A 49,418-nucleotide genomic window follows, 5' to 3' on the forward strand; every position below is an offset into this window, starting at 1 on the left:
TGACTGCGGTGGAATCCTGGCTCATGGCGCTAAGCCCCCCTTGGGTGTCGCGACTCCTTGGTCTGGTCGCACCTGCACGTTTCCCCTCGGCCTTGCACGTGGATCCCCCGCCGTAAATACATGATCGAATCTACTGCGTCCCGTGGTGTCGGCGTGACAAGTTCAGCACGCAGCGCTATGTCGACTTCTCAACTTGGCGAAAAGCATTCGATCAGGAAGCGTTCCGCTCCGCTACCGGTACGTAGGGCATCGTGTGCGCTCGTGGCCAGTACGCATGGGGTCCTGATGTCCCGATGGCCCTGTAGTCGCTGGTGGTGGGGGGGTTGGGGAGACATTCCGGCAAGGAGGCGGTCTTGCCGGGAAGTTGGCTGAAAACATGCGGGTGTGGGTGTGCGAATCAGTCAGTCCTGCGGGTCCGGGGGCTCGGAAGCGCCGCAGCCGCGCCGTCCGCCGGCCGCCGCGCGGGGTCGCCGGCGGCGGTGGACGGGCGGAAGGCGCTCCTCCGACGGCACCCGCGCCGCGGCCCGCTCCGTCCGCTCCGAGTGGCGCAGCAGCACCCGGCACGCGGTCGTGACGGCGAGCAGTCCGAGGGTGGCGACCGCGGCCCCGCCGAAGGAGGTCCCGTAGACGACGAGGACCACGGGGACGAGCAGGCAGCTGAAGGCCGCCCAGCGCACGACGTCACCCGCGGGGTCGTCGTGGTGCCGTCCCGCGGAGTGCACGGACGGGTGAAGAGGGGGGCGGGGGGACGGGGCCGACGGGGTCGACCGAGCGGGCTGGACGGGCTGGACGGGGTGAACCGGACGGCCGGACACGGCGTACTCCCTGCGGGCTCGTACCTGAAGGTCGGACGCATGACCAACGCCGCGCGGCGGGCCTCGGTCACTGCGCGCACGGGTGGCGAAGACCCGACCTCGTCACTGGCTGTAGGGGGCAGCCGCCATTGCCAAGGCGCGCTCACTCCGGCATGCTCCCTGGGACGCTCTCCAAGGGCGGCAAGCCCTGTGCAGGACAGGAGTGTCGCCGTACCCTGGTGGGTATGGGCTTGGGAAGATGCTTCCCGGACAGAGCTCCGTCACACTGCGTCGCCAATTTCCCCTGTTGCTTCCTCCAAGGACCTCTTCGCCGAGACACCCATGGCCGGTCACGACTTCTCCGAACCCGCGGACCGCAAGCGCAAGCGGCTCGCCGACCCCGCGTCGGCCGCCGAGCTGCGCCCGGCGGAACAGCCGCGTCTTGCCTGCGATCCGGCCTTCCGGCACGGCGTCGTTGTGGGATTCGACGGATCCACTTCCAGTGAGCGCGCCCTGGCGTACGCGATCGGTATGGCTCGCCGCTCCGGATCCGGTCTGATCATCGTCCATGTCGCCAACCGGCTTCCCACGACCGTGTGGGCCGGCTGCGAGCCCCCGGTCTTCGTCGACGTGCCGGACCACCGCACCGAGGTGCTCGGTCTGGAGCTGGCCTGCGCGGACTATCTGGCCGAAGTGCCGTGGATCCTGGTCGAGCGCGGCGGTGACATCTGCCACGAACTGGAGGAGGTCGGCCGCGAGTACTCGGCCGACGCCATCGTGGTGGGTTCCACCCACGGGATCGTGGGCCGCATCTTCGGCTCCGTGGCCGGCCGACTGGCCAAACGCGCACAGCGACCGGTCGTTGTCATTCCGTGACCGCTTGTTGAGCGATTGTGCGGTTGTGCACCCGTGTAAAGGGTAGATAAGTGCTGCTGGGACGCAGCAAACAACTGCAGATCGAAGGGAGCCCGCCGTGGACAATGGTGTCTCTGCGGGAAGCACGGCCTCGACTTCGACCCTGGGGAACATCGCCCTGGGTCTGACCCTTCTCGCATTCGGTATCGGCCACACCGGCGTCATCGACGGCGTGACCGCTGCCAGTTCCGTGTCGCTCGCGATGTACGTCGGCGGCGTCGCCCTCTTCCTCCTCGGACTCCTGGAGTTCCGCGGCGGCAACGGATCCAACGGCACCGCGTTCGCGGGCCTCGGCATCTTCTGGTTCACCTGGGCCAAGGGCGCGGGCGCCGCGGCCTCCGGTGACGCGGCCGGAACGTTTCTTGTCCTGTTCGCGCTGCTCGCGCTGACGCTCACCGTCGCAGCCGCGAGCGGTCTGTTCGGCCAGGGCGTCTACGCCCTGCTGACCCTGTCCCTCGTCCTGCTGGCGATAGCCGCCTTCACGGACAACGGCGGTCTCGCCAAGGCGGGTGGCTGGGTGGCGGCCGTCTCCGGCCTGCTGGCCTGGTACGGGGCCACGGCGGCCCTGGCGAACTGGCCGATGGCCGTGGGCAAGGCGGGCAGGGGCGCGGTCGCCGCGAGCTGAACCGCGGGGTGCGAGGCGTCAGAACGAAGAACCCCCGTGCGCGGTGCGCACGGGGGTTCTTCGTGTCGTCGGCCACGCGATCGCGTGACTACTCGACCGTGACCGACTTCGCCAGGTTGCGCGGCTTGTCGATGTCCCGGCCCATGGCCAGGGCCGTGTGGTACGCCAGCAGCTGGAGCGGGATGCCCATCAGGATCGGGTCCAGCTCGTCCTCGTTCTTCGGGACGACGATGGTGTGGTCCGCCTTCTCCTGCTCGCGGTGGGCGACCGCGAGGATCCGGCCGCTGCGGGCCTTGATCTCCTCCAGTGCCGCGCGGTTCTTCTCCAGCAGGTCGTCGTCCGGGACGATCGCGACCGTGGGGAGGGAGGGCTCGATGAGGGCGAGCGGGCCGTGCTTGAGCTCGGATGCGGGGTAGGCCTCGGCGTGGATGTAGGAGATCTCCTTGAGCTTGAGGGAGGCCTCCAGGGCCACCGGGTAGCCGCGCACCCGGCCGATGAACATCATCGACTTGGCCTCGGCGAACTCGGCCGCCAGCTTCTTGATGTCCTCTTCGCCTTCGAGGATCTCCTGGATCTGCGCGGGCAGCTTGCGCAGGCCCTCGATGATCCGCTTGCCGTCGGTGACCGACAGGTCCCGGATGCGGCCCAGGTGCACGGCGAGCAGCGCGAAGGCCACGACCGTGTTGGTGAAGCACTTGGTGGAGACGACGCAGACCTCGGGGCCGGCGTGCACGTACACGCCGCCGTCGGCCTCGCGGGCGATGGCCGAACCGACCACGTTGACCACGCCGAGGACGCGGGCGCCCTTGCGCTTGAGCTCCTGCACCGCCGCGAGCACGTCGTACGTCTCACCGGACTGGGAGACGGCGATGTAGAGGGTGTCGGGGTCCACGACCGGGTTGCGGTAGCGGAACTCGGAGGCCGGCTCGGCGTCAGCGGGGATGCGGGCCATGCCCTCGATGAGGCCGGCGCCGATGAGACCGGCGTGGTACGAGGTGCCGCAGCCCAGGATCTTGACCCGGCGGATGCCGCGCGCCTCGCGCGGGTCCAGGTTCAGGCCGCCGAGGTGGACGGTGTTGAAGCGGTCGTCGATCCGGCCGCGCAGCACGCGGTCGACCGCGTCGGGCTGCTCGGAGATCTCCTTGTGCATGTAGGTGTCGTGACCGCCCATGTCGTACGAGGCGGCCTCCCACTCCACGGTCTCCGGGGTGGAGGTCGTGGTCGCGCCGGAGGTGGTGTAGGTGCGGAAGTCGTCGGCCTTCAGGGTGGCCATCTCGCCGTCGTCGAGGGTGACGATCTGGCGGGTGTGGGCGACCAGCGCGGCGACGTCCGAGGCGACGAACATCTCCTTCTCGCCGATGCCCAGGACCACCGGGGAGCCGTTGCGGGCGACGACGATGCGGTCGGCGAAGTCGGCGTGCATGACGGCGATGCCGTAGGTGCCCTCGATCGCCTTGACGGCCTCGCGGACCTTGTCCTCCAGGGACTCGGCCGTGGAGCGGGCGATCAGGTGGACGATGACCTCGGTGTCGGTCTCCGAGACGAAGACGACGCCCTCGGCCTCCAGCTTCGCGCGCAGCTCGGAGGCGTTGTCGACGATGCCGTTGTGGACGACGGCGACCTTGTTCTCGGCGTCGAGGTGCGGGTGCGAGTTGATGTCGCTCGGGGCGCCGTGCGTGGCCCAGCGGGTGTGGGCGATGCCAGTGGTGCCGGCGAAGCGCTTGGGGACGCGGGACTCCAGCTCGCGGACGCGGCCCTTGGCCTTGACGACCTTGAGGGCGGCGGCCTTCGGGCTGTTCACGACGATGCCCGCGGAGTCGTACCCGCGGTATTCGAGACGCTGCAGACCTTCGAGCAGCAGCGGTGCCACGTCACGCTTGCCGATGTAACCGACGATTCCGCACATACGGTTTAGCCCCTCCTGAAGTTCGGTTCCTGTACTCGTTCGCGGCCGCTGGTGCGGCGGCCGGCTCAGCCGTAGACGATGCGGCGCAGCTGTCGGAGCGAGAGCTCCGGGGGCGCCACGGCGCGGTGCGGCAGTTCGGCCGCGATCCGTTCGAAGATCTCCGCGTTCACCGCTCCGCCGGACTGCAGTTCCCGGTGGCGGCGGCGGACGAACTCCTCGGTCGTCTCGTCGAAGTACGCGAGCACGTCGAGGACCACCCGGGCCGCCTCGCCCCGCTGGAGCGAGGTGCTGCGCACCAGGTGTTCGACGAGGTCGTCATGCGACGGGCGGCGATCGAGCACCCGTAGATACTGGCGGCTTCGGGCGACGAAAGCAAAGATCCTGCCCGGAATCGGGCAGGATCTTGCTGGTCCGTACCAAGGAATGGGTACTTCCGGTTCTAAATGCGCTAGAAACGACGCAGAACGGCCTGCTTGGCCGCGGTGAACTCCTCGGCGGTCAGAACGCCCGACTGGTGCAGCTCGCCCAGCTCCCGCAGCCGCCGCAGCAGGGCGTCGTGGTCCTCGACGGGGGACGCCGCCCCGGCGGGGCCGAGGGACTTCCGCGGTTCGGCCGGCGCGATCTCCGAGACCGCCGCCTGCGGGGTGTCCTGAGGGGTGTCCCGAGGGGCGGCCGGGTGGGGCATCCGCACCGCCACGGCCGCCGCGACCAGGGCCATCAGCGGGTCCTTCTTGAAGCCGAAGAGCTCCACCGTGTGCGGGTCGTACTTGGGAGCCAGGGCCTGCCCGGCGCCCGCCAGGGTGAAGCGCAGCCAGCCGTTCTCCAGCCCCTTCGACGGGGACCACTCCACCGACCGCAGATCGGCGATGCGCAGCGCACGCGGACCGCCGGAGCGCTTGGCTTCCTCCGTCGTCCAGTTCCACTCCAGCGCCACCCGCTCCCCGTCGAAGGCGGCGGTCCCGTCTCCCGCGCCCACCGTGATCGGGACGGCGGGCCCCGGCAGCAGGTACGAGGCCGTCGGGCCCGGGTCCACCTGGTCCAGCAGCAGGGCCTGGCGCACCTCGTCCACGAAGTACTCCGCGACCCCGCCGCGGTCCGACTCCACGGTCAGCCGGTACGGGTCCGAGGTCTCCGGCAGCCGCCCGCCCGTCACCTGGAGCAGCGGGTCCGCGCCGTCACGCAGCCGCAGCCGCAGCCGGCCCGCCTTGCGACCGGGCTCGTACGAGATCCCCGCGAGCGCCCGGAGCGGTACGAGCACCTCGCCGAGGGTCTGCCTCAGCAGTGAGACCCCCTTGTCGCGGCCCGGCACGATGCGCACCGCGTCCCCGTCGAAGGTCCAAGTGCCGTCCTTCTGGATGATTTCCGCCATCCGATCATTCTCACACCCACCGGGACGGGCCGGTTGGCCTATACCTGGGCCCATGAGAGTCCTGCGACCGCGACGCACGCTCGCCGCCCTCCTCGGTTCCCTCCTCGCCGTGGGCGCCGCCGCTTCCTGCACCGCCGCCGCCCACGGCGACGACGGCCGGCCGGGAGGCGGGCGCCGGGCCGCCCCGACTCCCTTCGAGGCGCTCCTGCCCGCCCCCGTCTCCGCGCGGGCCGGCGGCACCGGGTACGCCGTCGGCCCGGGCACGGTCGTCCGTACGCCACGGGGCTCGGGCGCGGAGGTCCGCCGGGTCGGCGAGCTCCTGGCCGCGCAGCTGCGCCGCCCGAGCGGGCTGCCGCTGCCGGTGGTCGAGGGGGACGGGGACGGGGACCGGGGCGGCGGGATCCGGCTGCGGATCGACGGGCGGGCCGAGGGGGTGGGGGAGGAGGGCTACCGGCTGGAGTCCCGCCCCGACGGGGTGACGCTCACCGCACGAACCGCCGAGGGGCTCTTCCACGCGGGGCAGACCCTGAGGCAGCTGCTGCCGGCGTCCGGCCCCGGGACGGTGCCGGGCGGGGAGATCACCGACGCGCCGCGGTTCGCGTACCGGGGGGCGATGGTCGACGTCGCCCGCCACTTCTTCACGGTGGAGCAGGTCAGGAGGTACGTGGACCAGCTCGCCCAGTACAAGGTCAACACCCTGCACGTGCACCTCACCGACGACCAGGGCTGGCGCCTCGCGATCGACTCCTGGCCGCGGCTCGCCACGTACGGCGGCGCCGGCGAGGTCGGCGGAGGTCCGGGCGGCCACTGGACGAAGGACGAGTACCGGGACCTCGTCGCCTACGCGGGGGAGCGGTACGTCGACCTCGTCCCGGAGGTCGACATGCCGGGCCACGTCAACGCGGCGCTCGCCTCCTACGCGGAACTCAACTGCGACGGGAAGGCCCCCGCCCGCTACACCGGCATCAAGGTCGGCTTCAGCTCGCTGTGCGTCGGCAAGGAGCTGACGTACGAGTTCATCGACCAGGTCCTCGGCGAGCTCGCGGAGCTGACCCCGGGCCGCTACCTCCACATCGGCGGCGACGAGGCCCACTCGACCCCGGCGGCGGACTACGCGGCCTTCATGGACCGCGCCCAGGAGGCCGTGGCCCGCCACGGCAAGACGGTGGTGGCCTGGCACCAGTTGGCGGCGGCCCGCCCGGCGCCGGGCGCGGTGCTCCAGTACTGGGGGCACGACCGCACGGCGGCGGCGGAGAAGGAGAGGGTCGCGGCGGCGGCCGCGGCCGGCCACCGGCTGATCCTCTCCCCGGCGGACCGGCTCTACCTGGACATGAAGTACGACCTCACGACGAAGCCCGGCCTGGCCTGGGCGGGCCTCGTCCCGGTGAGGAAGTCGTACTCCTGGGACCCGGGCGCCTACCTGCCCGGAGTGCCGGAATCCGCGGTCCTGGGCGTGGAGGCCCCGCTGTGGACGGAGACCATCGCGACCCGCGCCGACTGGGAGTTCATGGCCTTCCCGCGGCTGCTGAGCCTGGCGGAACTGGGCTGGTCCCCGGCGGGGGCGCTCGGCTGGGAGTCGTACCGGGAACGCCTGGCCGCGCAGGCGCCGAGGCTGGCCGCCCAGGAGATCCCCTTCTACCGGGCGCCGGACGTGCCGTGGCAGCGGTGACCGGCTCAAGGTCATCTCGGCTGGCCCACAAGGGGGTTGGGGCATGGCACAGGTTCCGCGTAAAGGGTCCGTATGAACTGATCGTATTCGCGGTCGCGGGGAACCTGCTTGTGTAGCGTGCCGACGCCGGGGGTGTTCGAACAGCTGATGCGGGGGACTCGCATGTCGTTCAGCGAGCAGTGGCAGGAGCACAACAGGAGCACAAGGGCGAAGCGTCAATGCGGTTGAACGGTGTGCCCGAGTACGACCCCGGCGGGACGGGTGAGTACGGCGGCGGCCCGGGCACCGCGGACTGCATCGTCCACGCCGACGACCTCGGCCGCATCGGCCACGACGCGTACCAGCTCTTCAACGGGATGGACGGGGCCGGCAAGCACGCCAAGGCGGGCAGCGAGGCCGCCGCGACCGCGCTCAAGGGCGGTGACTTCGAGACGGGCAGGACGCTGGGGATGATGGACGCGGTCCGTCGACGTCATCTTCCAGCACGGTGAGGACCAGAAGAGCATCAACAGCTGGAACAAGATGACCGCCTACCACGGGCTCGGCGGACCGGTGACCGGAATAACGGTGGTCGGAGACACCCTTCAGCGGGTTGTGGACATCGGCACCACCGAGTACATGAACAATCTCAATTCGCAGGTGGACAAGGAGACCCGGGGAAACCTCGCCACGCAATTCCCGGCGGGCCAGGACACCGTCAACACCATGCTGAAGGTCGCCGTCACCGACAAGTTCCCGCCAGGCACGCGGTTGGACCTCGACAACGGCACGGGACAGTTCGAGCAAGTGCTCCAGCGCGGGGGCAAGGACGCCTACGTGCTCGGTCTCGACCAGGGCGCGGGATTCATGGGAAGGAAGCACTGGGGCGTGGGCGACGGGATCAGCGGCCGCAGCCGCAGCCGCAGGAACAGGGCCGTCATCGCGGCGTTGGCCGGGGCCGTGCTGGTGGCGACGGCCGTGTTCGCCTTCACCCGGGGTGGGGAGGAGCCCGCGTCGCAGGCCGGCTTCTGCTGGGAGTCCCTGGCCAAGGACGACGTGGCCGCTTTGAGCCTGAAGCCGTTCAAGCGGTACGAGTCGCAGGAGGACGACCTCAAGAACCGGCCGTCAGCCACCTGCCGCGTGTATGGCGACGACCGGAAGTACGCCGAGTTCTACCTCAGGTTCGGAGGTGTCGACGAGGGCATGGGCGTGTGGCGGACGGCGGACGAAGTCGCGGCCGAGTCCCCCGTGCGCGCCCCGATCGACGGGGTGCCCGGCTGGGTCAACAGGACGTATGCCGGGGTCCTCCTCCCCGCGTCCTGCGCGCGGGGTGCGGCCATCCGCGGATGGCCGTACCTCCAGATCAACGTGGGGGACCATCAAGACGATGTGTGGAAGGACGGGCTGGTCCAGAAGCGCATGACCGACGTCCTGATGACGTCCGCAGCTCACCTCACCGCACGACTCGGATGCGCCGAAATCCCCTTCGGCTCACCCGGCGAGTCCCCGAAGCTCCTCACTGCCCGCCCGACCGACCGGGCGAAGGCGTGCGGCCTGCCGGGCTTCGACCCCCTCACCTCCGATGACTTCGGCATCGAGGAGTACGTGACACAGGGAGACCTGCGCCTCTGGTCGTGCGCCATCAGCGCCAAGGGGGAGAAGGGGTTGCGGAATCTCACCGCCACCCAGGACCCCACCATGATCGCCGTCTCCCGGAGCAAAGGCGCCGCCAGTGGCGGCAACGAGGCCCTGGTCACCTGTGCGGGCAAGCCCACCCTCCTCCAGCTGGACACCCCGTTCACCGACACCGCGAAGAACAGTGCAGCGGCCAAGGCCCTGCGCCCGGACGCGGAGATCTTCGCCGCCTTCCGGGACGCGGTCTCAGGGCAGGCGCACTGCCAGTGAGCGGGCTGTATGCGGAGGAGACGGGGCCGGCGCCCCGTGCGGACCGGGAACTCGTGGAGAGCATCTGCACGGTGTCGCCGAACGAACACTCCGGCGTGCTGCTCTTCGGGCTGGGTGTCCGCAAGATGGCGCCGGTCGAGCCGGATCGCCCCGAAGCGAGGCCGGTCGGGGACGGGCTCACCGGCTCGGTGAGCACCCAGCGGTCGTGGGTCCGGCTGTCCGAGGAGTGCGGTCCGAGCTGGGCGGCAAGGGCAGTGCCGTCGTCCTGGAACTGAAGATCATGCCGGTGGCGGGCCCTCAGGACGTGGTCGTGGTCCGCGCGGCCCTTTTGGACACCGCGAAGAACCTGGCCCGGAAGTACCACTGCCCGGAACCCGCAGGCACGCCTCGGTAGGTCAGGGGGCGGAGGCTACACCAGCGCCCGTACCGCCTGCCGTTCCAGGTCCAGGCAGCGGTCCACGTGCTCCGCGGACGCGTCGAAGAGCGCCCGGCGTCCCTCGGCGTCGGCATCAGGGTCGGAGTCCCGGGCGAGGAGCGCGAGGTCCGACCAATGCCGGGCCGACTCCCTGAACAGTGCGGCGGCCTCCGGGCGCCCGACGAGGTCGAGGAAGTCGGCGTACAGCGGCCTGGTCGCGCCCGGAGCGGTCCACTCCTCCTCCAGGCAGGCGTACAGCCGCCCGGTACCGGTGCGGAGGGCCTCGGGAGAGCTGCCGAACCGGCGCTCCCAGCCCGCCTTGGTGGTGCTGTCGCGCAGTTGCGCGGCGAGCTTCTCCATCCCGGCGAAACCGAAGTTCACGTCGAACTTGTTGCCCAGGACCGGCCCGGTGAGGTGCTTGACGGTATCGGCGATCGCCCCTGCCACATCCGGCTCGCCCTCGGCCGGCCCGGTGGGCACGATGAGTTGGTGGCGGCCCTTGCGGTGTGCGCTCCAGGCGGCTCCGAACTGCTCGCGGTCGATCCGGTACGGGGTCTCGGCACCGTCCTCGATCAGCAGGTCGTCGCCGTCGTACCCGGCGATGACCACGGTGTACGGGTCGGTGCCCGTCAGCTCTGCGTCCGGGTCGGCCGCGTGCCAGGGCAGGGAGGAACGGTCGACCACGCAGAAGGCGGGCTGCCCCTTGTCGAGCGCGGCGCGGACCCTGCCCCAGCGGGGGTTCATCGCGCGCGTGGCCTCGTACGGGATCCCCAGGCGGCCGAGCGCGACCTGCACCCACGGTTCGGGGTGGGCCTGGGCCACGATCGTGACCAGGGGGAGCCGGCCCGCGTACTCGAACACGAAGTACATGAAGCCGATCCCCCCGGCCAGGCCCGCGACGAGCTCCTCGTCGTGGACGCTGCCCAGGGCGTGCCGGATCAGGGAGGCCTCGCGGTGGCGTCCGGTGCCGAAGTCTTCGTATACGAGCACGGTCATGCGGTCACCCTAACCGTGCGGGCACCGGGGGCCGACCGCTCCACCTCCGTCGGCTCTGCGGCTCGGTGTCGTCCCGCTGTCGTCGTCGGGTAGCGTCCGGGAGTTTCGGGACGGCGGGCGCGGGCTCTGCCTGGTGGCGGCCGTGGCCGGCCGGTGGGCCGTCGGGAAGCGGGTGTGCGCCGAGCTGTCCGTGAAGGCGCCGTGACGGCCTGGCTGCTCACCCCCGACCGGACCGGGAGCGAGGCGATCCACGAGGCCGAGTGCACGTCCTGCCTCGCCGGCTCCGGGCCGGCCGATGACGACGACGGCCCCGCCGTACGGGCTCTGCGGCACGCTCGGCAGACCGGGCACACCGGCTACCGCCGCATCGTCACCGACTTCCAGCGGGCAATGACGACGGACTGCTGACGTGGCCCTCGTCCTGTGCCAGGCTGCGGCGCATGGGGTGGACATTCAAACTGCACGGTGGTCTCGCCGCCGTGCTGGGCGCAGTATTGCTGGTCCTGACTGCGCTCACCTGGCTGCCCGGAACCCTGCCGTGGACCCGGGCGACGTGGCCGATGGCAGTGATCTTCGTGTTGCTCTTCCCGATCTTCCTATCGGCGCTGGTAGCTGCGCTCTTGGCGCGTCCCGACCGGCACTTGGTCTGGCCGGCCTTCCGGTGCCTTCCTCGAAGGGTTCAGCTGGGGCTTGGGGTCTTGGTTGTATCGGGTGTTGCGATGATGCTCTTGAGTTCGGCAGGGGAGGGGAACTTGCAGTCCGCGGAGGTGAAGGAAGGCCGGTACTTCGCCTTCGACGCCACGCCGCGTGCGCGCCACACCGTAGAGGTCTCCCAGAGTCAGTACCAGGCCGTTCTGGAGAGCGATCAGCGCATGATGTTCGGTGTCCCCGGGCTGCTCTCCGTCGCCGCCGCGTGTGTCGTCCTGGTGGCCGGAGAGCTTCGTCGAGCAGATCGTGACTGAGTAGGGGCGGACAGGTGGCCGAGGGACCGTATCGGCCACCCGCCCGTCCCCCATGTCACCGCCGGGCGAAGGCCGCGACGGGGTTCTTGAGGGTGCCGATCAGCTGGAGCGCGGCGGACGGGTCGGCCAGGTCGACCATCTGCTTGTTGTCGCGCAGCTGGAGGCGGTTCAGGCAGGACAGCTGGAACTCGTCCGCGAAGAGGTCGTAGCGGGCGAAGCGGTCCGAGAGGGCGGGGAGGGAGTCCTGGTAGTCGTGGGCGCAGTCGGCCACGGCCTTCCAGAAGGTGTCCTCCGTGCAGATGCCCTCCGAGGCGAGGATCGAGCCGAGGAAGCGGAAGAAGCAGTCGAAGACGTCCGTGAAGATGGACAGGAGCTTCATGTCCTCCGGGATGTCCGCCTTGATGCGTTCCACGGCCGGCGGGAGCACCGCGTCCGGGTCCATGACGACGATCTCCTCGGCGATGTCCTTGAAGACCGCCCGCTGCACGACGCCGTCCCGGATGACCAGGATCGTGTTCTCGCCGTGCGGCATGTACGCGAGGTCGTACCGGTAGAAGCAGTGGAGGAGGGGGAGGAGGTAGGCGCGGAGGTACGGCTTCAGCCATTCGGACGGGGTGAGGCCGGATTCGGCGATGAGCGCGCCCACGAAGGACTTGCCGTCCGCGTCCACGTGGAGGAGGGAGGCCATCGTGGCGAGGCGTTCGCCGTCCTGGAGCCCGTTCACCGGGGACTCGCGCCACAGGGCGGCCAGCATTTTGCGGTACGGCGAGTAGCGGTCCGTCGCGCGTTCGTACTGGCGGTGGTGGTAGCCGATCGCCGCCCGCTCCCGGATGATCGAGAAGTCGACCGAGCGGAGGACGGGGTCGACGTCGATCAGCCGGTGCAGCCAGTCGTTGATGGCCGGGGTGGCCTCCATGTACGCGGCGGAGAGGCCGCGCATGAAGCCCATGTTGAGGACCGAGATGGCCGTCTTGACGTAGTGCTTGGTGGGAGTGGTCGTGTTGAAGAAGGTACGGATCGACTGCTGGGGGAGGTAGGCGTCCGTCCCCTCGCCCAGCAGGACCAGGCGGCGGTTGGCGATCTCGGCCGCGAAGGTGACCGTCGTCTTGTTCCACCACTGCCAGGGGTGGACGGGGAAGAAGTGGTAGTCCGCCGGGTCCAGGGCGAGGGAGTTCAGTGTGGCGGCGAAGCCGGCGATCGCGGCCTCGCCCAGCTCCTCGCGCATGAACGAGTCGTGGTCCAGGCCCTCGCCCGCCGTGAAGGTGGAGACGTCCTTGTGGGCCGCCGCCCACACCAGGTGGACCGGGCTCGCGGTCTCCGGCGCGTACGAGAGGTACTCGTGCACGCCGAAGCCGAGGCGGCCGTTGTTGGCGACGAAGCAGGGGTGGCCCTCGGTCATGCCCGTCTCGACGTCCTGGAAGGAGGACTTGGCGAGGACGGCCGAGGAGACCTGGGGCTTGGTGTACTTGAAGCCGGTGCCCGCCAGGGTGGAGGAGATCTCCTCCAGGTAGACGGGAAGGACCTCGGGGCTCAGGCCCAGGGACTGCCGGAGTTCGATGTGGAAGTCCAGGGCGTCCAGGGGGAGCTCCGCGCCGGCCTCGTGGCGGGTGATCGAGGGCTCCTCCACCGCCCAGTGGTCCAGTGCGTGGAGGGTGGCCCGGAAGCGGTACTCGACCGTCCCGTCGTCGCTGCGGACCGAGTACCAGGAGTCCCCGAGGGGGGTGGGGGTCAGGAGGCGTTCGTGGGAGAACTCCGCCAGGGCCTTGCGGACCAGGGCGCGGTTGGCCCGGGCCCACAGTTCCGGGGAGAGGTGGGAGACGGCGTCGGCGAGGCTCATATCGTGGCCGCCTCGAACTGGGCGCGCGTGCAGAAGCTGAGGAGGGCTTCCTTCTCCGGCTTGCGGATGGGGCCGTCGGGGACGAAGCCGACCGCTTCGTTGAGGGCGTGGACCGCCGTGTTGCGGACGTCCGGTTCGACGACCACGCGGTGGGTCGCGGGGTCCGAGAAGAGGTACGACATGACCGTCGTGATCACCGCGCGGGTGAAGCCGCTCAGCGGGGAATCGGTCGGGGCGACGAGGAAGTGCATGCCTACGTCGCCCGGCCGGGGGTCGTACAGGCCGACCAGTTCGAGGTGCGCGGGGTCGTAGCTCTCCATCAGGAAGGCCGGGCGGCCCTCGTGGAGGCCGAGGAAGGCCTGGTGGTGCTCGGCGGCGCAGATGCGCATGTACTCGCGCTCCACGTCCGGGAGCGAGGCGTCCTGCATCATCCAGAACGAGGCTTTGGGGTGGGTGACCCAGCCGTGCAGCAGTTCCGAGTCGGTGAGGGGGTCCAGGGCGCGGACCGAGAAGGTGCCGAGCACCGGGTCCTCGCGGGTGAAGAGGGTTTCCGTGGTGGTGCTCATGCTGCCGTGCCTTCCGGGACTGCGAACTGCTGGAACGCGATGGACTTCTCGACCTTGTAGTACTCGCGGCCGAGGAGCTCGCCGACGACGTACGCGTTGCGGTACGCGGCCATGCCCAGGTCGGGCGAGGTCAGGGAGTGGTTGTGCGTGGTGCCGTTCTGGAGGAAGATCCCGCGCCCGGTGACGTCCACGCTGTAGTTGCGCGCCGCGTCCAGGCGGCCGTGGCCGTCGAAGACCAGCCGGTCGTGGACGGGGGCGAGGAACTCGGGGATGCGGTACTTGTAGCCCGTGGCCAGGACCAGGCCCTCGGAGGCCAGGGTGAAGTCCCGTTCCTGCTCTTCCTGGCGCAGGCCCAGGGTGTACGTGCCCGTGGTGGTGTCGTACGCCGTGGAGTTCAGGGAGGTGTTGGTGAGGAGCGTGGTCGGGACGGGGCCCGGCATGCTGATCTTCTTCTGGTACAGCAGGTCGAAGATGGCGTTGACGAGCTCGCCGTCGATGCCCTTGAAGAGGTTCTTCTGCTGGGATTCGAGCCGGTAGCGGGTCTCCTCCGGGAGGGCGTGGAAGTAGTCCACGTACTCCGGCGAGGTCATCTCCAGCGTCAGCTTCGTGTATTCGAGGGGGAAGAAGCGGGGCGAGCGGGTCACCCAGTTGAGCTGGTAGCCGTACGTGTCGATCTCCGTGAGGAGGTCGTGGTAGATCTCGGCGGCGCTCTGGCCCGAGCCGACCAGGGTGATGGACTTCTTGCGCTGGAGCTCCGCCTTGTTCTGCATGTACGCGGAGTTGTGGAGGAAGTCGCCGCCGAGGTTGGCGCAGGACTCGGGCAGGTGGGGCGGGGTGCCGGTGCCCAGGACCAGCCGGCGGGCCCGGTGGGTCTCGCCCTTGTCGGTGTGGACCTCGTAGAGGGCGGTCCGCTCGTCGTACGTGACCTCGGTGACGGAGGTGGAGTACAGGACGTTTGCGAGGCGGTCGGCGGCCCAGCGGCAGTAGTCGTTGTACTCGGCCCGCAGCGGGTAGAAGTTCTCCCGGATGTAGAAGGAGTACAGCCGGTCCTTGTCCTTCAGGTAGTTGAGGAAGGAGAAGGGCGAGGTCGGGTCGGCGAGGGTGACCAGGTCCGACATGAACGGCGTCTGCAGGTGCGCGCCGTCCAGGAACATTCCGGCGTGCCACTCGAAGTGCGGCTTCGACTCGATGAACAGGCCGTCGAGTTCGTCGATCGGGGCGGTCAGGCAGGCGAGTCCCAGATTGAAGGGACCGAGGCCGATTCCGATGAAGTCGTGGGGCTTAACGGTGGACGGCAAGGGATTCTCCCAGGAACTGCGCGGCGTGTGCGGCGAGGAGGTCGAGGACGGCTTCGATGTCGGCCGTCGTGGTCTGCGGGTTGAGCAGGGTGAACTTCAGGTACTGGTCCCCGTCCACCTTGGTGCCGGCGACGACCGCCTCACCCGAGGCGAACAGGGCCTTGCGGGCGTGGAGGTTGGCCTCGTCGATCAGGTCGGCGCGGATGCCGGCGCCGTCCTCGGGGACGTAGCGGAAGACCAGGGTGGAGATCTGCGGGCGGACGACGACCTCGAAGCGCGGGTCGGCGGCGATGATCTCGTAGCCCGCCGAGGCCAGGTCGACGACCTCGTCGAAGAGCGAGCCGACGCCGTCGGCGCCCATGACGCGCAGGGTCATCCAGAGCTTGAGGGCGTCGAAGCGGCGCGTGGTCTGGATGGACTTGTCGACCTGGTTGGGGATGCGCTCCTCCGCCATCCGGCGGGTGTTGAGGTAGTCCGCGTGGTACGTGGCGTGCTTCAGGGTGTCGCGGTCGCGGACCAGCACGGCGCTGGAACTGACCGGCTGGAAGAACGACTTGTGGTAGTCGACCGTGACCGAGTCGGCGTGCTCGATTCCGTCGAGGAGGTGCCGGCGGGTGGGGGAGACCAGCAGTCCGCAGCCGTACGCGGCGTCCACGTGCATCCACGCGGAGTGCTCGGCGGCCAGCTCGGCGATCTCGGGGAGCGGGTCGATGGACCCGAAGTCGGTGGTGCCGGCGGTGGCGACGACGGCCATGGGGAAGAGGCCCTCGGTGGCGCAGGCCTCCAGTTCCAGGGCTAGGAGCGAGGTGTCCATGCGGCGGTGCCGGTCGACCGGGACGGCGATGACGGCCTCGTAGCCGAGTCCGAGCATGGCGGCCGACTTCTTCACGCTGAAGTGGCTCGCCTCGGAGGTGAAGATGCGCAGTTTCGGGAGCAGTTCGGCCTTGGTGAGTTCGTGGCCGTCCGCCATCGCCCGCTGCATCAGCACGCGGCAGGCCTCGTCGCGGGCGAGGAGCAGTGCGTGGAAGTTCGACTGGCTGCCGCCCGAGGTGAAGACGCCGTCCGCGGCGGGGCCGAGGCCGATGCGCCGGGCGGTCCAGTCGATCAGGCGGCGCTCGATGAGCGTGCCGCCGATGGACTGGTCCCAGGTGTCGAGGGAGGAGTTGACGGCCGACAGGACGGCCTCGCCGAGCACCGCGGGGATGACGACCGGGCAGTTGAGGTGGCCGAGGTAGCGCGGGTGGTGGAAGTACACGGCGTCGCGCAGGTAGACCTCCTCCAGCTCGTCGAGGGCGGCGGCCGGGTCGGCGAGCGGCGTGTCGAGGTCGATCCCGTTGATGACGGGGGCGAGTTCGTCGACCGATATGCCGGTGTGGGGGCGCTGCGTGCCCGCGAGTTTGGCGGCGACGCGTTCGACTCCCTGGGTGACGGAACGCCGGTAGAGGTCCGCGGTCGTCTCATTCAGCAGATGCGAACGCATCAACTTTCCTCCGGGCAGGGGGAGTTGGGAGTGGTGGTGATGAACTTAGGTTAGCCTAACCTAAGTTCAATGACAAAGAGAGATGGGCCCCGGCGGAAGGCCGGGGCCCATCTCTCGAATGGCCTGTGACGTGCGCGAGTTGCTACAGCTCGGAGCTCGGCTCCTCGCTGGGGGCCCGGCCCGCGTACGCCTCGGCGAGGAGCTGTTCCTCGCTCGCGCCGAGCCGCCAGTAGCCGGTGAAACGCACCGAGCGGCGGTCGACGGATCGTTCCTGCACGAAGTGGCGGCGGGTCGCGCGCACGGTGCCCGCCTCACCCGCCAGCCAGACGTACGGGGCTTCGGCGGTCGGGACCTCCGCGGAGCGGAGCGCGTCCAGCACCCGGTCGGCGCGTTCGCGGCCGGTGCCCTCGCGCACGATCCAGGTGATGTCGGCTTTCGCGGCCGTCGACAGGGGCAGCCGGTCGTCCTCGTGTGGCACCTCGAACCAGGCCCGCACCGCGGTCCCCTCCGCCAGCCGCTCCAGGATCGCGGCCGCGGCCGGCAGGGCGGTCTCGTCCGCGTACATCCAGATCGCGTCGGCGGTCGCCGGCGGCTGGAACCGTACGGACTTGTTCTCCGCGACGGCCGGGCCGATCGCCAGGATCCGGCGGCCGGTCACCGCCCGCCCGGCCCAACGGGAGGCGGGCGACGCGTCTCCGTGGAGGACGAAGTCGATGTCGACCTCGTCCGCGCCCTCGGGCGTACGGCGCTGTTCGCGCACCGTGTAGGACCGCATCACCGGACGTTCCTCGTCAGGCATCCCGCGCCAGGCGCCGAACCAGGTGTCCTCGTCCGTGGACGGGAGCACGGTGTCCTCCCGGCCCTCGGGCGGCAGGAAGAGCGAGAGGCTCTGGTCGAAGCCGCCCGAGCGGAAGCCCGCGAGGGACCCACCCCCGAACGTGACGCGCAGGAACGAGTGGCCGAGGCGGCGGGTGCGCAGCACTTCGAGCTCGAAGAACCGGAAGTGCGCGGTCTCCGCTGCGGCGTCGGACGTGGCGGCCGCGTCGGCCGTGTCGGGCGCGGTGGCGGTCATGCGGTGGGTCCCCCCTGGGAGTGGTCCTGGTGCGGCGGTGGTCGGCCGGAGCCGCCGGGTCAGCCGACCTTCTTGGCGTTCTGGATGGACTTCGCGAGGTCCTCGAGGATCTGGGCGCACTTGGCGTACGAGTAGATCGGCTCGGTCACGCGCGGGGTGATCTGGCCAGCCTTGACGGCGGGCAGCTCGGCCCAGGTGGCCTTCGCCTTCAGCTCTTCCGGCTGCAGGGTGCCGGTGCGGTTGTCGAGCAGGACCACGTCGGCCTTGTACTTGCCGGCGTTCTCCCAGCTGAGGCTCTCGAAGAAGCCGCCCTCGTCCAGCTTCTCCGGGGTGACGAACTCGACGCCGAGGGACTTGAAGTACTTCAGGTCGGCCGAGGTGTCCGGGGTGGAGACGTAGAACAGGTCGGCGGAGCCCGAGCCCACGAGCACCTTGATGCCCGGGTTGGCCTTGGTGGCCTCGCGCACCTTCGCGGCGGCGGCCTCGAAGCGGGCCTTGGCGTCGACGGTGTTCTTGGCGTTCATGTCGGCGCCGAGGGACTTGGCGAGCTCGGCGGTCCGCTCCAGGGACTTGTCCATGGTGACGTTGCCGCCGACGCCGATCGCGGCGGCGGGGGCCAGCTTCAGGATCTTGTCCTTGGAGGCTTCCGGCACGTACCAGTAGGTTCCGTCCCAGGTGTTGGTGACCAGCAGGTCGGGCTGGAGGGCCGCGTACTTCTCGACGTTGAACTCGTCGTAGACGTTGCCGAGGATCTCCACCTTCGAGATGTCCATCGAGCCGGCCTGGACGTCGGGCTTGCCGTCGGCGGTCTTGGTCGGGCCGAAGACGCCCTTGACCGGGACGCCGTAGTCGTAGAGCGCGGCGGCGGTGCCGGTGAAGGCGACGATGTTCTTCGGCTTCGACTTGGTGTTGACGGCCTTGCCCAGGTCGTCCGTGAAGGACCAGGCGCCCGAGGTCGAGGAGCTCTTGTCGCCCGCACCGTCCTTCGCCTTGTCGGTGCCGCCGCACGCGGCGAGTGCCGCGACCAGGCCGAGGGCGCCGCCCGCCGCGATGATTCCGCGGCGGGTGAAGGGGGAGATGCGGGACTTGGGCATGTCGATGTCCGATTTCGTGCGTGCCGGTGGCCACTGGGCCGTTCGCAGGGAAGGTTAGCCTAACCTTGGCTGAAATTGGTAAGGGGGACCTAACTTTCCTCGCGATGTGTGCGGCGGCACACGCGGAGAGGGCCTCCCGTCGGTCACGGGAGGCCCTCTCCGTCAGTCGCGCCGGAGTGGATCCGGCTTCATCGGGGTGGTCGGATCAGAGCCCGTTGTCGACGGTGATGGTGGAGTTCTCGGTGCCGCAGGCGCTGGTCGCGCTCTGGTGGTTCGCGTCGCCCGAGTACGTCGCCAGCCACTTGTACTGACCCTGGTTGGCGGCGTTGATGTAGAAGGTGGTGTTGTTGGTCGAGGCCGTGCCGTTCGACAGCGTGCCGGTCCAGGTGCCCACCTTGTTGGTGCTGCAGTTGTTGTTGTTCGGGCCGTACAGGTCGAACGTGACGGTGCCGGTGGGCTGACCGCCGAACTGGGCCGAGACCGTGGCGGTGTCCTGGGGGAGGAACCGCTGCCGGGTGAGGATGTTCGAGGGGGCCTTGCCCACGGTCAGCGGCTCGTCGGTGCAGGCGCTCATCGCCGGCATGTTGTTGGCGTCACCGCTGTAGCTCGCCTGCCAGTAGAACGTGCCGATCTGGTTGAACTGCGCGGCCGCCGAGTTCGGGACGACCCCGTTGGTGACCGTCACCGGGCTGCCGACCTGGACCCTGTTCTGCGTGCAGGCCGAGTCCGTGTAGTAGGCGTACGTGACCGTGCCGCCGGCAGTGGCGGTCTGGCCGCTGAGGGAGGCCGAGTCGTGCACGAAGTCACCGATCGTGGCCGTGCTGATCGGGCTGCCCTGCGCGTTGAGGAGCTGGGTGTTGAGCGACGGCGCGGTCCTCGCGACCACGGTCGTCTCGTCGGAGTCCCGGCAGGAGGTGGCGGCCGGCTGGTTGTTCGCGTCGCCGGTGTACGAGGCGGTCCAGTAGTAGGTGCCTGCGGCCGTCGTGGTGAACCCCGGGGTGGTGGTGTACTGGCCGGGGCCGCTCACCGCGATGGGGCCGAAGCTCTGGACCAGCGTCGTGCAGGTCGAGTTGCTGTAGAGGTTGAAGGTGATGCTGCCGCCCGCGTTCGCGGAGGCGCCGCCCAGCGTCGCGGTGTCGTTGATGGTGTCACCGACCGTCGCCGTGGGCGTGGCGGAGGTGATCAGCGACGTGCAGTTGGTGATCTGGACCGGCTCGGGCGAGATGAAGTCCTTCAGCTCGGCGTTGAAGGAGTCCGAGGAGCGGCTCTTCACGTAGGCGGAGCCGAAGGTCGTGCAGGAGCCGCCCGACGGGAAGAGGGCGCTGTACGAGATCGCCGCCTCGCCGAACGTGAACGGGGCGAGGGCGGTCGTGCTGAGTCCGCCGGTCTGGTTGGCCGGGATCGAGGTGCTGTTGACCGAGCCCACCGCCAGCGGGTTCGCCGTACCGCTGATGACCGTCGGCGAACCCCAGGCCGAGCCGCTCCAGGTGCGGATGGAGATGGTCGGGACGGTGCCGCCGTTGGAGAGGTCGTACGTGATCAGCTTGTCGCCGATCGTGCGGACCGGGGTCTCCGGCGGCACGTTGGACCCGTTGTTCGCGCAGTTCGTCGGGACCTTCGTCAGGTCACAGAACTTCTGGTTCAGCTCGAAGTCCATGTTCGTGGTGCCCGACGGGTTGTTGACCCGCTGCCAGAACAGCTCCAGGAACTTCGGCGTCGTGTTCTGCTCCGTGAACACGCCGAAGTTCTTCAGGTCGCTCTTGTTCGGCGGGATCGAACCGAACACGATGGTCGGGTTCGGGTCGTCCTCCTTCGAGCCCTGACCGAAGGCGTCGTCGGTGTTTCCGCTGGGGCGGTCGGCCTTCACCAGGACGCCCGGGCGGAACGGGCTGTTGCTGCCGGCGGTGAGCCAGTCGATGCAGGAGGCGCCACCGTTGACGACCAGGTTCGCGTTGAGGTCGATCTCGAAGCGGCTGTTGTCGAGGGCGGTCGCCGTCGAGCAGAGCTGGACCGCGGCCAGCGCCTGGGCGTTCAGCGCCGCGGGCACCGTGAACGAGGCGGCGAGTGTCGCAGTGACGAGCGCTGCCCTGAGCCGACGCCTTCTCCGGGGCGGGGGCGGCTGCACGGAACTGATCACGCGGGTTCTCCTCATGTGTCGTGAGCCTGAGCGCGCCTTCTTCACGCCGGGGGCGGGCGGCGCGCAGCCAGGAAGCTAGCACCGGCATATTCCGCATACGCGACAACACTCGGTAAATCCTTGATCTCGTGATTAGTCACGCAATACGCACAAAAGCGGCCCGCGTGGGACGCGGGCCGCTCTGGGAAAGGGGCGGGATCAGCCGGCGAAGCCCAGCTCACGGGCGATCAGCATGCGCTGGACCTCGCTCGTGCCCTCGCCGATCTCCAGGATCTTCGAGTCCCGCCACATGCGCGCCACGGGGTACTCGTTCATGAACCCGTAGCCGCCGTGGATCTGCGTCGCCTCGCGGGCGTTGTCGACGGCGACCGTCGAGGAGTACAGCTTCGCGATGGCCGCCTCCTTCTTGAACGGCTCCCCGGCCACCAGCCGCGAGGCCGCGTCCCGCCAGCCCAGGCGGGCCATGTGGGCGCGCATCTCCATGTCGGCCAGCTTGAACTGGATCGACTGGTTGTCGCCGATCGCCCTGCCGAAGGCGTGCCGCTCCTTGGCGTACTTCACCGACTCGTCCACACAGCCCTGCGCGAGCCCGGTGGCCAGCGCCGCGATGGCGATGCGGCCCTCGTCGAGGATCCGCAGGAACTGGGCGTAACCGCGGCCCTCCTCGCCGACCAGGTTGGCGAGCGGGACCCGTACGTCGTCGAAGGACAGCTCGCGGGTGTCCGAGGAGTTCCAGCCGACCTTGGAGTAGGGGGCGGCCACCGTGAAGCCCGGGGTGCCGGACGGGACGATGATCGAGGAGATCTCCGGGCGGCCGTCCGCCTTGCGGCCCGTCACGGCGGTGACCGTGACCAGGCCGGTGATGTCGGTGCCCGAGTTGGTGATGAAGCACTTCGAGCCGTTGATGACCCACTCGTCGCCGTCGCGGACCGCGGTGGTGCGGGTGCCGCCCGCGTCGGAGCCCGCGCCGGGCTCGGTCAGGCCGAAGGCGCCCAGGATCTCGCCGGAGCACATCTTCGGCAGCCACTGCCGCTTCTGCTCCTCGGAGCCGAAGAGGTACAGGGGCATGGCGCCGAGGGAGACCCCGGCCTCCAGGGTGATGGCGACCGAGGAGTCGACCCGGGCCAGCTCCTCCAGGGCGATGCCGAGGGCGAGGTAGTCCCCGCCCATGCCGCCGTACTCCTCCGGGAAGGGCAGGCCGAACAGGCCCATGCGGCCCATCTCGGCGACGATCTCGTACGGGAACTCGTGCCGCTCGTACAGGTCGCCGATCTTCGGCGCGATCACGTCGTGCGCGAACGCCTCGACGGTACGGCGGAGTTCCTCGTGCTCGGGGGTGAGCCGGTGGTCGAGGGACATGTTCTCGTTACTCCTTGTGGGAGAGGGCGCGGACGGTACGGGAGGGGCTGGGGCGCCCCAGTTGTTCGGCCATCCACACGCTCGTGGCGGTGAGGGCGGCCAGATCGACCCCGGTCTCGATGCCGAGGCCGTCGAGCATCCACACCAGGTCCTCGGTCGCGAGGTTGCCGGTGGCGCTCTTCGCGTACGGGCACCCGCCGAGGCCGCCCGCGGAGGCGTCGACGGTGGTCACGCCGTGCTGGAGCGCGGCGAGGGTGTTGGACAGGGCCTGGCCGTAGGTGTCGTGGAAGTGCACGCCGATCCGGTCGGTCGTGACGCCCGCCTCGTTGAGCGAGCTCAGCAGCTCCTGGACGTGGCCGGGGGTGGCGACGCCGATGGTGTCGCCGAGGCTCAGCTCGTCACAGCCGAGGTCGAGCAGTGCCTTCGCGACGGAGACCACCTGGTGGACCGGGACGGGCCCCTCCCAGGGGTCGCCGAAGCACATGGACAGATAGCCCCGGACATGCGCCTTCCCCTCCTTCGCCCGGGCCACGACGGGCTCGAACATGGCGAGGGACTCGGCCACGGTCCGGTTCAGGTTCCGGGAGGCGAAGGTCTCGGTGGCCGAACCGAATACGGCGATACGGGTGGCCCCGAGCGCGAGCGCACGGTCCAGGCCGCGCTCGTTGGGCACGAGGACGGGCAGGTCGGCCCGCACGTCGCCGAGCATCGGGAAGAGCTGCTCGGCGTCGGCCAGCTGGGGCACCCACTTGGGGTGCACGAAGCTGGTGGCCTCGATGGTGGTGAGCCCGGCGGCGGCCAGGCGGTGGACGAACTCCGCCTTCACCTCGGTGGGCACGGCCGTCTTCTCGTTCTGGAGCCCGTCCCGGGCCCCTACCTCGTGGATCCGGACCCGGGCCGGGAGGCCGGGGGCCGGGACGTTCATGGGCAGCCGGTTCACGCGCCCTCCTCCTCGTCCGCGTCCGGGGTGACGACGGCCAGGACCTGGTCCATGGCGACGGTGGTGCCGGGCGAGACGTCCAGCTCGGTGACGGTGCCGGCGTGCGGGGCGGAGATGACGTGCTCCATCTTCATCGCCTCGACGACGAGCAGGCTCTGACCGGCCGTCACCTTGTCCCCGACGGCCACCTTGACGACGGTGACGGTGCCGGGCATGGGGGCGGCGAGGGTGTTGGCGCCGGACCCGGTCCCGCCGCGCAGGTTCGCCTCGACGGGGTCGTACGTCTGCACGTGCCAGGAGTCGGCGTCGCGGCCGAGCCAGGTCCCCTCCGGGGAGGTCGCGTGGCTGAAGGTGTGCGTGACGCCGTCGAGTTCGATGGTGACGCGGTCGGTGGTGCGGGCCACGATCCGGGCTCGCGCCGGTGCGCCGGGGCTCTGCCCCGGACCCCGCGCCTCGATCGCCGGCGAGGCTGGGTTTGCGCCGGTGCCGTCGGAGATCAGCAGCTCCGTCTCCGTACCCAGGGGGCGGGTGCGGACCTCCACCGGGTCCTGGCCCGGGAGGCGCAAGTGGTGCACCGTCCAGGCCGGGGTGCCGCCCAGGCGCCAGCCGCCGGCGGCGTCGAACGGATCGACCCACCTGTCCAGCCCGTCCGGGGCGGAGCCCCGGTTTCGGGAAGCGGCGGGGTGGGGGAGAGAAGCCTTCAGCAGTGCCGCCGCCGCGTACACCTCGGCCGGGGTGCCTTCGGGCAACAGGGTCGGGAGATCGCGCTCCACCAGCCCGGTGTCCAGGTCCCCCGACACCACGTCCGGGTGGGCCAGCAGCCGCCGCAGGAAACCGGCGTTGGTCTGGACACCCAGGATCACCGTGTCGGCCAGGGCGCCGCGCAGCAGGCGCAGCGCGGTGGCGCGGTCCGGCCCGTGGACGATGACCTTCGACAGCATCGGGTCGTACGTCGAGCCCACCGGCACGCCCGCCGTCAGGCCCGAGTCCGTACGGACCGCCCCGCCCGAAGGCTCCGACAGGGCCAGCACGGTGCCGCCGGACGGCAGGAACCCGCGCGCCGGGTCCTCCGCGCAGACGCGGGCCTCGATCGCGTGGCCGGTCAGCCGGATCTCGTCCTGCGTGACGGGCAGGGCCTCGCCGGAGGCGACCCGCAACTGCTGTTCCACCAGGTCCAGGCCGGTGATCAGCTCGGTCACCGGGTGCTCGACCTGGAGGCGGGTGTTCATCTCCATGAAGTAGTACGAGGACGGGTCGCCGCCCGGCACGATGAACTCCACCGTGCCCGCGCCGACGTACCCGCACGAGCGGGCCGCGTCGACCGCCGCCGCGCCCATCGCCGCGCGGGTCTTCTCGTCGAGCAGCACCGAGGGGGCCTCCTCGATGACCTTCTGGTGCCGGCGCTGGAGCGAGCACTCGCGCTCGCCCAGGTGCACCACGTTGCCGTGGGCGTCCGCCAGTACCTGGATCTCGATGTGCCGGGGCCGGTCGATCCACCGCTCCACCAGCAACGTGTCGTCGCCGAAGGAGGACTTCGCCTCGCGGCGGGCCGCCGCGATCTCCTCCGCCAGCACCGCCTCGTCGCGGACGAGCCGCATGCCCTTGCCGCCGCCGCCCGCCGAGGGCTTCAGGAGGACCGGCATGCCGATCTCCGAGGCGGCCGCGGCCAGTTCGGCGTCGGTCAGGCCGCTGCCCGAGGAGCCGGGGACCACGGGAACGCCCGCCGCCTTCACCGTCTCCTTGGCGCGGATCTTGTCGCCCATGAGGGAGATCGCGGAGGCGGGCGGCCCGATGAAGGCCAGCCCGGCCTCGGTGCAGGCGGCCGCGAAGGCCGCGTTCTCGGCGAGGAAGCCGTAGCCCGGGTGCACGGCCTCGGCGCCCGTCCGCTTCGCCGCGTCCAGGAGCTTCTCCACCGACAGGTAGCTCTCGGCGGCGGCCGCCGGGCCGATGCGGACGGCCGTGTCGGCCTCCCGTACGTGCCGTGCGTCCGCGTCCACGTCGCTGAAGACGGCCACGGAGCGGATGCCGAGCTCCCGCAGGGTGCGGATGACCCGTACCGCGATCTCGCCGCGGTTCGCGACCAGAACAGTGCTGAACATCAGTGAGGTCCTCACGTCACATACGGAAGATGCCGAAGCCCGAGTCGCCCAGCGGGGCGTTCGCGCACGCGGTCAGGGCCAGTCCCAGCACCTGCCGGGTCTCCATGGGGTCGATGACCCCGTCGTCCCACAGCCGCGCCGTGGCGTAGTACGCGTTGCCCTGCTCCTCGTACTGCGCGCGGACCGGGGCCTTGAAGGCCTCCTCGTCCTCGGCGGGCCACTCCTGGCCCGCGCCCTCGATCTGGTCGCGCTTGACCGTGGCGAGGACGGAGGCGGCCTGCTCGCCGCCCATCACGGAGATCTTGGCGTTGGGCCACATCCACAGGAAGCGCGGCGAGTACGCCCGGCCGCACATCGAGTAGTTGCCCGCGCCGTACGAGCCGCCGACGACGACCGTCAGCTTCGGCACCCGGGCGCAGGCCACGGCCGTGACCATCTTGGCGCCGTGCTTGGCGATGCCGCCCGCCTCGTAGTCGCGGCCGACCATGAAGCCCGAGATGTTCTGGAGGAAGAGGAGCGGGATGCCGCGCTGGTCGCACAGCTCGATGAAGTGGGCGCCCTTCTGCGCGGATTCGGAGAAGAGGATGCCGTTGTTCGCGATGATCCCGACGGGGTGGCCGTGGATCCGGGCGAAGCCGGTGACCAGCGTCTGTCCGTACTCGGCCTTGAACTCCTGGAAGCGGGAGCCGTCCACGATCCGCGCGATGATCTCGCGGGCGTCGTAGGGGGTGCGCGAGTCGACGGGGACCGCGCCGTACAGCCCGTACGGGTCCACCTTCGGCTCTTCCGGTGCCTCGACCGACCAGGGCAGCGCCCCGCGGTCGGGCAGGGTCGCCACGATGTTCCGTACGATCCGCAGCGCGTGCGCGTCGTCCTCCGCGAGGTGGTCGGTCACGCCCGAGGTCCGGGAGTGGACCTCGCCGCCGCCCAGCTCCTCGGCCGTGACCACCTCGCCGGTGGCGGCCTTCACCAGCGGCGGGCCGCCGAGGAAGATCGTGCCCTGGCCCCGGACGATGACGGCCTCGTCGCTCATCGCCGGTACGTACGCCCCGCCGGCCGTGCAGGAGCCGAGGACGGCCGCGATCTGCGGGATGCCGGCGCCCGACATGCGGGCCTGGTTGTAGAAGATGCGGCCGAAGTGCTCCCGGTCGGGGAAGACCTCGTCCTGCATGGGCAGGAAGGCGCCGCCCGAGTCGACCAGGTAGAGGCAGGGGAGACGGTTCTCCAGTGCCACCTCCTGCGCGCGCAGGTGCTTCTTGACGGTCATCGGGTAGTACGTGCCGCCCTTGACGGTGGCGTCGTTCGCGACGATCACGCACTCGCGGCCGCTGACCCGGCCGATGCCCGCGATGACCCCGGCCGCGGGGGCCGCGCCCCCGTACATGCCCTCGGCGGCCAGCGGGGCCAGCTCCAGGAAGGGGGATCCGGGGTCGAGGAGGGTGTCCACGCGGTCGCGCGGGAGGAGCTTCCCGCGGGCGGTGTGGCGGGCGCGTGCCTTCTCACCGCCACCGAGGCGGGCCGCTTCCAGCCGGGCGCGCAGGCCCTCGGCGAGTTCGCGGTGGGCGGCCTCGTTGGTCCGCCAGGCCTCGGACGCCGGGTCCGCGGCGGTCGTCAGCACTGGTGCCTGCTGCATCGGTCGAGCTCCCTTGCTCGGTCCACACTGTTAATGGTCGTTAACGTGTATGTGCCTTAGGTTAACGAGCGCTAACCGCCCTGTCTAGAATGGATTCCCATGAGCACCAGAGCGGCCGCACCGACCCGACGCGAGCAGATCCTCAGTGAGGCCGCCCGCCTCTTCGCCGCGCGCGGGTTCCACGGCGTCGGCGTCGACGAGATAGGGGCCGCGGTGGGCATCAGCGGCCCCGGCCTGTACCGGCACTTCGCGGGCAAGGACGCCATGCTCGCCGAACTGCTCGTCGGGATCAGCGAACGGCTGCTGACCGGCGGGCGCCGGCGCGCGGAGGAGACCGCCGGGGACCCGGCGGCCCTGCTGGCCTCCCTCATCGACGGGCACATCGACTTCGCCCTCGACGACCGGGCGCTGATCACCCTCCACGACCGCGAGCTCGAAAAGCTGCGGGAGGCCGACCGCAAGCTCGTACGGCAGCTCCAGCGCCAGTACGTCGAGCTGTGGGTGGACGTCGTGCGCCGGCTGCACCCCGAGGTCGGCGAGGCCGAGGTACGGGTCTCCGTGCACGCGGTGTTCGGTCTGCTGAACTCGACCCCGCACCTGGCGGCCCTCGGGCGGGAGGCGACGGAGGCCCTGCTGCGCCGGCTCGCGCACGGGGCGTTCGGGGCGCTGTCGGCATGAGCGGGCGCGGCCGGCTGTTCCGAAGATCGGGATGGACCCGCCGCTCGCGCCCGGGCGACGGCAGAATGGCCCGTATGCCGAAGCCGATAGAGACGCCGAGCCGTGCCGAACTCATAGACCATCTGGTCCGCACGCGGATCGCGGGACAGGTCGCGACCCCGCGCGAGAACAACCTGAGCCACTACCGCAAGCTCGCCAACGGCGACCGGCACTACTGGCTCGGCCTGGAGCTGGCCGACCGCTGGACGGACGAGCAGGACGTGCTCGCGGTGATGGCCGAGCGCGTCGGCGTGGTCGACGACCCCTCGTTCCGGGCCGGCCAGGACACCATCGACCCCGAACTGACCGTGGCCGGCCTGGACCGGATGGCGGCCAGGCTGCGGAAGGCGGCGCTGGACCGCCAGAGCGTGCTGTTCGCCACCGGGCACCCGGGCGGGCTGCTGGACGTCCACCGGGCGACGGCCGCGGCGCTGCGCGGCGCCGGCTGCGAGATCGTGGTCATTCCGGAGGGCCTGACCGCCGACGAGGGCTCGGTGTGGCAGTTCGCGGACGTCGCGGTGCTGGAGCGGGGCGCGACCCTGTGGCACACGCACTCGCCGGAGCCGATGGCAGCGATCCTGGACGCGCTGACGGCTTCGGGCCGCCCGCAGCCGGACCTCGTCGTCGCCGACCACGGCTGGGCGGGCTGCGCGGCGCAGCGCGGCCTGGACGCGGTGGGCTACGCGGACTGCAACGACCCGGCGCTGTTCCTCGGCGAGGCGGAGGGCACCCTCCAGGTGGCGGTCCCCCTGGACGACCACGTCCGCGACCCGCGCTTCTACGACCCGATGGTGGCGTATCTCCTCGCGGCGGCGGGCCTGCGGGACGCGTAGCCCTGCGGGCCGCCGCCGGGTGCGGCTCAAGGACCCGGGGCTCCGCCCCGCGCCCCCGCGCCTCAAACGCCGGCGGGGCTGGATTTTGGCTGATGCCGACTGTCCGTGTGCCGCAAGGATCCGGGGCTCCGCCCCGTAACCGCCCGGGCCGGGCTGGATTGCCCGGAGGGCAATTTCAGCCCCTCCGGCGTTTGAGGAGCGGGGTCCGGGGCGGAGCCCCGGCAGCGGCGCCGCACCGCACTTCGGCGGGCCTCCCGGGCTGTCAGTGGGGGTCGCTACCGTCGCGGCATGAGCGACCACCCGAACCGGCTGTCCGAGCTGGGCCCCAGGCCCCCCGGCCTGCCGGCCGGCAGCCTCGTCAGCCGCCCCGTCCGCCGGAGGCTACGTCGGGCCCGGACGGAGCCGTTGCTGTGGCTGTCCGACGAGCCGGTCGACGCGCCCGCCTCCGCGTACCCCGCGCCCGCAGGGTTCCAGGCCGTACTCCTCCACGACCAGACCGGGCCGGCGGACTGGTGGGAGACCGAGGCCCTGGAGCCGGCACGGGTGTCCGACCCCGACGACCACCACGTGGAGCCGGTGCTGCGGGAGTTCTGGAGCGCGGTGATCCCGGAGCCGGAGGAGGGCGAGGAGCAGGAGAACGAGGAGCTGATCGCCCCCTTCGGGCCGGCCTGGCCGGGCCTCGCGGCGGCGGGGTCCCCCGTCCGGGACCCGGAGGCGGCCGCCGCGGCGCTCGCCGCCGAGTGCATACGGGAAGGCTGGTTCGGCCGCCCCCGGCTCGCCCTGGTCCCGGCCCGCCGTGGCGCCGACGTGCCCGCCGAGCTCGGATGGGGCGGCCCCCTCAACCACGAGAACGACACGGCCCGGATCAGCGCCGTGCTGCGCTCCTGGGAGGACCGGTTCGGCGCCCGCGTCCTCGCCCTCGGCTTCGACCGCCTCGACCTGTACGTGGCGGCCCCGCCCCGCACCCTCGTCGAGGCGCTGCCGGTGGCCGCGGAGCACTTCGCGTTCTGCCCCGACAACGTCCGGCAGGGATCGGGCACGGTCAGGGCCTACGCCGAGGAGGCGCTGATCGGCAGGGACCACTGGTCGTTCTGGTGGGACTGACGGCGGTCGTCGCCGCCTCCGTCGTCGGGGTCAGGTACGCGGAACGCGTACGACGCCCTCCTGGATGACGGTGACCGCGAGGCGCCCGTCCTGGGTCCAGATGCGGGCCTGGCCGAGGCCCCGACCGGCGGCGGCCGAGGGGGACTCCTGGTCGTACAGCAGCCATTCGTCGGCGCGGAACGGCCGGTGGAACCACATCGCGTGGTCCAGCGAGGCCCCGACCACGTCGCCGACGGCCCAGCCGCCCCGCCCGTGGGCGAGCAGCACCGAGTCGAGCAGGGTCATGTCGGAGACGTACGTGGCCAGGCAGGTGTGCAGCAGCGGATCGTCGCTGTCCAGCTTGTCGGCCGTGCGGAACCACACCTGCGTGTGCGGTTCGATGGGCTCGCCGACGCTGCCCCAGGGCGGGGTCGTCGCGTACCGCAGGTCCACCGCGCCGCGCGCCTCGATCAGCCGCTCCACCACACCGGGGTCGCGGAAGACGTCCCGGTACTCGGGCAGGGACTGCTCGGCCGTCGGCAGCGACTCCGGGTCCGGGGCGGCGGGCATCGCGGCCTGGTGGTCGAGGCCCTCCTCGTACGTCTGGAACGACGCCGAGAGGTGGAAGATCGGCTGGCCGTGTTGGACGGCGACGACCCGGCGGGTGGTGAAGGAGCGCCCGTCGCGGATCCGGTCCACCGTGTAGACGATGGGCGCGCCCGTGTCGCCGGTGCGCAGGAAGTACGAGTGCAGCGAGTGCGCGGTGCGGTCCCCGGGCACGGTCCGGCCGGCCGCGACCAGTGCCTGGGCCGCGACCTGACCACCGAAGACGCGCGGTACCAGCGAAGGGCGGCTGGTACCGCGGAAGATGTTCTCCTCGATCTGCTCCAGGTCGAGCAGATCGAGGAGCGTCGTCAGTGCCTCGTTCATGGTCTGCAAGGGTAAGTGTCCTCACCAATAATCTCGCCCGGAGTGGCCTGCCAGGTTGTGGACGAAACGCATCCAGAACTGATCTGTTGGATGCCATCCCCAGTCAAATACGGGCGTTCTCGTTTGATTCTGGTACATCGCCACAGGACTTCGGGCTGTGCTTCTACGGTCTTGTCCGTGCAACTTCGCTACAACTACCGGGTGTATCCGGATGCTTCCCAGCGTCGCCGGCTCGCGCAGGCATTCGGGTGTGCTCGTGTGGTGTGGAACGACTGCCTGCGCGCCCGCAGGGAGGCGTATGCGGCCGGTATGCCATATGTGACATCGTCGGAGCTGTCCAAGGTCCATGTAACCCAGGCCAAGCGCACCAAGGAGCGGGCCTGGCTCGCAGACGTATCGTCCGTAGTGCTCCAACAGTCCTTCCGTGACCTGGAAGCTGCCTTCAAGAACTTCTACGACTCGATCGCAGGCAAGCGCAAAGGTCGAAGGGTCGGGCCGCCACGTTTCAAGTCAAGGAAGGACGCGCGGCAGTCCATTCGTCTCAGCACGAATGCGTTCAGCTTGAAGCCCAACGGCCGCGTCTACGTGGCCAAGGTCGGTGACCTGAAGGTCAAGTGGTCCCGTCTGTTGCCAACCGTGCCGTCCTCCCTGACGATCACCAAGGATTCGTCCGGCCGGTACTTCGCCAGCTTCGTCGTGGACGCCGGCTTCGATCCGGTGGCCGAGAACGATGCCGAGGTCGGTATCGACCTCGGCCTGACGACCTTCGCCGTGCTCTCCGACGGCACCAAGATCTCTTCGCCCAGGATTCTGCGTCGGGCAGAGAAGAAGCTCAAGCGACTTCAGCGAGACCTGTCGAGGAAGGTGAAGGGGTCGAGGAACCGGGCCAAGGCGCGGATTAAGGTGGCACGGCAGCATGCCCGGGTGGCCGACCGGCGCAGGGACTGGCATCACAAGACGTCTACACAGATCATTCGCGACAACCAAGCGGTGTATGTGGAAGACCTTGCCGTGTATGCCCTCGGTCGCACTCGGCTGGCGAAGTCGGTTCATGACGCCGGATGGTCGGCGTTCGTAAACATGCTGGAGTACAAGGCCGTCAAGCACGGCCGGCACTTCGGGAAGGTCGGTCGCTTCGAGCCGACCTCCCAGACGTGTTCGACTTGTGGGTATCGGGACGGCCCCAAACCCCTCCATGTCCGTCAATGGACATGCAAGGAGTGCGGGGCCGTACACGACCGTGACGAGAACGCAGCGCACAACACCCTGGCCGCCGGACGGGCGGACAGGCTAAACGCCTCGTCGAGCGCAGGTAAGACCCGGGCGGGAATCCGGGCTCAGCGCGTAGAAGCAGGAAGCCGCCCACTCGGCCACCCGGCCGGGGTGGGAACCCCTGGCCATTCGGCCAGGGGGCACGTCAAAGCCCCATGGACTTCGCGATGATGGACTTCATGATCTCGCTGGTGCCGCCGTAGATGCGGTTGACGCGGTTGTCGGCGTACAGGCGGGCGATCGGGTACTCGTTCATGTAGCCGTAGCCACCGTGCAGCTGGAGGCAGCGGTCGATGACGCGGTGGGCGACCTCGGTGCAGAACAGCTTGGCGCTGGCGGCCTCGGCCGGGGTCAGCTCGTGGGCGTCCAGGGCCTCCAGGGCGCGGTCGGCGACGGCCTGGGCCGCGTCCACCTCGGCCTGGCAGGCGGCCAGTTCGAACTTGGTGTTCTGGAAGTGCGAGACCGGCTTGCCGAAGACGGTGCGGTCCGTGACGTACTGCTGGGCGAACCGGACGGCCGCGGCGGCCTGGGCGTACGCGCCGAAGGCGATGCCCCAGCGCTCGGACGCCAGGTTGTGGCCGAGGTAGTAGAAGCCCTTGCCCTCTTCGCCGAGCAGGTCCTCGACGGGCACCTTCACGTCGACGAACGCCAGCTCGGCGGTGTCGGAGGTCTTCAGGCCGAGCTTGTCCAGCTTGCGGCCGATGGAGTAGCCCTCGGACTTGGTGTCCACGGCGAAGAGGGAGATGCCGAAGCGGCGGTCCTCGGCCGACGGGGCGGAGGTGCGGGCGCAGACGATCACGCGGTCGGCGTGGACGCCGCCGGTGATGAAGGTCTTGGAGCCGTTGAGGACGTAGTGCGTGCCGTCCTCGGAGAGCTTGGCGGTGGTCTTCATGCCCGCGACGTCGGAGCCGGTGCCCGGCTCGGTCATCGCGAGGGCCCACATCTCCTCACCGGAGACGAACTTCGGGAGGAAACGCTTCTTCTGCTCGTCGTCGGCGAGCATCTTGATGTAGGGCAGGGCGAGCAGCACGTGCACGCCGGAGCCGCCGAAGTTGACGCCCGCGCGCGAGGTCTCTTCGTAGAGGACGGCCTCGAACTTGTGGGTGTCCAGGCCCGCGCCGCCGAACTCCTCGGGTACGTTGATGCCGAAGACGCCCAGCTCGCCGAGCTTGTAGTAGAAGTCGCGCGGCGCCTGGCCCGCGGCGAACCACTCGTCGTAGACGGGGACGACCTCGGCCTCGATGAAGGCGCGGATGGTCTCGCGGAACGCCTCGTGGTCCTCGTTGAACACCGTACGGCGCACGGCCGGCTCCCTTCGGTCGCGGCAGTCCGCCGCCTGAATCTAAGCGCTTGCTCAGAATAAGTTACCGGCGAGTTGTCCCCGCTGTCCAGAGTGCGGTACGCCACTGCGCGACGGGGATCAGCCGAGCACCGGCACGCCGAGCCGGTCCAGCAGCCCGTGGAGGCGGGCGGCGGGCAGGTTCGGGTTGGCCGCGGCGCCCTCGGCAGTCGCCGGGTCCTCCAGGAGCGACGCGAGGAGCTCGGCGGGGAGCAGCGGACTCGCGGCGGCGGCCCTGCGTACGCGGGCCTCCGGATCGGCGAGGAGCCGTAGGGGCGGCTCGGCCGCCGTGACGTCGGAGGCGGCCAGCGCGCGGACCTCCGCGTCCTCGTGGTCCAGGAGGTGCCCGAGCCCGGTACGGGGCAGGTTCGGCAGCGTCATCAGGTGCGGGCGCTGCGGGGGGTGGGTGAGGAAGCTGTCGAGCACGAGCGCGGGAGGGGCGAGCGGGTGGTGACAGGCCAGCGCGTGCCGCACCTCCGGATCCGGGTCCGCGGCCAGCGCCTCCACCAGCTCGGCGGGGAGCAGCCGGTAGGTGGCGGCGATCCGGCGCATGGGCGCGTACTCGGAGCGGGCGCGGTCGGTGTACCAGTCGCCCTCCTGCTCCAGGTATCCGTCGACGATGGCACAGGCGCAGCCGAAGCTGTGGAAGACGGCGTGGTCGAGGACGTCGCGCTGGGCCCAGGTGCGGGGCAGCGGGTGGATCCGTGCGCGCGTGCGCACCTTCTCGTCGAGGTCCTCGGCCAGCTCCGCCAGGAGCGCCGGGTCGATGTCGGCACGGGCCGCCACGGCCGCGCGGACCTCGGGATCGGGGTCCCGGGCGAGGCGGGCCACGGCGTCGGCGGGGGTGCGGCGGTTGTAGGCCAGCTCGTAGAGGTTCCGGCGTTCGGCCAGACAGGCCTCGATCACCCGCCGGGACACTGCGCAGTTCATGAGCAGGTCCGACCGGTGGTGGCCGTCCTGCTCGGGCAGCTCGGCCGCCATGGCCTCGGCGTCGAGGCGGTGGGAGGCGCGGTGCGCGGCCCCGTGCGCGGCCTCGCGTACGACGGGGTCCGGATCGGCCAGGAGGGCCGTGCGCTGCGCGGGGGTCAGGACCCCCCACGAGTAGGTCGCGTAGACCCGGAGCGCGGGGTCCGCGTGCTCGGGCAGCCGGCGGCGGAAGGGCAGCGGTATCTGCCGGGAGGCCTCAAGCTCCCAGCAGATCTCGTTCGCGGTGACGTGCGTGTTGAGGGCCGGATCGTTCTGCGCGGTCAGCAGGGCCTCGATGACCTCGTCGGGCAGCGGGCGGATCCTGCCCGACCGGAGCCGGGGACCCCCGGCGAGCGTGCCGCGCACCAGCGAGTCCCGGTCGTGCACGAGCCGGCCGCGCTGGGCGGGATCGGCATGGGGGTTGCGGGCGAAGGCGCGGCGGACCGCACGCTCGGGGTGGGCGAGCACCGCGTCGACGACGGCCGGGGGCAGGTCGCGCTCCTCGCAGAGGACCGTCCAGACCTCGCGGGCGGCCGGGTCGAGGAGCCGTACGAGGACGTCCGGCGGAGCGGCCGCATTGGAGGCGATGCCGCGCAGCCAGGGCTCGCGGAGCCGGTGCTCGCGGAGCGGTTCGGGACGCTGTTCGGGGAGGTCGGAGGGCATCGGGACATCGTCGCAGCGGTGACGGCCGGCCCGCGAGGGCTTTGTGCGGTCGCCGTGGGCGCACGCTTCGTGCGGGGGCGTGGGCACGACGAGGCAGGGCCTCCCGGCGCCGCTCGGAGGGGTTCGCCTCCCACGAGCGGGCCGAGAGGCCCTGCCTTCGGCCCGGGGCCGAACGTCAGAACACGACGGTGCCCTCCGGCGGGATCACGACGTCGCCGAGGTTCTTGAAGAGGATGTCGGTGCCGCCCTGCTGGATGTGGAGGACGACGTTGTCGTACTCGACCCGGGTGAGGTTGACGGTCCAGTTCCCGTTGGGGCACACGTCCCGCGAGTTGGGAGCCTCCGGGATCGGGAGGTTCACGTTGGTGAAGGTGATCTGGCCGTTGCGCGGGTTGAAGTTCCTCGTGGGGCCGACCACGGTGTTGAACTCGGTGCCCTGGCCGGGAGCGGTGTTGCCACCCCGGTTCACGCAGATGTACTCGGCCTGGACGGAATCCGCCGTGAGGAAGGCGGCGGTGGGGCGGTTGCCCAGACCGGCCGCCTTGCCGCTGCACGTGAGGCCCGAGGTGAGCGACTTCGTGCAGGTGATCGCCCCGATGAAGTGTTCGCCCTGGGCGGTGGCCGTCACCGTGCCGGCGGCACTGGCGACGAGAGTGAGGAGCGCGGTCGCGAGGACGCGTCGCATGGAATCTCCGTTTCGGTGGAGGCTGAGACGAGTGCGCGACGGGCCTCCGGGCCACGTCGCGGACTCAGCCATGTCACGCCGGCAGCGGAGCCATGCGCGGGTTGAGGTGTCCGGCGTACGGATGGCGCCGGTGGGGGTGACACCGTCGGCGAGTCTGCGCGGGCCGCTCACCCCTCCGGGGCCTGGCGGAGCGCGAACCAGAGCTCCATGCGGGTGTCCGGGTCGTCGAGGTCGCGGTCCAGGAGGGCGGCGCAGCGGGCGATGCGCTGGCGGACCGTGTTGCGGTGGACTCCGAGGGCGGCGGCGGTGCGGTCCCAGCTGCCGTGGTGGGCCAGCCAGGTGCGCAGGGTGGCGCGGAGGGTCGGGTTCAGCGGGGCCAGGAGGGCCTCGGCGTGCGCGCGGGCCTCGGCCTCGCCGACCAGCCCCGCGAATCCGCGGTCCGCGTGCCGGGCGAGCGGGGTGCGGGCGGCCTCGGCGCGCTGGAGCGCGCGCCGGGCCTGGGCGTCGGCGGCCGCCAGGGCCTCCGGGCCGGCCGGGGCGCTCACCCCCAGGCGCCACCCCGACTGCGGGGCGGGCTCCCGCTCGGTGAGCAGGCGTACGTCGTCCCCGCGCGGGTCCAGCAGTACGGTTCCCAGCGCGGCCGCCAGGACGTGCGGGTCGGCGGCGCCGCGGGCGTGGACGACGTACCAGGGCCCGGGGGTGATGGCCTGTGCCGGGTCACCGCCGAGGAGGAGCCGGGTGAGTGCGGCGGCCTCCGAACCGGCCGGGCGACGCGCGGTGAGCAGGCTCAGCAGCACGACCGCGACGGAGGCGATGGTGTGGTCGCCGGGGGTGCGGGCGGGGGTGGCCAGTACGAGCACGTGTCCGCCGCCGACGGCGTAGGCGGCGAGGTGCGTCCCGCCGAGGGTGTCGGTGGCCGTCGCGACGCCCCCGCGCCCCACCCGCTCCGCGAGCGCGGCCAGCGCCCCGAGTACCTCCTCCCCGGGCTGGAACCCGCCCCCCGCCGACGCCGGTGCCCTGGCCGGGCGGAACCCGGGAACCAGTACGACCCCGCCCCGCTCCCCGGCCCCGGTCGCGCCCTCCCGGTGTCCCCTGCCCGCCCCGGTGCCCGCCCCGGTGCCCGCCCCGGCCCCGGCGCCCGCGCCTGCCCCGGTTCCGGTTCCGGCGCCTGCCCCGGTTCCGGCGCCCGCGCCTGCCCCGGTTCCGGTTCCGGCGCCTGCCCCGGTTCCGGCGCCCGCGCCTGCCCCGGTTCCGGCGCCCGCGGCCGTCCAGGGGCTCGTGGCCGTGTCCGTCCCGGCCCCGGCAGCCGCGCCGGCGCCCTCGTCGGCGACGGTCTCGGCGCCCGCCTGGGTCCTGGCGCCGGTGCCCCCGCCCGGGTTGGTGCCCGCCCCCCGGCCGGTGCCCGTGCCCGGCCGGGAGCCGGTTGCCGCCCCCGCTTCCTGGGTCAGCAGGGCAGCCCACCCGCCCAGGCTCGTCGCGAGGCGGGACAGGACCGCCGGGACCGGATCGGGGCGGGCCGCGGCCGCCGCCAGGGACTGCTGGGCTTCGGTCACCCGGCGCAGCTCACGGGTGCGGGCCTGCGCCATCAGCCGCCAGACGGCGCGGGCGACCGCCGTGAACGGGGTCCGCGGCGGCACCTCCAGCAGCGGCAGCCCGTACCGGTCGCAGGCGTCGAGCAGGGCCTGCGGCACGACCTCGTGCACGGGCGTCACCCCGAACCCGAGCGCCGCCGCCCCGGCCCGCGCGAGCCGCTCCACGTACTCGGCGGCATCAACCCCGGCAGCCCCGGCCCCGGCCTCCGCGAGGCCCGCCAGGTCCGTGCCCGCCGTCAGCAGGAGCTCGCCGCCCAGCAGGTAGGGGGACGGGTCCGCCATCTCCGAGGCGTGGACGCCGTGGACGTCCACCTCGGCGATGCCCCCCGGGCCCGGGCCCGCGCCCGCCAGCAGTCGCAGGCCCAGTTCCTCCGTGCCCAGCAGCGCGGCGAGTCGCACCGGCTCCGTCGGCGGCGTGGGCCGCGTGCCCGATCGCTCCGCATCACCGGGGGACGGCCGCATGGATACTCCGTACAGGTCGAGAAGGGGCAGTGGATAAAACGTACACTTCGCGCCCCATCGGCATCCGCTTACGCTCGAAGGACCGCACACGTCAGGCCAGAGAAAGAGGCACAGCCATGAGCACGCAGCCGCGCGGACCCGTCGACTCCTCCCGCATCCCGCGCTACGCGGGCCCCGCGACCTTCGCCCGGCTGCCCCGCCTCGACGAGGTCGGTTCCGCCGACGTCGCCGTCGTCGGCGTGCCCTTCGACTCCGGTGTCTCCTACCGCCCCGGCGCCCGCTTCGGCGGCAACGCGATCCGCGAGGCCTCGCGCCTCCTGCGTCCGTACAACCCGGCCCAGGACGCCTCCCCCTTCGCCCTCGCCCAGGTCGCGGACGCCGGCGACATCGCCGTGAACCCCTTCAACATCAACGAGGCCGTGGAGACGGTCGAGGCCGCCGCCGACGAGCTGCTCGGCGCCGGCTCCCGCCTGATGACCCTCGGTGGCGACCACACCATCGCCCTGCCCCTCCTGCGCTCCGTCGCCAAGAAGCACGGCCCGGTCGCGCTGCTCCACTTCGACGCGCACCTGGACACCTGGGACACCTACTTCGGCGCCGAGTACACCCACGGCACCCCGTTCCGCCGCGCCGTCGAGGAGGGCATCCTCGACACCGAGGCGCTGTCCCACGTCGGCACCCGCGGCCCGCTCTACGGCAAGCAGGACCTGGACGACGACGCCAAGATGGGCTTCGGCATCGTCACCTCCGCCGACGTCTACCGCCGCGGCGCCGACGAGGTCGCCGACCAGCTGCGCCAGCGCATCGGCGACCGCCCCCTTTACATCTCCATCGACATCGACGTGCTCGACCCGGCCCACGCGCCCGGCACCGGCACCCCCGAGGCCGGCGGCATGACCTCCCGCGAGCTCCTGGAGATCATCCGGGGTCTGTCCTCCTGCAACCTGGTTTCGGCCGACGTCGTCGAGGTCGCCCCGGCGTACGATCACGCGGAGATCACCTCGGTCGCGGCCTCGCACACCGCGTACGAGCTGACCACGATCATGAGCCGTCAGATCGCCGCCTCCAAGGCGAAGTAAGGCGAAGCGGGCGGCCCGAGCAGCACAGCACGAAGGGCACGCACGCACGTGACGCACGACCACGACCTGGTACTCCGTCCCACCGAAGCCCAGACGGCGGCCGCACTCGCGCCGCCGCCCGGGCGGACGGGCGGGGACCTGGTCGTGGAGTCGCTGCGCTCGCTCGGCGCGACCACCGTGTTCGGACTGCCCGGGCAGCACGCCCTCGCCCTCTTCGACGCGGTCGGCCGCTCAGACCTCCGCCTGATCGGGCTCCGTACGGAGAACAACGCGGCCTTCGCCGCCGACGCGTACGGCCGGCTCACCGGCGAGGCCGTCCCGCTGCTCCTGTCGACCGGCCCGGGCGCCCTCATGGCGCTGCCCGCCCTCGCCGAGGCGGCGGCCGCGTCGGCCCCCGTCCTCGCGATCTCCTCCCAGGTCCCGACCCCCGGCCTCGGCGGCGGCCGGCGCGGCCACCTGCACGAGCTGCGGGACCAGGCCGCCTCCTTCCGCGAGGTGGTCAAGTCGGTCCACACCGCCCGTACCCCCTCCCAGATCCCCTCCGTGATCGCCGAGGCCTGGGAGTCGGCGCTGACCGCCCCGCACGGTCCGGTCTGGGTGGAGATCCCCGAGGACGTGCTGCGCGCGGAGACGCTGATCCCGCAGGTCACCGGCGTCGACGCGACCCCGCACGAGCTCGCCCCGCGCCCGGAGCTCACCGCGCTGGCCGCCCACTGGCTGTCGAAGGCCGAACGCCCGGTGATCATCGCGGGCGGCGGGGTCGTCCGCGCCGACGCCTCCGGCAAGCTCAGGCAGCTGGCGGAACGCCTGAACGCCCCCGTCGTCACCACCTTCGGCGGCAAGGGCGCCTTCCCGTGGACCCACCCGCTGTCGCTCCGGTCCTGGCTGGAGGACCGCCACACGACGGACTTCCTGGAGGACGCCGACGTCCTGCTCGTCGTCGGCTCGGGCCTGGGCGAGCTGTCCTCGAACTACCACACGTTCTTCCCCACCGGCCGGGTCGTCCAGATCGAGGCCGACCTCGGCAAGCTGGAGTCCAACCACCCGGCCCTCGGCATCCACGCCGACGCCCGCCTCGCCCTCCAGGCCCTGCTGGAAACGGTGGAGTCCCGGCCCGACGACGAGGCCCCCGAGCGGGTCCGCGCGCTCCTCGCCGCGGTCGCCGAGCGCCTCGCCCCGCAGGACCTCGCCCTGGAGCAGCGGCTCCTGACCTCGATCCGCGCGGCCCTGCCGCCCCGCTCGCCGTCCTTCTGGGACATGACGATCCTGTCGTACTGGGCCTGGTCGGCCTTCGACGCCAAGCACCCCAACACCATGCACTCGGCCCAGGGCGCGGGCGGCCTCGGCTACGCCTTCCCCGCCGCGCTCGGCGCGTGCGTGGCCGAACCGGACACCCCCGTCCTCGCGGTCTCCGGTGACGGCGGCGCGATGTACTCGGTCGCCGACCTGGCCACCGCCCGCCAGCACGACCTGGACGTCACCTGGCTGATCGTGGACGACGGCGGCTACGGCATCCTGCGCGAGTACAACACCGCCTCCTTCGAGGGCCGTACGACGGCCACCGAGCTCACCCGCCCCGACTTCGTGGCCCTGGCGGAGTCCTTCGGCGTCCCGGCCGCCACGACGAGCCCGGAAACCCTGAAGGACGACCTGAAGAAGTCCCTCACCACCCCCGGCCCCTCGGTGCTGGTGCTCCCGGCCACGCTCCGGATGTTCGCGCCGACGCACCTCTAGAGCCGGCTGCGCCGGAGGCCCCGCGCATTCGGGCGCGCCCGCCGTGCGCCGGAGCCTCCGGGCGTACACGTTCGAATTGTTGCGGCGGGATGAAATCCGCCGGTCGGGGCGTTGGCGCTTCCGGCAGGACAGGACGAACGGGGAGGCCTCACGTGGCGGCGGCAGAGACAGCGGCTGGGGACAAACAGGGGTGGGGCAGGCGGCTGACCGCTTACACCTGGCGGTACAAGGCCAATGTGCTGCTCGCGCTCGGGTCCTCCCTGGCCGGCATGGCCGTCATGGCGCTCGTGCCGCTGGTCACCAAGGTGATCATCGACGACGTCATCGGCGATCACAGCAAGCCCATGGGGCCCTGGGCCGGCATGCTCATAGGCGCGGCCGTCCTCGTCTACGGCCTCACCTACGTACGCCGGTACTACGGCGGGCGGCTCGCCCTCGACGTGCAGCACGACCTGCGCACCGACATGTACGACACCATCGCCCGCCTCGACGGGCGGCGGCAGGACGAGCTGTCCACCGGGCAGGTCATCGGGCGGGCCACCAGCGACCTCCAGCTGATCCAGGGGCTGCTGTTCATGCTGCCCATGACCATCGGGAACTTCCTGCTCTTCGGGATATCCCTCGGGATCATGCTGGCGCTCTCCCCGCTGCTGACCCTCGTCGCGCTGTTCATGGCCCCCGCGCTCTGGTTCATCGCCAAGCGCAGCCGCAAGAAGCTCTTCCCGGCCACCTGGTGGGCCCAGGGCCAGGCCGCCGCCGTGGCGACCGTCGTCGACGGCGCCGTGACCGGCGTACGCGTGGTCAAGGGCTTCGGGCAGGAGCGGCAGGAGAGCGGGAAGCTGCGCGAGGCCGGCCGCAGGCTCTTCGCCGGCCGGATGCGCACGATCCGGCTGAACTCGCGCTACACCCCCGCCCTCCAGGCCGTACCCGCCCTCGGGCAGGTCGCGATGCTGGCCCTCGGCGGCTGGATGGCCACCAACGGGCACATCACCCTCGGTACCTTCGTCGCCTTCTCCACCTACCTCGCCCAGCTCGTCGGGCCCGTCCGCATGCTCGCCATGGTGCTGACCGTCGGCCAGCAGGCCCGCGCCGGCGTGGAGCGGGTCTTCGAGCTCATCGACACCGAGCCCGCGATCCGCGAGGGCGAGCACGAGCTGCCCGCGGACGCGCCCGCGACCGTCGAGTTCGACGACGTCCGCTTCGGGTACGACCCCGAGCGCCCCGTCCTCGACGGGTTCTCGCTGACCGTGGAGGAGGGGGAGACCGTCGCCGTCGTCGGCGCCTCCGGAAGCGGGAAGTCCACCGTCTCGCTGCTGCTGCCCCGGTTCTACGACGCCGACCACGGCGCCGTCCGCGTCGGCGGACACGACGTGCGCGAGCTGACCTACGCCTCCCTGCGCGGGGCGATCGGCCTCGTGCCCGAGGACTCCTTCCTGTTCTCCGACACCATCCGGGCGAACATCGCCTACGGGCACCCGGAGGCCACCGAGGACCAGATCCGGTCCGCCGCACGCGCGGCACAGGCCGAAGGGTTCATCGAGGCCCTGCCCGCCGGCTACGACACCAAGGTCGGCGAGCAGGGACTCACGCTCTCCGGCGGCCAGCGGCAGCGCATCGCGCTCGCCCGCGCGATCCTCACCGACCCCCGCCTGCTGCTCCTCGACGACGCCACCTCCGCCGTCGACGCCCGGGTCGAGCACGAGATCCACGAGGCCCTGCGCTCCGTCATGGCGGGCCGGACCACCTTGCTGATCGCCCACCGCCGCTCCACGCTCGCGCTGGCCGACCGCATAGCCGTACTGGAGCACGGACGGCTCGCCGACATCGGGACCCACGAGGAACTGGAGCGCGGCTCCGCGCTGTACCGGCGGCTGCTCACCGACCCCGACGCCCTCGGCGCGGGCTCCCCGCGCACCCCGGACGCCCCCGCCATGGCCGAGTTCGAGCGGGATCTCGAACAGGACCTGGAGATCGAGGCGGAGATCGACTCCGAGCCCGTCAACGCCAAGCGCCGCGTCGTGGACGGGGTGACCCCCGAGCTGTGGCGCCGGGAGGAAACGCAGGCCGCCGGTCCGAAGGCGCCCGCCGCCGGCACCGGAGCCCCCGGCGCCGGGCATTCCATGGCCGGAGCCGTCGCCGGCATGCCCGCCACCCCCGAACTGCTCGCGCAGGTGGCCGCGCTGCCGCCCGCCGACGACGAACCCGCCGTGGACGAGGACCGCGCCGCGGCCGCCGAGGAGAGCTACGGCCTGCGCCGTCTCCTCCGCGGCTTCTGGGCGCCGCTCGCCATCAGCCTCGCCCTCGTCGCCCTCGACGCGGGCGCCGGGCTGCTCCTGCCGATCCTGATCCGGCACGGCATCGACAAGGGCGTGGAGCAGGCCGCCCTCGGCGCCGTCTGGGTGGCCGCCGGGCTCGCGCTCGCCGTCGTCGTCGCGCAGTGGGCCGCGCAGTTCGCCGAGACCCGGATGACCGGCCGCACCGGCGAGCGGGTCCTGTACTCGCTCCGCCTCAAGATCTTCGCCCAGCTCCAGCGCCTCGGCCTCGACTACTACGAGCGCGAACTGACCGGCAAGATCATGACCCGGATGACCACGGACGTGGACTCGCTGTCGAGCTTCCTGCAGACCGGACTCGTCACTGCGGTCGTCTCCGTGTTCACCTTCTTCGGGATCCTGGTCGCCCTGCTCGTCCTCGACGTCGAGCTGGCGCTGATCGTCTTCGCGACCCTGCCGGTGCTCGTGGTCGGCACGATCGTCTTCCGTCGCAAGTCCGTGGCCGCGTACGAGCTCGCCCGCGACCGCGTCAGCCTCGTCAACGCCGATCTCCAGGAGTCCGTGTCCGGGCTGCGCATCGTCCAGGCCTTCCGCCGCGAGTACGCGGGCGCCGCCCGGTTCGCCGAGCGCAGCGACTCGTACCGCGAGGCCAGGGTCCGCGGGCAGTGGCTGATATCCGTCTACTTCCCCTTCGTGCAGCTGCTGTCCTCGGGCGCGGCCGCCGCCGTGCTGATCGTCGGCGCGGGCCGGGTCGAGGCCGGGACGCTGACCACCGGCGCGCTCGTCGCGTACCTGCTCTACATCGACCTGTTCTTCGCCCCCGTCCAGCAGCTCTCCCAGGTCTTCGACGGCTACCAGCAGGCGACCGTCTCCCTCGGCCGCATCCAGCAGCTGCTGCGCGAGCCCACCACCACCCCGCACGCCGAGGCGCCCCGCGAGGTGTCGGAGCTGCGCGGGGAGATCGCGTTCGAGAACGTCCGCTTCCAGTACGGGACGGCCGAGGAGCGGGGCGAGAAGGGCGAGGCGCTGGCCGGAATCGACCTGCGGATACCCGCCGGGCAGACCGTCGCCTTCGTCGGCGAGACCGGGGCCGGCAAGTCCACGTTGGTCAAGATGGTGGCCCGGTTCTACGATCCCACCTCGGGCCGGGTCACCGCGGACGGCACCGACCTGCGGGAGCTCGACCTGACGGGCTACCGCCACCGGCTGGGCGTCGTCCCCCAGGAGTCGTACCTCTTCCCGGGGACCGTCCGCGACGCCATCGCCTACGGGAAGCCCGACGCGGGCGACGCCGAGGTGGAGGCCGCCGCGCGCGCGGTCGGCGCCCACGACATGATCGCCACGCTCGACGGCGGCTACCTGCACACGGTCGCCGAGCGCGGGCGCAACCTCTCCGCCGGGCAGCGCCAGCTGATCGCGCTGGCCCGCGCCGAGCTCGTCGACCCGGACGTACTGCTGCTCGACGAGGCCACCGCGGCCCTGGACCTGGCGACCGAGGCCCAGGTCAACCAGGCCACCGACCGCCTCGCCGGCAAGCGCACCACCCTGGTGGTCGCCCACCGGCTGACCACCGCTGCCCGCGCCGACCGGGTGGTGGTCATGGACCGCGGCCGGGTCGTGGAGGACGGCAGCCACGCCGAACTCCTGGCGCGCGGCGGCCGGTACGCAGAGCTGTGGCGCACCTTCGTCGGGGAGGACGAGCGGGCGGCCGCCTGAGCGCTCCCCATACCGCTCAGAGTTCGCCGAAGAGCAGGTTGCCCGGGGCGTCCTCGTCGCTGCCCGTGTAGTACTCGCGGACGGCGTCGAGGAGCTCGTCCACGGACAGAAAGCCGTCGTGGTCCTTGTCGATCCTCGCGAAAAGGGCCTCCGTGTCGGCCTGCGCCAGCTCGGTGTCGAAGGCGGTCTGGGCCTTGAGGAACTCCTCGGGGCTGATCCGCCCGTCGCCGTTGGTGTCCACGATCGTGAGGATCGCCTCGATCATCGGACGGAAGGACCGGTCGTAGGCCGCGCCGCCGTCCTTGTACAGCCGGGTCATGCCCAGGGAGTACTCCTCGGGCGTGAGCTTGCCGTCCCGGTCCACGTCCAGCTCGGTGAAGAGCTCCTGCCAGAAGTCGACCAGTCCGCCCATCACCGCGTCGGCCTTCGGGGAGGTCGCCGGCTCGCCGAGGGCCGACAGCAGCCGGGAGCCGAGCGCGATGATGTCGTGCTCGTCGATCACGCCGCTGTTGTCGGCGTCCAGGTGCGTGAAGGCGCGCTCCAGCTTGCGGTCGAGCAGGTCGGTCGTCATGTCATGGCCTTTCATGGCTACGTCGCTCACGGCTACGTCGTGCGGTCGATCGGCCACCCAGCGTAGTGTCCGGCTCGATCGGGCGATCGCGTTCCGCCACCCGGAAGGCGCGCGTGCACTCGTACGAGGTATCGCCCGCGCGATGTGAACCCCACGTGAACGCGGCGGCCCGAGCCGTTGCCCACCGCAACCTTCCCGGGGGTCCGGGCGTCGTACGTGCGTGCGCGTTGCACGTACGAGCGATGGGGGACGGGATGCTCAAGGGGAGGTGGGGGCGCGGCCGGGGGGTGGTGTCCCTGGGGGTGTTCGCGGCGGCGCTGTGGCTCGGCGTCGGCGGGCTGTTCACGGGGACGGCCGCACACGCCGCCCAGGCCGGTACCGGGGCGTGGGGCGGGCTCTGCGGGGGCCGTCTCGTGCGGACCGTGCCGTTCGAGACGGGCGAGGTGCGCGTGTACAAGACCCGTACGCAGGCCTGTGCGCTGGCCGTGGCGCGGGTCCCGGGGGCGCGGCGGGAGATGGCGGTGAGCATCCAGCCGCGCGGCGGAGCGCCGGTACGCGACGCGGGGCGGTTCACCCGCTACGCCGGCCCCGTCACGGTCGGCGCGATCAACCGGTGCGTGTACGTGAAGGGCGCCGTGGGGGCCGGATCGACCGGATCGGCCGGCTCCGGCTGGATCCTGTGCTGAGGGAGCGACCCAACTGGGTCTGGTCAGCGGCGCGTTGACCCCGCTAGGTTCACGGCGACCGAAGTGAACTCAAGGGGAGGGTGAATGCGCAAGACGCTCGGATGGCTGCTGTCGCTCGTGGTGCTGATCGGCACCATGGGCGCGGCCGGCTTCACGGCACAAGCGGCCACAGCCGCGGAGCCGGCCGCCGCCGCGGACATCAAGGACCGGATCCTCGGCATTCCCGGGATGAGCCTGATCGAGGAGAAGCCGTACCCCGGCTACCGCTTCTTCGTACTGAACTACGAGCAGCCGGTCGACCACCGGCAGCCGTGGAAGGGCACCTTCAAGCAGCGCCTGACCCTGCTGCACAAGGACGTGTCGCGCCCGACGGTGTTCTTCACGTCCGGCTACAACGTCAACACCAGCCCGCGCCGCAGCGAGCCGACGACCATCGTCGACGGCAACCAGGTGTCGCTGGAGTATCGATTCTTCACGCCCTCGCGGCCCGACCCGGCCAACTGGGACGACCTGACCATCTGGCAGGCCGCCAGCGACCAGCACCGCCTCTTCACCGCCCTGAAGAAGATCTACACGAAGAACTGGCTGGCCACGGGCGGCAGCAAGGGCGGCATGACGGCGACGTACTTCGAGCGCTTCTACCCGCGCGACATGGACGGTGTCGTCGCGTACGTCGCGCCCAACGACGTCGTCAACAAGGAGGACTCGGCCTACGACCGGTTCTTCGCGGGCGTCGGCACCAAGGAGTGCCGCGACAAGCTGAACGCCGTGCAGCGCGAGGCGCTCGTACGCCGTGAGCCGCTGGAGGCCAAGTACGCGGCCGCCGCGGCCGAGAACGGCTGGACCTTCAACACCGTCGGCAACCTCGACAAGGCCTACGAGGCCGTCGTGCTCGACTACGTGTGGGCCTTCTGGCAGTACAGCCTGCTCGCCGACTGCGCCACGATCCCCACCGCCGCCACCGCGAGCGACCAGGAGATCTGGGACACGGTCGACACGATCTCCGGCTTCTCCGCCTACGCCGACCAGGGCCTGGAGACGTACACGCCGTACTACTACCAGGCGGGCACCCAGCTCGGCTCCCCGGACATCAAGCAGCCGCACCTGGCGGGCCTGAGCCGCTACGGCTACCAGCCGCCGCGCAACTTCGTGCCCCGCGACATCCCGATGACCTTCCAGCCGTCGGCCATGCGGGACGTGGACAACTGGGTCCGCAAGAACGCCAACCAGATGCTGTTCGTGTACGGGCAGAACGACCCGTGGGGCTCCGAGCCGTTCCACCTCGGCTACGGGGTGCGCGACAGCTACGTCATGATCGCGCCGGGCGCCAACCACGGGGCCAACGTCGCCAAGCTGCTCGACGGCGAGAAGGCGCTGGCCACCGCGAAGATCCAGCAGTGGGCCGGGGTGGCTCCGGCCGCCGCGCCCTCCCTCGCGGGCGGCGCGGCGTCGGCGGCGCAGCCGCCGGCGGCGCCGGACGCGTTCCTGGACCAGCCGGAAACCCGGCGGGACCAGCAGCTGCGCCCGTAGGTCTCCCGCGTCCGCAGGCCTGCGTCCGTAGGTCTGCGTGCACAGCCCTCGGGGCCGCGGTCTGACGTCCTTCAGTACGTCAGACCGTGGCCCAGCGGGTAGCGGCCCGGCACCGGGACGGGGAGGCGGCCCGAGGGCCGTACCGCCCCGGTGAGCACCCGGGCCGCCGCCCGCATCTCCACGTCCGTCCAGGAGTACGTCGCCAGCTCGGCGGCGCAGTCGGGCAGCCGGGCCGGGTCGTACGGATTGCGGACCGCCAGCAGGACCACCGGCACCCCGGTGGCCACGAGGTCCGCGACCAGTGTGCGCTGGGCGCTCTCCCCTTCCGGGACGTTGTACGTGCACACGAGCACCGCCGCCTGACCGGCGGCCGCGGCCACCGCGCGCGCGGGCGGCGCCGCCGTCGCCCGACAGCCCAGGGCGGTCAGTTCCCGCGCCAGAACGGCCGTGGTGGGTCCGGTCGTGCCCGTGGGGGACACCGGGTCCGTGCCCGTGACGAGCAGCCGGGGCGCCTCGCCCGCGTCGAAGGGCAGCAGGCCCGTCGGGTTCGCCAGCAGGGTCGTCGTGGCGGCCGCGATCTCGTCGGCGGCGGCCAGGTGATCGGGGACCCCGACGGTGGCGTCCACGACGCCCTCCGCGGGCATCGCCCCGGCCCCGAACAGGCCCCGACGGGCCTTCAGTTCCAGGATCCGCGACACCGACTCGTCGACGCGCGCCTCGCTCAGCTCCCCCGACTCCACCGCCGCCAGCACGCTCCGGTACGCGAGCGGCAGGTCCGGCGGGTTCAGCAGCTGGTCGCAGCCGGCCAGCAGGGCCAGCACCGGGACGCGTTCGTCCCCGTACTTCTGGCGGACCCCCGCCATGTCCAGGGCGTCGGTCACCACCACGCCCCGGAAGCCCAGGCGTTCGCGCAGGATGCCGGTGACGATGGGCCGGGAGAGGGTCGCCGGGTCGCCCGAGGGGTCGAGTGCCGGGAAGACGATGTGGGCCGTCATGACCGCGTCCACGCCCGCCCGCACCGCGGCCCGGAACGGCGGCTCGTCCAACTCCTCCCACTGCGCGCGGCTGTGCCGTATCACCGGCAGGCCGAGGTGGCTGTCGGTCTCGGTGTCCCCGTGGCCGGGGAAGTGCTTGGCGGTGGCGGCCACGCCCGCGCTCTGGTAGCCGCCGACCTGGGCGGCGACCAGGGCCGCCACGGCCCGCGGGTCCGACCCGAAGGACCGTACGCCGATCACCGGGTTGGCCGGGTTCACGTTCACGTCCGCGACCGGGGCGTAGTCCTGGCGGATGCCCATGGCCGCGAGTTCGGCGCCGGCGATGCGGGCCGAGCGTTCGGCGGCGGCGGTGGAACCGGCCGCGCCGAGGGCCATCGCGCCCGGCAGGAGGGTCGCGGGCTTGCCGATGCGGGCGATGATGCCGTGCTCCTGGTCGGTGGAGAGCAGGAGCGGGATCCGGGGGCCGGTGGTACGGGCGGCCTCCTGGAGGCCGGCCGAGAGCGCGGCGATCTGGTGCGGGGTGCGGGTGTTGTGGGCCCAGGCGAAGTAGATGATCCCGCCGAGGTGGTAGCGGGCCACCAGCTCGGCGGCGGTGCGGACACCGAACAGGGCCAGGTTCTGCTCGGCGTCGGCGGGGTCGGGGTCGGTGGCCGAGTGACCGTACGCCCGCGAGACGAACAGCTGCCCGACCTTCTCCGCGAGGCTCATCCCGTCGAGGAGGCGACGCGTTGCCCCTGCCCTCCCGGGCGGGCGGGGGGTGGGGGCGTGGTGGGCCCCCACGGCCGCGGAGCCGCCGCCGGCGGCCGTGACGGCGGCCACTGCGGCCGCGGCGAGCAGGTTCCGACGCGAGGCGAGGTACGACACGCGCCGGACCCTACTCCCGCCCTCCCGCCCCACCCGCGCGCGTCCCCGGCGTGTCGCCCCACCACCACCCCACCCCACCGAGCCCGAGGTCGTCGCGGGGGCTCCACCCCTGTCCACCGTGCGCCACCCCTACGGCGCTCCGCGCCCGCGCCTCAAACGCCGGCGGGGCTGGAATTGCCCTACGGGCGAGCGGGCCCCATCCAGCCTCGCCGGCGTTTGAGGACCGGGGTCCGGGGCGGAGTCCCGGGGAACGGTGGAAGGGCGGGTAGGGGACCGGCTCCGCGCAGCGGCACCCTGGCCCGGGCCGGGGAGTGGGCCGTCGGGGTCGGGCGCGCGCCGGGGCACCTCCTCGGGCGTCGAACGGGGAGCGGCAGCGGA

General features: G+C 71.4%; 41 protein-coding genes (1 of these 41 only partly in view). 17 read left to right on the forward strand and 24 right to left on the reverse strand.

Annotated elements, in window-relative coordinates; translation table 11 throughout:
- A protein-coding gene (locus ACFYYJ_RS28540) for a helix-turn-helix domain-containing protein (RefSeq protein WP_384589866.1) crosses the window boundary here: on the reverse strand, positions 1-25 show its 5' portion. 1,148 nt of this gene lie to the left of the window's left edge; only the first 25 of its 1,173 coding nucleotides appear in the window; its start codon is at positions 23-25; its stop codon lies beyond the left edge, outside the window.
- A gap of 376 nt (positions 26-401) precedes the next feature.
- Entirely contained in the window at positions 402-722 is a 321-nt protein-coding gene (locus ACFYYJ_RS28545) for a hypothetical protein (protein ID WP_389136607.1), read from the reverse strand.
- Positions 723-1,136: 414 nt separating this feature from the next.
- On the opposite strand from ACFYYJ_RS28545, the gene ACFYYJ_RS28550 reads away from it, so the two are divergent.
- Positions 1,137-1,670, forward strand: coding sequence for a universal stress protein (locus tag ACFYYJ_RS28550; protein ID WP_384749913.1), 534 nt, complete (start codon positions 1,137-1,139; stop codon positions 1,668-1,670).
- Between the two features lie 97 nt (positions 1,671-1,767).
- Positions 1,768-2,334, forward strand: coding sequence for a GPR1/FUN34/YaaH family transporter (locus ACFYYJ_RS28555; RefSeq protein ID WP_389136610.1), 567 nt, complete (start codon positions 1,768-1,770; stop codon positions 2,332-2,334).
- Positions 2,335-2,422: 88 nt separating this feature from the next.
- Here ACFYYJ_RS28555 and glmS read toward each other — a convergent pair whose 3' ends face one another.
- The 3 genes from glmS to ACFYYJ_RS28570 all read right to left on the reverse strand — a co-directional run bounded on the left by glmS (position 2,423) and on the right by ACFYYJ_RS28570 (position 5,609).
- Positions 2,423-4,240, reverse strand: a complete 1,818-nt coding sequence (glmS, locus tag ACFYYJ_RS28560; protein WP_385124850.1) for a glutamine--fructose-6-phosphate transaminase (isomerizing) — start codon at positions 4,238-4,240, stop codon at positions 2,423-2,425.
- Positions 4,241-4,305: 65 nt separating this feature from the next.
- Positions 4,306-4,581 carry a hypothetical protein gene (locus ACFYYJ_RS28565; protein ID WP_329385221.1) on the reverse strand — a complete coding sequence of 92 codons (276 nt, stop codon included), beginning with the start codon at positions 4,579-4,581 and terminating at the stop codon, positions 4,306-4,308.
- A gap of 107 nt (positions 4,582-4,688) precedes the next feature.
- Positions 4,689-5,609, reverse strand: a complete 921-nt coding sequence (locus ACFYYJ_RS28570) for a DUF4429 domain-containing protein (RefSeq protein ID WP_389136614.1) — start codon at positions 5,607-5,609, stop codon at positions 4,689-4,691.
- A 52-nt stretch (positions 5,610-5,661) separates the two neighbouring features.
- On the opposite strand from ACFYYJ_RS28570, the gene ACFYYJ_RS28575 reads away from it, so the two are divergent.
- The 4 genes from ACFYYJ_RS28575 to ACFYYJ_RS28590 all read left to right on the forward strand — a co-directional run bounded on the left by ACFYYJ_RS28575 (position 5,662) and on the right by ACFYYJ_RS28590 (position 9,437).
- Entirely contained in the window at positions 5,662-7,278 is a 1,617-nt protein-coding gene (locus ACFYYJ_RS28575; RefSeq protein WP_389136617.1) for a beta-N-acetylhexosaminidase, read from the forward strand.
- 218 nt (positions 7,279-7,496) lie between these two features.
- A complete protein-coding gene (locus ACFYYJ_RS28580) occupies positions 7,497-7,769 on the forward strand; it encodes a hypothetical protein (RefSeq protein WP_389136620.1) in 273 nt (90 codons plus the stop codon).
- Between the two features lie 31 nt (positions 7,770-7,800).
- Positions 7,801-9,162, forward strand: coding sequence for a hypothetical protein (locus tag ACFYYJ_RS28585; RefSeq protein ID WP_389136622.1), 1,362 nt, complete (start codon positions 7,801-7,803; stop codon positions 9,160-9,162).
- Complete coding sequence (locus ACFYYJ_RS28590) at positions 9,159-9,437, forward strand: hypothetical protein (protein ID WP_389136625.1); 279 nt, start codon at positions 9,159-9,161, stop codon at positions 9,435-9,437. The genes ACFYYJ_RS28585 and ACFYYJ_RS28590 overlap by 4 nt, the downstream gene beginning before the upstream one ends.
- A 134-nt stretch (positions 9,438-9,571) precedes the next feature.
- On the opposite strand, the gene ACFYYJ_RS28595 is transcribed toward ACFYYJ_RS28590, so the two are convergent.
- Positions 9,572-10,573: a DUF4872 domain-containing protein gene (locus ACFYYJ_RS28595; protein WP_389136628.1), complete on the reverse strand. Its 1,002-nt coding sequence runs from the start codon at positions 10,571-10,573 to the stop codon at positions 9,572-9,574.
- Positions 10,574-10,747: 174 nt separating this feature from the next.
- On the opposite strand from ACFYYJ_RS28595, the gene ACFYYJ_RS28600 reads away from it, so the two are divergent.
- Both ACFYYJ_RS28600 and ACFYYJ_RS28605 read left to right on the forward strand, forming a co-directional pair.
- A complete protein-coding gene (locus ACFYYJ_RS28600) occupies positions 10,748-10,981 on the forward strand; it encodes a hypothetical protein (protein ID WP_389136631.1) in 234 nt (77 codons plus the stop codon).
- Positions 10,982-11,013: 32 nt separating this feature from the next.
- On the forward strand, positions 11,014-11,535 hold the full coding sequence (locus ACFYYJ_RS28605) for a hypothetical protein (RefSeq protein WP_385363392.1): 522 nt from the start codon (positions 11,014-11,016) through the stop codon (positions 11,533-11,535).
- Between the two features lie 55 nt (positions 11,536-11,590).
- On the opposite strand, the gene ACFYYJ_RS28610 is transcribed toward ACFYYJ_RS28605, so the two are convergent.
- From ACFYYJ_RS28610 to ACFYYJ_RS28660, 11 genes are all read right to left on the reverse strand, one after another.
- Complete coding sequence (locus tag ACFYYJ_RS28610) at positions 11,591-13,372, reverse strand: IucA/IucC family protein (RefSeq protein WP_389136635.1); 1,782 nt, start codon at positions 13,370-13,372, stop codon at positions 11,591-11,593.
- Positions 13,369-13,938 carry a GNAT family N-acetyltransferase gene (locus tag ACFYYJ_RS28615; protein WP_385363390.1) on the reverse strand — a complete coding sequence of 190 codons (570 nt, stop codon included), beginning with the start codon at positions 13,936-13,938 and terminating at the stop codon, positions 13,369-13,371. The genes ACFYYJ_RS28610 and ACFYYJ_RS28615 overlap by 4 nt, the downstream gene beginning before the upstream one ends.
- On the reverse strand, positions 13,935-15,236 hold the full coding sequence (locus ACFYYJ_RS28620) for a lysine N(6)-hydroxylase/L-ornithine N(5)-oxygenase family protein (RefSeq protein ID WP_389136638.1): 1,302 nt from the start codon (positions 15,234-15,236) through the stop codon (positions 13,935-13,937). Before ACFYYJ_RS28620 ends, ACFYYJ_RS28615 begins: the two co-directional genes overlap by 4 nt.
- A complete protein-coding gene (locus ACFYYJ_RS28625) occupies positions 15,220-16,716 on the reverse strand; it encodes a pyridoxal phosphate-dependent decarboxylase family protein (protein WP_389136641.1) in 1,497 nt (498 codons plus the stop codon). The genes ACFYYJ_RS28620 and ACFYYJ_RS28625 overlap by 17 nt, the downstream gene beginning before the upstream one ends.
- 142 nt (positions 16,717-16,858) lie before the next feature.
- Complete coding sequence (locus tag ACFYYJ_RS28630) at positions 16,859-17,788, reverse strand: siderophore-interacting protein (protein WP_389136644.1); 930 nt, start codon at positions 17,786-17,788, stop codon at positions 16,859-16,861.
- 59 nt (positions 17,789-17,847) lie between these two features.
- Positions 17,848-18,882 (reverse strand): ABC transporter substrate-binding protein, encoded by a 1,035-nt coding sequence (locus tag ACFYYJ_RS28635; protein ID WP_385363386.1) that lies wholly within the window; start codon positions 18,880-18,882, stop codon positions 17,848-17,850.
- A gap of 205 nt (positions 18,883-19,087) precedes the next feature.
- Positions 19,088-21,019 (reverse strand): hypothetical protein, encoded by a 1,932-nt coding sequence (locus ACFYYJ_RS28640; protein WP_389136648.1) that lies wholly within the window; start codon positions 21,017-21,019, stop codon positions 19,088-19,090.
- A gap of 198 nt (positions 21,020-21,217) precedes the next feature.
- Positions 21,218-22,378 (reverse strand): acyl-CoA dehydrogenase family protein, encoded by a 1,161-nt coding sequence (locus ACFYYJ_RS28645; protein WP_385363383.1) that lies wholly within the window; start codon positions 22,376-22,378, stop codon positions 21,218-21,220.
- A 7-nt stretch (positions 22,379-22,385) separates the two neighbouring features.
- Complete coding sequence (locus tag ACFYYJ_RS28650; RefSeq protein ID WP_385124883.1) at positions 22,386-23,303, reverse strand: hydroxymethylglutaryl-CoA lyase; 918 nt, start codon at positions 23,301-23,303, stop codon at positions 22,386-22,388.
- 11 nt (positions 23,304-23,314) lie between these two features.
- Complete coding sequence (locus tag ACFYYJ_RS28655) at positions 23,315-25,417, reverse strand: acetyl/propionyl/methylcrotonyl-CoA carboxylase subunit alpha (RefSeq protein ID WP_389136652.1); 2,103 nt, start codon at positions 25,415-25,417, stop codon at positions 23,315-23,317.
- Between the two features lie 16 nt (positions 25,418-25,433).
- Entirely contained in the window at positions 25,434-27,050 is a 1,617-nt protein-coding gene (locus ACFYYJ_RS28660; protein ID WP_385124874.1) for a carboxyl transferase domain-containing protein, read from the reverse strand.
- 99 nt (positions 27,051-27,149) lie between these two features.
- Between ACFYYJ_RS28660 and ACFYYJ_RS28665 the strand changes: the two genes are divergently transcribed.
- The 3 genes from ACFYYJ_RS28665 (at position 27,150) to ACFYYJ_RS28675 (ending at position 29,704) form a co-directional block, all read left to right on the forward strand.
- Positions 27,150-27,728 (forward strand): TetR/AcrR family transcriptional regulator, encoded by a 579-nt coding sequence (locus ACFYYJ_RS28665; RefSeq protein WP_384596349.1) that lies wholly within the window; start codon positions 27,150-27,152, stop codon positions 27,726-27,728.
- Positions 27,729-27,793: 65 nt separating this feature from the next.
- On the forward strand, positions 27,794-28,600 hold the full coding sequence (locus ACFYYJ_RS28670) for a phosphatase (RefSeq protein WP_389136656.1): 807 nt from the start codon (positions 27,794-27,796) through the stop codon (positions 28,598-28,600).
- Between the two features lie 288 nt (positions 28,601-28,888).
- The gene (locus ACFYYJ_RS28675; RefSeq protein WP_389136658.1) at positions 28,889-29,704 is read left to right on the forward strand and encodes a DUF4253 domain-containing protein; all 816 of its coding nucleotides are present in this window, start codon (positions 28,889-28,891) and stop codon (positions 29,702-29,704) included.
- A 30-nt stretch (positions 29,705-29,734) separates the two neighbouring features.
- Here ACFYYJ_RS28675 and ACFYYJ_RS28680 read toward each other — a convergent pair whose 3' ends face one another.
- Positions 29,735-30,613, reverse strand: coding sequence for an acyl-CoA thioesterase (locus ACFYYJ_RS28680; protein WP_385364302.1), 879 nt, complete (start codon positions 30,611-30,613; stop codon positions 29,735-29,737).
- Between the two features lie 177 nt (positions 30,614-30,790).
- On the opposite strand from ACFYYJ_RS28680, the gene ACFYYJ_RS28685 reads away from it, so the two are divergent.
- On the forward strand, positions 30,791-32,056 hold the full coding sequence (locus ACFYYJ_RS28685) for an RNA-guided endonuclease InsQ/TnpB family protein (RefSeq protein ID WP_389136661.1): 1,266 nt from the start codon (positions 30,791-30,793) through the stop codon (positions 32,054-32,056).
- Here ACFYYJ_RS28685 and ACFYYJ_RS28690 read toward each other — a convergent pair.
- The 4 genes from ACFYYJ_RS28690 to ACFYYJ_RS28705 all read right to left on the reverse strand — a co-directional run bounded on the left by ACFYYJ_RS28690 (position 32,031) and on the right by ACFYYJ_RS28705 (position 37,592).
- The gene (locus ACFYYJ_RS28690; protein ID WP_385133981.1) at positions 32,031-33,188 is read right to left on the reverse strand and encodes an acyl-CoA dehydrogenase family protein; all 1,158 of its coding nucleotides are present in this window, start codon (positions 33,186-33,188) and stop codon (positions 32,031-32,033) included. The genes ACFYYJ_RS28685 and ACFYYJ_RS28690 overlap by 26 nt on opposite strands.
- Positions 33,189-33,305: 117 nt before the next feature.
- A complete protein-coding gene (locus ACFYYJ_RS28695; protein ID WP_389136663.1) occupies positions 33,306-34,853 on the reverse strand; it encodes a hypothetical protein in 1,548 nt (515 codons plus the stop codon).
- A 175-nt stretch (positions 34,854-35,028) separates the two neighbouring features.
- Positions 35,029-35,538, reverse strand: a complete 510-nt coding sequence (locus ACFYYJ_RS28700) for a hypothetical protein (protein ID WP_385133977.1) — start codon at positions 35,536-35,538, stop codon at positions 35,029-35,031.
- Between the two features lie 167 nt (positions 35,539-35,705).
- The gene (locus ACFYYJ_RS28705; RefSeq protein ID WP_389136666.1) at positions 35,706-37,592 is read right to left on the reverse strand and encodes a helix-turn-helix domain-containing protein; all 1,887 of its coding nucleotides are present in this window, start codon (positions 37,590-37,592) and stop codon (positions 35,706-35,708) included.
- A 116-nt stretch (positions 37,593-37,708) separates the two neighbouring features.
- On the opposite strand from ACFYYJ_RS28705, the gene speB reads away from it, so the two are divergent.
- The 3 genes from speB (at position 37,709) to ACFYYJ_RS28720 (ending at position 44,394) form a co-directional block, all read left to right on the forward strand.
- On the forward strand, positions 37,709-38,671 hold the full coding sequence (gene speB / locus ACFYYJ_RS28710) for an agmatinase (protein ID WP_384755051.1): 963 nt from the start codon (positions 37,709-37,711) through the stop codon (positions 38,669-38,671).
- 48 nt (positions 38,672-38,719) lie between these two features.
- Positions 38,720-40,405, forward strand: coding sequence for a thiamine pyrophosphate-binding protein (locus tag ACFYYJ_RS28715; RefSeq protein WP_385133693.1), 1,686 nt, complete (start codon positions 38,720-38,722; stop codon positions 40,403-40,405).
- 152 nt (positions 40,406-40,557) lie between these two features.
- A complete protein-coding gene (locus tag ACFYYJ_RS28720) occupies positions 40,558-44,394 on the forward strand; it encodes an ABC transporter ATP-binding protein (protein WP_389136671.1) in 3,837 nt (1,278 codons plus the stop codon).
- Between the two features lie 16 nt (positions 44,395-44,410).
- On the opposite strand, the gene ACFYYJ_RS28725 is transcribed toward ACFYYJ_RS28720, so the two are convergent.
- Positions 44,411-44,965 (reverse strand): EF-hand domain-containing protein, encoded by a 555-nt coding sequence (locus tag ACFYYJ_RS28725; RefSeq protein WP_385133698.1) that lies wholly within the window; start codon positions 44,963-44,965, stop codon positions 44,411-44,413.
- Positions 44,966-45,219: 254 nt separating this feature from the next.
- Between ACFYYJ_RS28725 and ACFYYJ_RS28730 the strand changes: the two genes are divergently transcribed.
- Together ACFYYJ_RS28730 and ACFYYJ_RS28735 are read left to right on the forward strand one after the other, a co-directional pair.
- Positions 45,220-45,651: a hypothetical protein gene (locus ACFYYJ_RS28730; protein WP_385133700.1), complete on the forward strand. Its 432-nt coding sequence runs from the start codon at positions 45,220-45,222 to the stop codon at positions 45,649-45,651.
- A gap of 84 nt (positions 45,652-45,735) precedes the next feature.
- Entirely contained in the window at positions 45,736-47,181 is a 1,446-nt protein-coding gene (locus ACFYYJ_RS28735; RefSeq protein WP_385364292.1) for a S28 family serine protease, read from the forward strand.
- Positions 47,182-47,252: 71 nt separating this feature from the next.
- Here the strand turns inward: ACFYYJ_RS28735 and ACFYYJ_RS28740 are convergent, their stop codons facing one another.
- Complete coding sequence (locus ACFYYJ_RS28740) at positions 47,253-49,040, reverse strand: glycoside hydrolase family 3 N-terminal domain-containing protein (RefSeq protein ID WP_389136675.1); 1,788 nt, start codon at positions 49,038-49,040, stop codon at positions 47,253-47,255.
- Between the last annotated feature and the right edge of the window lie 378 nt (positions 49,041-49,418).

This window comes from Streptomyces sp. NPDC002467 (genome assembly GCF_042889825.1).
Taxonomy (GTDB): domain Bacteria; phylum Actinomycetota; class Actinomycetes; order Streptomycetales; family Streptomycetaceae; genus Streptomyces.

Bases quoted from the DNA above. Each gene is read 5' to 3' on its own strand.
- ACFYYJ_RS28550 (WP_384749913.1), top strand. From the start codon at position 1,137: ATGGCCGGTCACGACTTCTCCGAACCCGCGGACCGCAAGCGCAAGCGG.
- glmS (WP_385124850.1), bottom strand. From the start codon at position 4,240: ATGTGCGGAATCGTCGGTTACATCGGCAAGCGTGACGTGGCACCGCTG.
- ACFYYJ_RS28570 (WP_389136614.1), bottom strand. From the start codon at position 5,609: ATGGCGGAAATCATCCAGAAGGACGGCACTTGGACCTTCGACGGGGAC.
- ACFYYJ_RS28575 (WP_389136617.1), top strand. From the start codon at position 5,662: ATGAGAGTCCTGCGACCGCGACGCACGCTCGCCGCCCTCCTCGGTTCC.
- ACFYYJ_RS28580 (WP_389136620.1), top strand. From the start codon at position 7,497: ATGCGGTTGAACGGTGTGCCCGAGTACGACCCCGGCGGGACGGGTGAG.
- ACFYYJ_RS28585 (WP_389136622.1), top strand. From the start codon at position 7,801: ATGACCGCCTACCACGGGCTCGGCGGACCGGTGACCGGAATAACGGTG.
- ACFYYJ_RS28595 (WP_389136628.1), bottom strand. From the start codon at position 10,573: ATGACCGTGCTCGTATACGAAGACTTCGGCACCGGACGCCACCGCGAG.
- ACFYYJ_RS28605 (WP_385363392.1), top strand. From the start codon at position 11,014: ATGGGGTGGACATTCAAACTGCACGGTGGTCTCGCCGCCGTGCTGGGC.
- ACFYYJ_RS28610 (WP_389136635.1), bottom strand. From the start codon at position 13,372: ATGAGCCTCGCCGACGCCGTCTCCCACCTCTCCCCGGAACTGTGGGCC.
- ACFYYJ_RS28615 (WP_385363390.1), bottom strand. From the start codon at position 13,938: ATGAGCACCACCACGGAAACCCTCTTCACCCGCGAGGACCCGGTGCTC.
- ACFYYJ_RS28625 (WP_389136641.1), bottom strand. From the start codon at position 16,716: ATGCGTTCGCATCTGCTGAATGAGACGACCGCGGACCTCTACCGGCGT.
- ACFYYJ_RS28630 (WP_389136644.1), bottom strand. From the start codon at position 17,788: ATGACCGCCACCGCGCCCGACACGGCCGACGCGGCCGCCACGTCCGAC.
- ACFYYJ_RS28635 (WP_385363386.1), bottom strand. From the start codon at position 18,882: ATGCCCAAGTCCCGCATCTCCCCCTTCACCCGCCGCGGAATCATCGCG.
- ACFYYJ_RS28645 (WP_385363383.1), bottom strand. From the start codon at position 22,378: ATGTCCCTCGACCACCGGCTCACCCCCGAGCACGAGGAACTCCGCCGT.
- ACFYYJ_RS28650 (WP_385124883.1), bottom strand. From the start codon at position 23,303: ATGAACGTCCCGGCCCCCGGCCTCCCGGCCCGGGTCCGGATCCACGAG.
- ACFYYJ_RS28655 (WP_389136652.1), bottom strand. From the start codon at position 25,417: ATGTTCAGCACTGTTCTGGTCGCGAACCGCGGCGAGATCGCGGTACGG.
- ACFYYJ_RS28660 (WP_385124874.1), bottom strand. From the start codon at position 27,050: ATGCAGCAGGCACCAGTGCTGACGACCGCCGCGGACCCGGCGTCCGAG.
- ACFYYJ_RS28665 (WP_384596349.1), top strand. From the start codon at position 27,150: ATGAGCACCAGAGCGGCCGCACCGACCCGACGCGAGCAGATCCTCAGT.
- ACFYYJ_RS28670 (WP_389136656.1), top strand. From the start codon at position 27,794: ATGGCCCGTATGCCGAAGCCGATAGAGACGCCGAGCCGTGCCGAACTC.
- ACFYYJ_RS28675 (WP_389136658.1), top strand. From the start codon at position 28,889: ATGAGCGACCACCCGAACCGGCTGTCCGAGCTGGGCCCCAGGCCCCCC.
- ACFYYJ_RS28680 (WP_385364302.1), bottom strand. From the start codon at position 30,613: ATGAACGAGGCACTGACGACGCTCCTCGATCTGCTCGACCTGGAGCAG.
- ACFYYJ_RS28695 (WP_389136663.1), bottom strand. From the start codon at position 34,853: ATGCCCTCCGACCTCCCCGAACAGCGTCCCGAACCGCTCCGCGAGCAC.
- ACFYYJ_RS28700 (WP_385133977.1), bottom strand. From the start codon at position 35,538: ATGCGACGCGTCCTCGCGACCGCGCTCCTCACTCTCGTCGCCAGTGCC.
- ACFYYJ_RS28705 (WP_389136666.1), bottom strand. From the start codon at position 37,592: ATGCGGCCGTCCCCCGGTGATGCGGAGCGATCGGGCACGCGGCCCACG.
- speB (WP_384755051.1), top strand. From the start codon at position 37,709: ATGAGCACGCAGCCGCGCGGACCCGTCGACTCCTCCCGCATCCCGCGC.
- ACFYYJ_RS28725 (WP_385133698.1), bottom strand. From the start codon at position 44,965: ATGACGACCGACCTGCTCGACCGCAAGCTGGAGCGCGCCTTCACGCAC.
- ACFYYJ_RS28730 (WP_385133700.1), top strand. From the start codon at position 45,220: ATGCTCAAGGGGAGGTGGGGGCGCGGCCGGGGGGTGGTGTCCCTGGGG.
- ACFYYJ_RS28735 (WP_385364292.1), top strand. From the start codon at position 45,736: ATGCGCAAGACGCTCGGATGGCTGCTGTCGCTCGTGGTGCTGATCGGC.